Annotated in this window: 51 protein-coding genes and 1 other annotated feature (1 of these 52 running past the window's edge); of the genes, 34 read left to right on the forward strand and 17 right to left on the reverse strand. The window is 50.4% G+C overall.

Going from position 1 to position 57,671, the window contains the following annotated elements:
- On the reverse strand, positions 1-792 hold a 792-nt coding region (locus tag F3J40_RS23730), incomplete at its 3' end, for a PAAR domain-containing protein (protein WP_205297507.1).
- 585 nt (positions 793-1,377) lie between these two features.
- On the opposite strand from F3J40_RS23730, the gene F3J40_RS23735 reads away from it, so the two are divergent.
- Positions 1,378-2,724 carry a carbohydrate porin gene (locus tag F3J40_RS23735; protein WP_167018559.1) on the forward strand — a complete coding sequence of 449 codons (1,347 nt, stop codon included), beginning with the start codon at positions 1,378-1,380 and terminating at the stop codon, positions 2,722-2,724.
- Between the two features lie 43 nt (positions 2,725-2,767).
- Here the strand turns inward: F3J40_RS23735 and yegD are convergent, their stop codons facing one another.
- Entirely contained in the window at positions 2,768-4,120 is a 1,353-nt protein-coding gene (gene yegD / locus F3J40_RS23740) for a molecular chaperone (protein WP_167018654.1), read from the reverse strand.
- A 171-nt stretch (positions 4,121-4,291) separates the two neighbouring features.
- Positions 4,292-4,906 (reverse strand): phosphatase PAP2 family protein, encoded by a 615-nt coding sequence (locus tag F3J40_RS23745; protein WP_167018561.1) that lies wholly within the window; start codon positions 4,904-4,906, stop codon positions 4,292-4,294.
- Positions 4,907-5,193: 287 nt separating this feature from the next.
- Here F3J40_RS23745 and udk point away from each other — a divergent pair, with 287 nt between their 5' ends.
- From udk to F3J40_RS23890, 29 genes are all read left to right on the forward strand, one after another.
- Positions 5,194-5,835: a uridine kinase gene (udk, locus tag F3J40_RS23750; RefSeq protein WP_026042463.1), complete on the forward strand. Its 642-nt coding sequence runs from the start codon at positions 5,194-5,196 to the stop codon at positions 5,833-5,835.
- A gap of 71 nt (positions 5,836-5,906) precedes the next feature.
- Positions 5,907-6,488 carry a dCTP deaminase gene (dcd, locus tag F3J40_RS23755; RefSeq protein ID WP_017346622.1) on the forward strand — a complete coding sequence of 194 codons (582 nt, stop codon included), beginning with the start codon at positions 5,907-5,909 and terminating at the stop codon, positions 6,486-6,488.
- 21 nt (positions 6,489-6,509) lie between these two features.
- The gene (gene asmA, locus F3J40_RS23760; RefSeq protein WP_167018563.1) at positions 6,510-8,327 is read left to right on the forward strand and encodes an outer membrane assembly protein AsmA; all 1,818 of its coding nucleotides are present in this window, start codon (positions 6,510-6,512) and stop codon (positions 8,325-8,327) included.
- A gap of 904 nt (positions 8,328-9,231) precedes the next feature.
- Complete coding sequence (gene wbaP, locus F3J40_RS23765) at positions 9,232-10,665, forward strand: undecaprenyl-phosphate galactose phosphotransferase WbaP (protein ID WP_167018564.1); 1,434 nt, start codon at positions 9,232-9,234, stop codon at positions 10,663-10,665.
- Positions 10,666-10,791: 126 nt separating this feature from the next.
- Positions 10,792-11,928 carry a polysaccharide export protein gene (locus F3J40_RS23770; RefSeq protein WP_167018566.1) on the forward strand — a complete coding sequence of 379 codons (1,137 nt, stop codon included), beginning with the start codon at positions 10,792-10,794 and terminating at the stop codon, positions 11,926-11,928.
- A gap of 53 nt (positions 11,929-11,981) precedes the next feature.
- Complete coding sequence (locus F3J40_RS23775) at positions 11,982-12,416, forward strand: arsenate reductase/protein-tyrosine-phosphatase family protein (RefSeq protein WP_167018575.1); 435 nt, start codon at positions 11,982-11,984, stop codon at positions 12,414-12,416.
- Positions 12,417-12,428: 12 nt separating this feature from the next.
- Positions 12,429-14,600 (forward strand): tyrosine-protein kinase Wzc, encoded by a 2,172-nt coding sequence (gene wzc, locus F3J40_RS23780; RefSeq protein WP_167018577.1) that lies wholly within the window; start codon positions 12,429-12,431, stop codon positions 14,598-14,600.
- A gap of 64 nt (positions 14,601-14,664) precedes the next feature.
- Positions 14,665-15,801 carry an EpsG family protein gene (locus F3J40_RS23785; RefSeq protein ID WP_167018579.1) on the forward strand — a complete coding sequence of 379 codons (1,137 nt, stop codon included), beginning with the start codon at positions 14,665-14,667 and terminating at the stop codon, positions 15,799-15,801.
- 12 nt (positions 15,802-15,813) lie between these two features.
- On the forward strand, positions 15,814-16,545 hold the full coding sequence (locus F3J40_RS23790) for an SGNH/GDSL hydrolase family protein (RefSeq protein WP_167018581.1): 732 nt from the start codon (positions 15,814-15,816) through the stop codon (positions 16,543-16,545).
- A gap of 33 nt (positions 16,546-16,578) precedes the next feature.
- Positions 16,579-17,760, forward strand: a complete 1,182-nt coding sequence (locus tag F3J40_RS23795; protein ID WP_167018583.1) for an acyltransferase family protein — start codon at positions 16,579-16,581, stop codon at positions 17,758-17,760.
- 70 nt (positions 17,761-17,830) lie between these two features.
- Positions 17,831-18,748, forward strand: a complete 918-nt coding sequence (locus F3J40_RS23800) for a glycosyltransferase family 2 protein (protein WP_167018585.1) — start codon at positions 17,831-17,833, stop codon at positions 18,746-18,748.
- Positions 18,749-18,804: 56 nt separating this feature from the next.
- Entirely contained in the window at positions 18,805-19,557 is a 753-nt protein-coding gene (locus tag F3J40_RS23805; RefSeq protein WP_167018586.1) for a glycosyltransferase family 2 protein, read from the forward strand.
- A 48-nt stretch (positions 19,558-19,605) separates the two neighbouring features.
- A complete protein-coding gene (locus F3J40_RS23810; protein ID WP_167018588.1) occupies positions 19,606-20,640 on the forward strand; it encodes a glycosyltransferase in 1,035 nt (344 codons plus the stop codon).
- 67 nt (positions 20,641-20,707) lie between these two features.
- Positions 20,708-22,612 carry a putative phage tail protein gene (locus F3J40_RS23815; protein ID WP_167018590.1) on the forward strand — a complete coding sequence of 635 codons (1,905 nt, stop codon included), beginning with the start codon at positions 20,708-20,710 and terminating at the stop codon, positions 22,610-22,612.
- Positions 22,613-22,742: 130 nt separating this feature from the next.
- Entirely contained in the window at positions 22,743-24,005 is a 1,263-nt protein-coding gene (gene wcaK / locus F3J40_RS23820; RefSeq protein WP_167018592.1) for a colanic acid biosynthesis pyruvyl transferase WcaK, read from the forward strand.
- Between the two features lie 4 nt (positions 24,006-24,009).
- Positions 24,010-25,233 (forward strand): glycosyltransferase, encoded by a 1,224-nt coding sequence (locus F3J40_RS23825; RefSeq protein WP_167018594.1) that lies wholly within the window; start codon positions 24,010-24,012, stop codon positions 25,231-25,233.
- Entirely contained in the window at positions 25,230-26,570 is a 1,341-nt protein-coding gene (locus F3J40_RS23830; RefSeq protein ID WP_167018596.1) for an MOP flippase family protein, read from the forward strand. The genes F3J40_RS23825 and F3J40_RS23830 overlap by 4 nt, the downstream gene beginning before the upstream one ends.
- A 247-nt stretch (positions 26,571-26,817) precedes the next feature.
- A complete protein-coding gene (gene galF / locus F3J40_RS23835) occupies positions 26,818-27,714 on the forward strand; it encodes a UTP--glucose-1-phosphate uridylyltransferase GalF (RefSeq protein ID WP_167018598.1) in 897 nt (298 codons plus the stop codon).
- 51 nt (positions 27,715-27,765) lie between these two features.
- The gene (gene galE, locus F3J40_RS23840; RefSeq protein ID WP_167018599.1) at positions 27,766-28,779 is read left to right on the forward strand and encodes a UDP-glucose 4-epimerase GalE; all 1,014 of its coding nucleotides are present in this window, start codon (positions 27,766-27,768) and stop codon (positions 28,777-28,779) included.
- Positions 28,780-29,078: 299 nt separating this feature from the next.
- On the forward strand, positions 29,079-29,846 hold the full coding sequence (locus F3J40_RS23845; RefSeq protein WP_167018601.1) for an ABC transporter permease: 768 nt from the start codon (positions 29,079-29,081) through the stop codon (positions 29,844-29,846).
- Positions 29,846-30,583, forward strand: a complete 738-nt coding sequence (locus F3J40_RS23850; protein ID WP_167018656.1) for an ABC transporter ATP-binding protein — start codon at positions 29,846-29,848, stop codon at positions 30,581-30,583. Before F3J40_RS23845 ends, F3J40_RS23850 begins: the two co-directional genes overlap by 1 nt.
- A 10-nt stretch (positions 30,584-30,593) precedes the next feature.
- Positions 30,594-32,501, forward strand: a complete 1,908-nt coding sequence (locus F3J40_RS23855; RefSeq protein ID WP_167018604.1) for a DUF4422 domain-containing protein — start codon at positions 30,594-30,596, stop codon at positions 32,499-32,501.
- 4 nt (positions 32,502-32,505) lie between these two features.
- Positions 32,506-33,657, forward strand: coding sequence for a UDP-galactopyranose mutase (glf, locus tag F3J40_RS23860; protein WP_167018606.1), 1,152 nt, complete (start codon positions 32,506-32,508; stop codon positions 33,655-33,657).
- Positions 33,654-34,529 (forward strand): glycosyltransferase, encoded by an 876-nt coding sequence (locus F3J40_RS23865; protein WP_167018608.1) that lies wholly within the window; start codon positions 33,654-33,656, stop codon positions 34,527-34,529. The genes glf and F3J40_RS23865 overlap by 4 nt, the downstream gene beginning before the upstream one ends.
- Before the next feature lie 8 nt (positions 34,530-34,537).
- Positions 34,538-35,674 carry a glycosyltransferase family 4 protein gene (locus F3J40_RS23870; RefSeq protein WP_205297508.1) on the forward strand — a complete coding sequence of 379 codons (1,137 nt, stop codon included), beginning with the start codon at positions 34,538-34,540 and terminating at the stop codon, positions 35,672-35,674.
- Positions 35,675-35,888: 214 nt separating this feature from the next.
- Positions 35,889-37,307: an NADP-dependent phosphogluconate dehydrogenase gene (gene gnd, locus F3J40_RS23875; protein WP_167018610.1), complete on the forward strand. Its 1,419-nt coding sequence runs from the start codon at positions 35,889-35,891 to the stop codon at positions 37,305-37,307.
- Between the two features lie 92 nt (positions 37,308-37,399).
- Entirely contained in the window at positions 37,400-38,500 is a 1,101-nt protein-coding gene (locus F3J40_RS23880) for an acyltransferase family protein (RefSeq protein ID WP_167018612.1), read from the forward strand.
- Positions 38,501-38,624: 124 nt separating this feature from the next.
- Complete coding sequence (locus F3J40_RS23885) at positions 38,625-39,977, forward strand: glycosyltransferase family 2 protein (RefSeq protein ID WP_167018613.1); 1,353 nt, start codon at positions 38,625-38,627, stop codon at positions 39,975-39,977.
- Between the two features lie 49 nt (positions 39,978-40,026).
- A complete protein-coding gene (locus F3J40_RS23890; protein WP_167018615.1) occupies positions 40,027-41,436 on the forward strand; it encodes a glycosyltransferase family 2 protein in 1,410 nt (469 codons plus the stop codon).
- 79 nt (positions 41,437-41,515) lie between these two features.
- Here F3J40_RS23890 and F3J40_RS23895 read toward each other — a convergent pair whose 3' ends face one another.
- From F3J40_RS23895 to hisL, 12 genes are all read right to left on the reverse strand, one after another.
- Positions 41,516-42,631 (reverse strand): succinylglutamate desuccinylase/aspartoacylase family protein, encoded by a 1,116-nt coding sequence (locus F3J40_RS23895; RefSeq protein ID WP_167018617.1) that lies wholly within the window; start codon positions 42,629-42,631, stop codon positions 41,516-41,518.
- Between the two features lie 111 nt (positions 42,632-42,742).
- Positions 42,743-43,540 carry an ABC transporter substrate-binding protein gene (locus F3J40_RS23900; RefSeq protein WP_370659880.1) on the reverse strand — a complete coding sequence of 266 codons (798 nt, stop codon included), beginning with the start codon at positions 43,538-43,540 and terminating at the stop codon, positions 42,743-42,745.
- A 67-nt stretch (positions 43,541-43,607) separates the two neighbouring features.
- Complete coding sequence (locus F3J40_RS23905) at positions 43,608-44,084, reverse strand: YbaK/prolyl-tRNA synthetase associated domain-containing protein (protein ID WP_167018619.1); 477 nt, start codon at positions 44,082-44,084, stop codon at positions 43,608-43,610.
- A gap of 160 nt (positions 44,085-44,244) precedes the next feature.
- Positions 44,245-44,856 carry a bifunctional phosphoribosyl-AMP cyclohydrolase/phosphoribosyl-ATP diphosphatase HisIE gene (hisIE, locus tag F3J40_RS23910; protein WP_017346592.1) on the reverse strand — a complete coding sequence of 204 codons (612 nt, stop codon included), beginning with the start codon at positions 44,854-44,856 and terminating at the stop codon, positions 44,245-44,247.
- Entirely contained in the window at positions 44,850-45,626 is a 777-nt protein-coding gene (hisF, locus tag F3J40_RS23915; protein ID WP_017346591.1) for an imidazole glycerol phosphate synthase subunit HisF, read from the reverse strand. The genes hisIE and hisF overlap by 7 nt, the downstream gene beginning before the upstream one ends.
- Complete coding sequence (hisA, locus tag F3J40_RS23920) at positions 45,608-46,345, reverse strand: 1-(5-phosphoribosyl)-5-[(5-phosphoribosylamino)methylideneamino]imidazole-4-carboxamide isomerase (protein WP_017346590.1); 738 nt, start codon at positions 46,343-46,345, stop codon at positions 45,608-45,610. Before hisA ends, hisF begins: the two co-directional genes overlap by 19 nt.
- Entirely contained in the window at positions 46,345-46,935 is a 591-nt protein-coding gene (hisH, locus tag F3J40_RS23925; RefSeq protein ID WP_167018621.1) for an imidazole glycerol phosphate synthase subunit HisH, read from the reverse strand. The genes hisA and hisH overlap by 1 nt, the downstream gene beginning before the upstream one ends.
- Positions 46,935-48,002 (reverse strand): bifunctional histidinol-phosphatase/imidazoleglycerol-phosphate dehydratase HisB, encoded by a 1,068-nt coding sequence (gene hisB / locus F3J40_RS23930; RefSeq protein WP_017346588.1) that lies wholly within the window; start codon positions 48,000-48,002, stop codon positions 46,935-46,937. The genes hisH and hisB overlap by 1 nt, the downstream gene beginning before the upstream one ends.
- Positions 47,999-49,075, reverse strand: coding sequence for a histidinol-phosphate transaminase (gene hisC, locus F3J40_RS23935; RefSeq protein WP_167018623.1), 1,077 nt, complete (start codon positions 49,073-49,075; stop codon positions 47,999-48,001). Before hisC ends, hisB begins: the two co-directional genes overlap by 4 nt.
- Positions 49,072-50,379, reverse strand: coding sequence for a histidinol dehydrogenase (gene hisD, locus F3J40_RS23940; RefSeq protein WP_167018625.1), 1,308 nt, complete (start codon positions 50,377-50,379; stop codon positions 49,072-49,074). The genes hisC and hisD overlap by 4 nt, the downstream gene beginning before the upstream one ends.
- Before the next feature lie 3 nt (positions 50,380-50,382).
- Positions 50,383-51,282 carry an ATP phosphoribosyltransferase gene (gene hisG / locus F3J40_RS23945; protein WP_017346585.1) on the reverse strand — a complete coding sequence of 300 codons (900 nt, stop codon included), beginning with the start codon at positions 51,280-51,282 and terminating at the stop codon, positions 50,383-50,385.
- Between the two features lie 56 nt (positions 51,283-51,338).
- Positions 51,339-51,460: a sequence feature (His leader region), on the reverse strand.
- Complete coding sequence (hisL, locus tag F3J40_RS23950; RefSeq protein WP_118665699.1) at positions 51,436-51,483, reverse strand: his operon leader peptide; 48 nt, start codon at positions 51,481-51,483, stop codon at positions 51,436-51,438. It overlaps the preceding feature by 25 nt.
- 159 nt (positions 51,484-51,642) lie before the next feature.
- Between hisL and F3J40_RS23955 the strand changes: the two genes are divergently transcribed.
- The gene (locus F3J40_RS23955; protein WP_167018627.1) at positions 51,643-52,470 is read left to right on the forward strand and encodes an SDR family oxidoreductase; all 828 of its coding nucleotides are present in this window, start codon (positions 51,643-51,645) and stop codon (positions 52,468-52,470) included.
- A gap of 36 nt (positions 52,471-52,506) precedes the next feature.
- The gene (locus tag F3J40_RS23960; RefSeq protein WP_167018629.1) at positions 52,507-53,631 is read left to right on the forward strand and encodes an aminotransferase class V-fold PLP-dependent enzyme; all 1,125 of its coding nucleotides are present in this window, start codon (positions 52,507-52,509) and stop codon (positions 53,629-53,631) included.
- Positions 53,632-53,674: 43 nt separating this feature from the next.
- On the opposite strand, the gene F3J40_RS23965 is transcribed toward F3J40_RS23960, so the two are convergent.
- Entirely contained in the window at positions 53,675-55,057 is a 1,383-nt protein-coding gene (locus F3J40_RS23965) for an MFS transporter (protein ID WP_167018631.1), read from the reverse strand.
- Between the two features lie 218 nt (positions 55,058-55,275).
- Entirely contained in the window at positions 55,276-56,499 is a 1,224-nt protein-coding gene (locus F3J40_RS23970; protein ID WP_167018634.1) for a LysR family transcriptional regulator, read from the reverse strand.
- Positions 56,500-56,631: 132 nt separating this feature from the next.
- On the opposite strand from F3J40_RS23970, the gene galB reads away from it, so the two are divergent.
- Both galB and F3J40_RS23980 read left to right on the forward strand, forming a co-directional pair.
- Positions 56,632-57,369 (forward strand): 4-oxalmesaconate hydratase, encoded by a 738-nt coding sequence (galB, locus tag F3J40_RS23975; RefSeq protein WP_017346580.1) that lies wholly within the window; start codon positions 56,632-56,634, stop codon positions 57,367-57,369.
- Positions 57,366-57,671 carry the 5' end (the start) of a 4-carboxy-4-hydroxy-2-oxoadipate aldolase/oxaloacetate decarboxylase gene (locus tag F3J40_RS23980; RefSeq protein WP_167018636.1) on the forward strand. The gene runs 414 nt beyond the window's last position, so the window shows 306 of its 720 coding nt (coding positions 1-306); its start codon is at positions 57,366-57,368; the stop codon falls past the right edge of the window. The genes galB and F3J40_RS23980 overlap by 4 nt, the downstream gene beginning before the upstream one ends.

The following is a 57,671-nucleotide window of genomic DNA, read 5'->3' on the forward strand; positions in this document are numbered from 1 at the left end:
CACGAAGTCCAGCTCGTCGTCGCCGCTGAGAAACTTCTGGCCGGTAATGATATCCACCGGGCGCAGGATAATCCCGGCGGCGGCGTTGGCGGTCATCAGCACGCCGAGGCGGCAGAGCACCCGGCCAGTCTTGCGCACGCCGCGCAGCTTGCTGAGCTTCTCCGCCAGCTTCATCACGGCACCGACCTTGCGCAGGCCGCCGGAGAAGTTGAGCAGCCCGGCGAACAGCAGCGTCAGGTCCGACACCTGGCCGACCCACTCGGGCACCTCGGGCTTGATAGGCAGGGTGGTGACGGTGCCGCCGCCGATAATCACGTTGGGCGAGCCGGAGAGGATGGTGGCCCCGCAGTTGGTTTTGTCGCCGCTGCGCGCCAGCGGGAAGCCGTTGACGAAGACGTTCGAGGCACCCTGGGCCACCTGCATGCAGGGGCCGTCCTGGCTGCAGGCGGCGCGGCTGAAGGTGGCGAGGGCGGCGGGCTTGCCGTTGATAAAGACGTTGTGGGAGCCGGTGAGCAGGGTGCCGCACCGGGAGAAGCTGCTCTCCCCGACCCCGGCGAGGGCATCGCGGGCGGTGGTCGCCAGCCAGCCGCTGAGGAAGCCGACGGCCACGCTGATGCCGATGACCACCAGGCCCACGCCGAGGCAGGAGGTGGCGAGGCCGGCGGCAAACAGGGCCCCGGCGGCATACGAGCCGGCGGCGGCCAGCAGGCCGCCCACCACGGTGCCGGCTATCATGCCGGCGAGGGCGTGAGAATGTCCGATCGGGTCGCCAACGCGCGCCGCTTCTCCCATGTGAATCTCCTTATTCAGCCGCTGTTCCGTGCTTCAGCGGGAGGCTCCCGGAAGCAAAACGCGGCAAACCTTCACAAAATCCGGTCGGGCTGTCAACCAGACCCGGGGTGAGATTCGGCCTGTAGTGCGGTGGAGAAGAGGAACGCTGTTACCGGGCCACAGTGATTAATCCCGGAAAGGAAAAAAAGGCGACTGGATATGTCGCAACGCTGTGAAAAGGGGCTGGGGGGAGCAGAAAAGTTTGTCCCTGAGGCGTCGCGCTTTTTTTGTAAAGAGCGATAAATTTACCCAGATATACAGTGCATTATCTGGTCTGCCACTCTCCGTTTGCGACTTTAGGTCTGCTTCAGAACATAAAATGGCCTGTGGCAGAATATAAACCTGCACACCGCATTTACCCTTTTGGAAACTGCGTGACGTTTTGTGCTAAAAAATTGACAAAACTTTTCATTCGGAGAGCGTTCTCACAAATGTACGAAAAAACTGATAGTTAGCGTATTTAAGCGCACATTTTTATAAAAACGGATTGAACTCCAGCACTAAGCTCTGCGTGTCATTCCCGTTAACTTTATAAGAATAATCATCATGAACAAGAAAAGAGCAGTGCATAGCTTCCCGCTGAGTCGCATCGCGACCGGCACTCTGATGTTTGCCATGTTGAGTGGCTCTGCCGCCGCTGCAGATGCCTTCAGCTACGACTCTCCCTATATGTTTGGTGACTGGGGTGGTTCCCGAACGCAGTTAGCGGACAACGGCATCAAATTTGATGTCAACTACACGATGGAAAGCGCCGCTAACTTCAGCGGTGGTGCGCACAGCAGCACCACCATGCGCTACAGTGACCAGTTCGCCTTTGGTGCCAATTTTGACCTGCAAAAACTGCTGAACTGGCAGGATGCAGAGTTCCAGATGACCATCACTAACCGTGACGGGCAGAACCTCTCGGATCAACTCGGCGATCGCCGTGCAGGAACCCTCTCTTCTGTACAGGAAGTGTATGGCCGTGGGCAGACCTGGCGTTTAACGCAGTTCTGGCTGCGTAAAGGCCTGTTTGATGATGTGGTCGATGTGAAAGCCGGTCGCGTCACCGTGGGCGAAGATTTTGATAACCTCAACGACGGCAACCTGTTCCAGAACCTGGCATTCGGTGGTGGCCAGGCCGGTAACTGGCGTGGTGACCGTTGGTATAACTGGCCGATTTCCCAGTGGGGCGGTCGCATCAAGCTCAATCTGACGCCTGAAGTTTTCTTCCAGGTGGGCTTCTATAATCAGAACCCGGCTAACTACGATCGCGGCGATGGCTTCCGTCTGGATACCACCAATTCAGTGGGTAATCTGGTTCCGGTTGAACTGGGCTGGACACCGACCTTCGGGCCAGAGAATCTGCCGGGTAACTACCGTATCGGTTACTACTACTCCTCAACCAACGGCAGCGATTATGGTAGCTGGCGTAACGGGGCGTATCAGAATGAAGCTCACGCCTACGGCGGTTATGTGTTGTTACAACAACAGTTAACTGCGCAGGGTGGGGATGCGAAACGCGGCCTGGGGATTCGTGTGCAGGCGGTCATGAACGATCATAAAACATCGAAAACCGACAACTACCAGTCACTTGCTTTTACCTGGCGTGGGCCGTTTGATGCACGTCCAGATGATGAAATCGGTATTGGTGCGGCGCGTATTCACGTTAACAGCGCTTACACGACAGCGTTACGTCAGCAGAATGCCTATAACGGTGAAACGGACTATAACAGCCCGACCTATTTGCCGATTCAGAGTGGTTCTGAGTACGACTATGAAGTGTATTACAACGCTGCACTGACCAAATGGTTGGCGATCCGTCCTAACCTGCAGTACATCACGGCACCGGGTGCGGTAAGCCAGGTGAAAGATGCCTTTGTGGGTGGTATTTCTGCCAATATCGCATTTTGATTCAACAGCGGCCCTGCGGGGCCGCTGCTGTTTTAGCGTGACATCAGGCGAAAATTGTCTCCGCCCAACGTGCCAGGCCTGCCGTTACGGAGGCAAAGTCATCTCCGCTGGCAATTGGCGTATCTGGCAGCGCTTGTTGTAACGCGGCTCGCAGGACTGGCGATCGTGCGCTTCCTCCCGTGAGGTAGATGACATCCGGGCGAACTGAACTGCTGCTCAGCGCCTGTTCAACCTGCTGCAAAATACGTTCTAACGGCTGGGCGATGGCCTCTTCCAGCATCACACCACTGACCGGCGTTTCCAGCGCATCCGCAACGAATTTCAACTCAGCGATGGTGTCACTCCGCTCTGACAGCGCAATTTTGCTCTCTTCTGCCGCGCGCACCAGACGATAACTCAGTTTCTGTTGCCATACTTTCAGCAGGCGGGAAACCATATCGCCCTGTTCGGCATCACGGATCAGATCACGCAGCAGCTTACCGCAGGCCGCAGAGTAGAAATCACTTTGTGCCGGAACATCGTTGATTGCTACCGCATTCCACCAAGGCAAGGCAGGCAGAGCAGTGCCTTTTTGCGTCTTACCACCGAGGCCCAGCAGCGGCATCAGTGTTTTAAAGGCGAGCATAATATCCAGATCGTTCCCGCCGACGCGGCAACCACTGTGACCCAGCAGGCTATCGCGACGATCGGCTTTATTGCACCACTCGGGTCCCATCAGCAGCAGCGAGCAGTCGGTGGTTCCCCCGCCAATGTCCACGACCAGCACGCGCGTCTCTTTACGCAGTGTCGCTTCAAATTCCAGCCCAGCGGCAACCGGTTCAAACTGGAACTCCACGTCACGGAAACCTGCGCGTTGCGCAGCACGTAACAAAATGCCCTGTGCCTGCTGGTTAGCTTCTTCGCCACCAGGACCCTGGAAGTTAACCGGGCGACCGATCACAGTCTGGATAATTGGTTGATCGAGCTGTGTTTCTGCCTGCTGACGAATGTGTAACATCATGGCGCAGACCAGATCTTCAAACAGTGCAATCTGCTGCGGCTTCAGGCCGCTGGCCCCCAGGAACGATTTTGGTGATTTCACAAACCACACATCTTCCGGATCAACCATATAGTGTTGCAGTGCACCATTACCAAACAGGACGCTGTTAGCGTTAACGTCAATGTCTTCTTCGCGGTTGAAGCGCATAGCGCGTTGCAGCAGCGCTTTACCTTCTGCATCTGGTGTCTCAACTTTGTGATGACGCCAGAGCCATTCACTGATGGCTTCGCGCGTTGGGGCGGCAATCATTGAGGGCAGTAAGCGCTGACCATTCTCCAGTGCCAGTAACTGCGGCGTGCCCGCCTGCATAACGGCAATAGCGCAGTTTGCGGTACCGTAATCGAATCCTGCCTTCATCATGACCCCTGTGTGCTAAAAAAAAGGGGGCGACTTTAACTCAGGGCGCGGCAACAGGCAAGCGCAGCAACAGGGGAGGGGCACAGGGGGGAAAAGGGCGATGAGGAAGTGCCTCAGGCACCCGGTAGAAACCGCAATTTGTCTACCGGGTAACCATGAGGTGTGATTTTTCTACTGATGGTGGAGATCTGCGCGCGTAAAGGGTTTCTCCAGTCCCGCAATTTTTGCCGAGAGTTGCGCCAGAAACTCCTGCGTTGTCGCGACTCTGCCATGGCTGATCAGTACCACCGGGACTAATACCGCAGCGGCGACCTGTGGCCAGCTAAAGCCTTTCAGCGAAGTGCGACGCTGCGAAACCAAAAAGGCAGTGCTGAGCGTAAAGCCAAGCGTCAGCCCGGTCACCACTTCACTCAGCGAATGGGCATGAATGACCAGGCGTGAATAGCCCACCATGAGCGGGATGAGGTAGCCGATGCCAATCGCCACCCGCCGCCAGGCAGGAGAAAAGCGACCGGAGAGCAGCCAGAGCATCACTGGCCACAGCGTTGAAGACATGGCGCTGTGGCCACTGAAGCCTGTGAAATCGAAGCGTGCGCTGCCGATACCAAAGCCCATAAACAGGATTTTAGAGACACTGACGATCAGCCCTGCAAGACCAAAAGCGATCAGCCAATACCATACAGTGCGACGATTATCACTTTTCCACGGCAGAATAAGTGCAATGATTACCGCCGTGGGGATCAGCAACATGCTGTCACCAAAGTAGGTCAAAATTGTCCAGGCCATACCACTCCTTGTTGATGAGTTGAATCCCAACCGGAAGTGCTGGGGTGTCTTTGAGCGACCTGAAAACCGTGAGACTGACGCACGGTTTGTTCGCTACATTCTATATTATCGGTGAAACCTGCGGTAATAAAAGGATAAAATCTGAAAACACCGAACCTGCTTTTCTCTGGCGTCACCTCCCTGAAATCCCTATAATCACCGCCAAATTACCCTCTCATTTTTGTTCATCGGCGCAGCACGGGTGGCTGTATAACGTCGTGAACGCCAGTATCAGGCCTTTTAAAAGTATGACTGACAACTCTCATCAGTGCGTGATCGTAGGCATCGCAGGTGCCTCCGCCTCGGGCAAAAGTTTAATCGCCAGCACGCTCTATCGTGAAATTCGTGACCAGGTGGGTGATGAGCATATCGGGGTTATCCCGGAAGATGCTTACTATAAAGACCAAAGTCACCTCACAATGGAAGAGAGGGTGAAAACCAACTATGACCACCCTAGCGCGATGGATCACGACCTGCTGTTACAGCACCTGCAAGCGCTGAAGGCGGGCCAGGATATTGAGTTGCCGGTGTATAGCTATGTTGAGCATACCCGCACTGCCCAGACGCAGCACCTGAAGCCGAAGAAAGTGATTATTCTGGAAGGAATCCTGTTGCTGACCGACGCACGCCTGCGTGATGAGCTAAACTTCTCCATCTTTGTGGATACGCCGTTAGATATCTGCCTGATGCGCCGTATGAAGCGTGATGTCAATGAACGTGGTCGTTCTATGGATTCAGTGATGGCGCAATACCAGAAAACGGTGCGCCCGATGTTCCTGCAGTTCATCGAGCCTTCGAAACAGTATGCGGACATTATCGTGCCGCGCGGTGGTAAAAACCGTATCGCCATTGACATCCTCAAGGCAAAAATCAATCAGTTCTTTGAATAACGTCGTCCGGAAGGATGTGATGCGGGTCAGAAAAGCGGGACCCGCTACACTTATGCCATGGAGTTAAGCCAATGAGATTATGTGACCGCGATATTGAAGCCTGGCTCGATAGCGGCAAACTGGCAATTGAGCCTCGTCCACCGGTTGAACGCATTAATGGTGCGACGGTTGACGTGCGTCTGGGGAATCAGTTCCGCACCTTTAGCGGCCACACGGCTGCGTTTATCGATCTGAGTGGCCCTAAGCAGGAAGTTGCTGCGGCGCTGGATCGCGTAATGAGTGATGAGATTGTCTTGCCAGAAGGCGAGGCCTTTTTCCTGCACCCAGGTGAGCTGGCACTGGCGGTGACGCTGGAGTCAGTCACTATCCCGGATGACCTGGTAGGTTGGCTGGATGGGCGTTCCTCGCTGGCACGCTTAGGGTTGATGGTGCATGTGACTGCACACCGCATCGATCCCGGCTGGCAGGGAAGAATTGTGCTGGAGTTCTTTAACTCCGGTAAACTGCCGTTGGCGCTGCGTCCAGGTATGCTGATTGGTGCACTGAGCTTTGAACCGCTCTCTGCGCCTGCCGCTCGCCCTTACAATCGCCGTGAAGATGCAAAATATCGCGGGCAGCAGGGTGCTGATGCCAGTCGTATTGATAAAGATTGATCCGCGAAGACTGAGGCTGTGATGAGAAGAGTGATAACCACGCTGGCCATCCTGTTTGTGGTGGTCGTGGCGGGAATGACGGCGCTGGTGCTGCTGGTCAATCCCAACGACTTTCGTACTTACATGGTGCAACAGGTTGCACAGCGCAGTGGTTATCAGCTTGAGCTGCAGGGTGATTTGCGCTGGCACGTCTGGCCGAAGTTGAGCATTCTGGCCGGGCGCACCAGCCTGACGGCGCCCGGTGCCACTGATCCGGTCGTTACAGCAGAAAACATGCGGCTGGATGTCAATCTCTGGCCGCTGTTATCCCATCAGCTCAGCGTCAGTAAAGTGATGCTGAAAAATGCGGTGGTACGCGTTACCCCAGAGAGCGAAGCCGTGACGGCCAAAAATGCCCCCACTGGCCCCCGCAATCGCTCACCACGCACCAGCACTGACAACGGATGGTCGTTCAGAATTGCCCAGTTGCAGTTGTCGGACAGCCTGCTCATCTGGCAGCCTGCCGGTGGCGAAGCGATAAACTTCCGCGATTTTAACCTTAATCTGGAACAGAACAGCTCCCGCGTGGCGAGCATTTCTCTGGATACGCGCGTCTCACGCGATCAGCAAAACCTTAATCTTGATCTCCAGGGGCAACTGGATGCGGCACAGTATCCACGAAGCCTGAAAGGGCAGATCAGCAAGCTGGATTACCAACTCTCCGGTGCCGATCTTCCTGCGGAAGGAATTAAAGGTAATGTCAGCCTACAAGGCAGTTGGGATGGTCAGACCCAGCGTTTTGATCTCAACCAGTTGCAAGTGAGTGCCAATGACAGTGCTTTTAGCGGGAATGCTTCGGGCGACCTGCTGGTGCCACAACAGTTGGCGCTTAATCTCCATGCCACCAATCTGAATTTTGATCGCCTGCTGACCACCAGCGTTGCCGGTGATACACAAACTAACGCAGAGCGAGCTTCACGCCGTGGCCCGGTGATTGCCGAGCCGCGTGAACGTCCGAATGCAGATTCTCCCCTGAATGCCATGAACCTCGACTTGCATCTACAGGCAGATAATGTGTTGTGGCGGGGACTCGCGTTAACCGATTTCCGCGTTAAAGCCAACGATCGTCTGGGGTTGATGACCCTGGAGACGCTCGAAGGACACGTGGGTACCGGGCACTTTAGTGTACCCGGCTCGGTGGACATTCGTCAGCCCGTGACGCAAGTTGCATTACAGCCTGAACTTCATGGCATCCCACTGCAGCCGCTGTTGAAGGCGCTAGCGCTGCCTGATGCGTTACGTGGCGATCTGGATTTCAAAGGCACGCTACAAGGTGAAACGCTGGATTTGCAGCAGGCGAAAAATAGCTGGCAGGGCACAGCTGACGTGCAGGTTAACAAGCTGGAAATGGGGCAGATAGATCCGCAACAGATGCTGCAACGTGCAGTTGCGCGTATCAGCAATCGTGTGAGTAACGACGATAACGTCTCGCATCCGATTGATCAGCTTAACGCCAGTGTGACGCTGAACGATGGCATCATGACATTGCAAAACGTGCAGGGGGGCAGTGACCGCCTGGCGTTAAAAGGTGCGGGGGCCATTGATCTCGCCAGACAGTCTCTCGACGTCACACTGGGGATTCAGGTCAGTGGCTGGAAAGGTGATGATAGCCTGGTGAATGCGTTGTCGCAGCAGGCTGTGCCACTGCGCATGTATGGCAGCTGGCAAAACGTGCAGTATTCACTGCCCGTGGATCAGGTCATGCGCCAGCAGCTGCAAAACGAAGCCAAATCACGCCTGAATCAGTGGTTAGACAGCCAGTCACCGCCACAAGGTCAGCGTGAAAAGCCTCACCCATGAGGCCATGAAGTACAGAAACCCGGTCAGCCAACTGACCGGGTTTTTTTTCCTCTCCTGATCTGGCTTACCCGTTCCGGCTGCGGTTTTCAGGTCCATCTATTCCTGTTTTTTCCTGGCCAGGCAGAACGTCACTGCCGCTAGCCACACCCGATACCCTGTTGAAAAAGCACATCAATCTTAAGGCGTGTCATCTAAGGATATTCTTATATTTAATGGCGGCTATTTAGTCGGGATGTTTCTTACGGGTTTGAAATAAAAACTTTTTATTTTTGTTATGCGTTTTGAATATTTTCTCGATCCCAGTAGATTCCTAAATTAGGATTATTCCGCCTGTAAAGTAATGTATATGCAATTTTTTAAATTAATTGCAATCCCTGCTGTATGGCATAAATCCTAAAATCACAGGGATAAATATCCGAATTGAGAACTGGCAATACTAATTACTGGTAGTCTTTTTCCTAAAGTAGCGCAGGCGCGCCAGCACCTACTTGTAAACAAGCCAGTAATAACTAGTATAGCAACGAGCCAGTAAAAGCCTGCTGCTATGCAGTAATAGAAATACCTCAGAGGGTTAATTTCTGAGGCCGCTTTTTTTTCACGGTTAAGAAATCTTTTGCAGGCAAAACCAGACGAAAAACAAGGTGATTAACGGCGGTATTGGCAGCGACAGCCAAGGGCGGTAGCGTGCCTCAAGCTGAAATACGGGTACAGGAATAGCAGGCAAGTTGCTGCGTAAAAATTTGGCTAATTAATTGGTACTAAATGGTTTTTCTTGGTTCATGAGCAACGAGGATTGGCGTAAAAACCGGGATCCCCTCTGTAGCGTTCAAGGCATGGCTTCGTTGCCAGATTTAACAGTGCCTGAGGCGTTTTGGGTTTAAGGAAATAAAATAAAGAGTTAAATATGCGCGATACTGAATTTACGTTCAAAAGTCTTACTACGAAATTGCTGTTGGCATGCTCTGATTTAATTTGCTTCAACGCCGCTTTTTTCCTCGCGATGGCAGTGATTAGCCTGATGGCAAATTCACCACTAGCAGATATTTCCGAAAAGGATATGCAGCTTAAAATTGCAACGCATCTCTTCCTTTCTGTGGTGTGTGTTGCATGGTTCTGGGTGCGTCTGCGCCACTTTACTTATCGCAAACCGTTCTGGTTCGAGTTAAAAGAGATTTTTCGTACCATTCTCATTTTTTCCGTTATCGATTTATCAATAACGGCATTATCCCAATGGCAGATGTCACGCTTTGTCTGGTTATTAACCTGGCTGTTTGCGCTGGTACTGATTCCCTCGGCGCGTGCACTGTCAAAACGTGTGTTAAACCGTTTCGGACTGTGGAAAAAGCAAACCATCATTATTGGTAGCGATAAAAATGCCCTGGAAGCCTGGCAGGCGCTGCAAAGTGAAGAGGTGATGGGGTTTGATGTTATCGCCTTTGTCGATGTCGACGGCACTTGCGCAGAAACCACCTTAGTCGGTGTACCCGTCCTGCGGAGTGAAGAGCAGGTATGGGCGTTAACCCAGGCGGAAACGCAGTTTATTGTCGCGGTGGAGTTTGAACAAAGCCAGCACCGCGACAACTGGCTGAAGCTGTTGGCAAAGCATAACTGTCGTTCGGTATCGGTGATCCCGACCCTGCGCGGCGTGCCGCTGTATGGCACCGACATGGCTTATATCTTTAGCCATGAAGTGATGATTCTGCGCGTGAACAACAACCTGGCGCGCCGCACTTCGCGTTTCCTGAAGCGCAGCTTTGATGTTGTGGGTGCCCTGGCAATTATCTTGATGCTCTCACCTGCGCTGCTGATCCTGGCCTTTTTAGTGGCACGGGATGGTGGCTCGCCGATCTACGGACATGAGCGCGTTGGGATGCACGGTCGCAAGTTCAAATGCCTGAAGTTCCGCTCCATGGTGATCAACTCGAAAGAGGTGCTGGAAGAGGTGCTGCGTACCAGCCCGGAAGCGCGCGCCGAGTGGGATAAAGATTTCAAGCTGAAAAACGACCCACGCATTACCCGTGTCGGCCACTTCATCCGCAAAACCAGTCTGGATGAATTACCCCAGTTATGGAACGTCGTCCGTGGCGAAATGAGCCTGGTAGGGCCGCGCCCGGTGATTGAGGATGAGTTAAGCCGCTATGCCGGAGATGTGGATTACTACCTGATGGCGAAACCTGGCATGACCGGATTATGGCAGGTGAGTGGGCGTAATGACGTGGACTATGAGACGCGTGTCTATTTTGACTCCTGGTATGTCAAGAACTGGTCACTGTGGAATGACATTGCAATTTTATTCAAAACAGTGGGCGTGGTGTTAAAGCGTGATGGTGCTTATTAACCAGAGGGAGCGAATGATAACGAAACAGAGTTTCAGCGTTTAATCTGGCGATTTTCCCCCTTTGTCAGACGCTTACACAGCGGCGTATGCGCCGCTATCAATCAACAAATGATAGCGATGAATCAGATGATTACAATCAAAACGAAACTGCTTCCTTTACTGATCTCAGCAACGATTCTCTCCGGATGTACGGTGGTGCCAGGCCAGCATCTGTCGACGATGGGAAAAGATGTTGTCGAGCAGCAAGACAGTAACTACGACATTGATAAGTACGTTAACGTCTTTCCCATGACGCCAGGTCTGGTGGAAAGAATGCGTCCGCGTCCGACGGTCGCGCAGGCTAATCCGCTGTTGCAGGGCGAGATCCAGCGTTACGAATACCATGTCGGTATTGGCGATGTGTTGAACGTGACGGTGTGGGATCACCCAGAGCTGACCACACCAGCCGGTCAGTACCGTAGCGCCAGTGACACCGGTAACTGGGTACAGGCAGACGGGACAATCTTCTACCCGTACATTGGTAAAGTGCGCGTTGCAGGCCGCACGGTAACGGAAATTCGTAGCGAGATGGCGCGTCGTCTGGCGCAATATATTGAAAGTCCACAGGTTGACGTAAACGTCGCCGCTTTCCGTTCGCAAAAAGCCTACGTAACCGGTTCTGTCACCACATCGGGTCAGCAGGCCATCACCAACGTGCCGCTCACCGTGCTGGACGCGATCAATGCAGCGGGTGGATTAGCCGCCGATGCCGACTGGCGTAATGTGGTGCTGACCCATAACGGTCAGGAGAATCGTCTTTCCCTGCAGGCGCTGATGCAGAATGGCGATCTGAGCCAGAACCATCTGCTCTATCCCGGCGATATCCTTTACGTTCCGCGCAATGACGATCTCAAAGTGTTTGTGATGGGCGAAGTGAAACAGCAAACCACGCTGAAAATGGATCGCAGCGGCATGACGCTGGCAGAAGCACTGGGTAATGCTCAGGGCATGGATCAATCCACTTCAGATGCGACCGGCGTGTTTGTCATTCGCCCACTGCACGGCACTGGCGGCAAGAAAATTGCCAATATCTACCAGCTCAATACGAAAGACGCTGCCGCAATGGTAATGGGCACGGAATTCCAGCTGCAACCGTATGACATCGTGTATGTCACCTCCACACCGCTTACCCGCTGGAATCGCGTGATTTCCGGTCTGTTACCGACCATTACCGGTATTGATCAGGCGGTTTACAGCACGCGTTTAGTCCATCAGTGGGATTAATCGCCCGGGTCAGCCACGTCTGACCCCCATCCGTTGGAAGGCCTTAATAAGTCATGATTAAGTCAGTGTTAGTGGTATGTGTTGGCAATATCTGCCGCTCGCCAACCGGCGAGCGTTTGCTGAAGCAGGCGCTTCCCGCCATGCGGGTTGAGTCTGCCGGTCTGAGTGCCATGAAAGGCTATGCGGCGGACCAAACCGCCAGCGACGTTGCAGCGCAGCATGGGCTGTCGCTGGCTGAGCATCAGGCGCGTCAGCTCACCGCAGAGATGTGCCGTGAATTTGATCTGATCCTGGTGATGGAGAAGAGGCATCTGGAACAGGTAAACCGTATCGATCCTGCTGCGCGCGGTAAAACCATGCTGCTGGGACACTGGCTCAACCAACGAGAGATAGCGGATCCATACCGTAAAAGCCGCGAGGCATTTGAAGATGTGTATGGACTACTGGAAAACGCTTCCCAGAAATGGGTCAACGTATTAAGCCGATAGATGGGATTTTCCATGAATATAAGAGATAAGGTAATGACCGCGCCGAAAGAGGATTCCAGTGGATGGGATCTGGCGCACCTTGTTGGACAAGTGATCGATAACCGTTGGGTGATCGTGGCTATCACCGCCTTCTTCATGCTGGCGGGGACGCTTTACACGCTGTTTGCTACACCCATTTATAGCTCCGACGCGCTGGTACAGGTTGAGCAGAAAGATGCCAACTCGGTACTGAACAACCTGCAGGATATTCTGCCTTCCACGCCAGAATCAGACACTGAAATTCAGATCATCGAATCGCGTATGGTGATCGGTAAAACCGTTGACGATCTGGGGCTGGATGCGCTGGTGCAGCAGGATTACTTCCCGGTGTTTGGTAAAGGCCTGTCCCGTTTAATGGGCAACAAGCCTGCGCAAATTGCCGTGAGTCGACTGGAAATTCCACTGAGCGTCGACAAGCGTACCGTTTCTGTCGAAGTCACCGGTCCGCAAAGCTACACCGTGAGCAAATCCGGCGACGTGTTGTTCAAAGGGCAGGTAGGGCGCTTCGAACAGCATGATGGTATCTCGATGCTGGTAAGTGATATCCAGGCGGATAGCGGAACCAGCTTCAGCGTAACCAAACTGACCGACTTGCAGGCCGTCAATATGATCGTCAATAACCTGACGGTCGCCGATAAAGGCAAAGATACCGGTGTGCTGGGTCTGGAATATATCGGTGAAGATCCGGTGCAAATCAGCAAGATTCTGAACCAGATCATCAATAACTATCTGATGCAGAACATTGACCGTAAGTCAGAGCAGGCTGAGAAAAGCCTGGAGTTCTTACGCACTCAGCTGCCGCAGGTGCGCAGTAATCTCGATACAGCAGAAGATAAGCTCAATGCCTATCGTCGCCAGAATGAATCGGTGGATATGTCGCTGGAAGCGAAGTCGGCGCTGGACTCCTCGGTGAGTATTCAGAGCCAGCTGAATGAGCTGACCTTCCGTGAAGCCGAAGTCTCACAGCTGTATACCAAAGATCACCCGACTTATCGTGCATTGCTGGAAAAACGAAAAACCCTGCAGGACGAACAGACACAGTTGAACAAGAAAATCGCCGGTATGCCGCAAACGCAGCAGGAGATTTTACGTTTAACGCGGGATGTGCAGTCTGGTCAGGAGATCTACATGCAGTTGCTGAATCGTCAGCAAGAGCTGGGGATCAGCAAAGCCAGTACCGTGGGTGATGTTCGCATCATCGATACGGCGGAAACCGGTAATACGCCGATGGCACCGAAAAAGATGCTGATCATTGCGGCCAGCATTGTATTGGGTCTGATTGTCTCCTTTGGTGTGGTGCTGCTGAAAGCCATGTTGCATCGCGGCATTGAAAACCCGGAACAGCTCGAAGAACTGGGCATGAACGTCTACGCCAGCGTACCGTTGTCAGAGTGGCAGCGTAAGCGGGATGGCGAACTGCTGGCGCGTAAAGGCACCCGAGCCAAAGGTGACGCCCACAATACGCTGCTGGCGTTGGGCAACCCCACTGACTTGTCCATCGAGGCGATTCGCAGCCTGCGTACCAGCCTGCACTTTGCCATGATGGAAGCGAAGAACAATATCCTGATGATCACCGGCGCCAGTCCGGGTATCGGTAAGACCTTTATCTGTTCGAACCTCGCCACACTGGTGGCAAAAGCGGGGCAGCGCGTACTGCTGATTGACGGGGATATGCGTCGCGGCTATACCCACGATCTGCTGGGTGCGGAGAATAAAATCGGTCTTTCCAGCGTGCTGTCGGGCGAGAGCGAATTCACGCCTTCAATCATTCAGCAAGGTGCATGGAGCTTCGATTTCCTGTCGCGTGGCCAGGTGCCACCCAATCCGTCAGAACTGTTGATGCACCGCCGCATGGGTGAACTGTTGACCTGGGCGAGCAAAAACTATGACCTGGTGTTGATTGATACCCCACCGATCCTTGCCGTAACCGATGCCTCTATTATCGGAAAAATGGCGGGAACCTCGTTAATGGTGGCACGATTTGGTGCAAATACCGCCAAAGAGCTGGAAGTCAGCTATCGTCGCTTCGAGCAGAACGGTATCGACATCAAAGGTGTGATCCTCAACGCCGTGGTACGCAAAGCCAGCAACAGCTATGGCTACGGGTACGACTACTACAACTACGAATACAAACAGAAAGCGTAACGCGGCCTGTTGATTGTTACAGGGGCAGCCACTGCTGCCCCTTTCTCCGTGAAGGAATGACACCATGGCACCATATTGGGTGATATCAGGACTTTTGCTGCTGATTTCGCTGAGCGAGATCATCATCAAAAAAGATGAGAAATCCTCAGGTTTGCTGCTGTACCTACTGTGTATTGCGACGACGATTCTGGTGGTGTTTGCTGGAATTCGCGGCATGGGTACCGGTATGGATGACGGTCAGTATCGCACCTTCTACGCAGACTTCATTCAGCGCATCCAGATCAACGGCTTTTCCGCCACCGTCGCCTATTTCCGCTATGAGCCACTGATTTTTGCCCTCGCCTGGGTGACCAGCCTGGTTTCAGATAACGCAGATACTTTCCTGTTTCTGTTTGCCGTGCTGTCAGTGGGCACCAATGCGGTCTTTTTCCGCAAAATGTCGCCGTATCCGATCATGGCGCTGGCGCTCTATTCGGCGCATATCTTCATTAACAAAGATATGAATCAGGTGCGTTTTGGTCTGAGTTCTGCGCTGTTTCTTGGCGTCCTCTGGTGTTTGTATCTCAGGCACTATTGGGGGGCGTTCGGGTTTTTCCTGCTGTCGTTCTTCAGCCACAACACCGGGATTATGGTCATCACCATTATTCCCTTCCTGTTTATACGCCAGTGGCGCTATTGGCCGGTGCTGATCATCGTGCTGAGCATTCCCATGTCGAAATTCGGCGGGAATAGCTTTGTTAATCTGATTGGTGCCCATATGGGGTCAATGGGGGAGAGGGCAGAGGGCTACAGTAGTGATAGTTCAAGTGCGGCAGATGGCAGCGTGTTTTCAGTGTCCAACCTGAAAAACGTGATGCTGGTTTTTATGTTTGTCTACTTCATGTTGACCGATGCGCTAAAAAAACAGAATCCGGAGCTCTGGCGCTATAACTATTTGCTCATTATTACCTTCGCACTGGGCGGAGCGATCAGGATCTTCTTTTATAACTACTCTTCCGGGGCAAGGCTCTCCAACTATTTGTTGCAGGTTGAACCCATTGTTCTGACCTCGCTGGTTTATCAGTCGCGGCAACTATTCAAGCCGGTGATGTTAGCGATGTTCAGTTTCTTTCTTGTTTATTACCTCTATTACAACACGATCTCGCAGAAACAAGCCGTTGTCGGCTATGAGGTCGCGCAGGAGTTTAAAATTTTCCAATAACAGAGAGGTAATATGGCAAGTAAGCTTGTCGTTGCACTGGCTGCAATGCTGCCTGTAGGGGTGCTGGCAGCACCCGCAGCCAATACGCTACAAATTGATGCCTACGGTGACTCCACTACTGCTGGCGTGATTAAGCAGCAGGGCAAAAGTCGCATCACCAAAGCCAGTGAAATCGGTTTTCTGACCCAGATGCTGCAACAGCATTACGGATCACAGCTGAATATTGTGGTGAAAAATCACGGTGTGCCGGGCGCACAGGCGGCGGAGCTGCTGTATAAACATGGCGGCAATGACGACAGTGACTGGGTTAAGTTAATGCAGCAGTCTCCGGCAAAAATCGTGCTGCTTAATTTTGCCATCAATGATGCGCGCCACGCTTTCTTCAAAGATAAACGGGTGCATCTCGAAAGCCCGGAAGAGTATGGCCGCATCATGACCCGGCTGGTACAGGTGGCGAAAGCCAGTCACAAACAGGTGATTCTGCAGGAACCTAACCCTATTTGTGGCAAGGTGGCGCGCTGGAATGTCTGGCCTTATGTCTGGCAACTGAATCAGGTTGCCCAGCAGCAGCAGGTGGCTATTGTTCATCAGTTCAGCATTATAAAAGCAAATCCAGCGTGGCAGGCACAGATGTCAGAAGATTGCATCCACCCACTGGAACCGCTTTATCAGCAAAAAGCGGTAAGAACATTTCGTCTGATTGCACCGATGGTGAATCAATACCTCGGACAACAACACTCATAAAGTCGTTATGTTTATTTCATTGGGGATTCTGACATGTATATCCTGATTATGGTGGTCTCTTTCTGCCTGGCGCTGCTGATTCTGCACACGTTCTCTTATCATCGCGGTATTTATAATGATAAAGGCGTAAAAAGTATTTCTGGTTTACGCGCCTTTCTTGCCAGTATTGTCGCCTTTTCACATTTTGTGCATTACATCTATGGGCTGGATCATCCCTGGGTGTATGACAAGCACTACTTCTCCTGGTTTTCTGAGGAGAATTTCTTTGTGAATGCCGGTAAGTTTGGCGTGCTGCTGTTCTTTATGATCTCCGCCTTTCTGTTTTATCGCTGGCTGGATAACGCTGCGATGACACCGGCCGAATTGAGCCAAAAGCTGTTCCGTTCACGCCTGCGCAGGATTGTGCCGATGTTCTGGTTTTCGGGCTTGCTGATTATCGGCATCGGACTGATTCAGGGTGCGTTAGTTCCCTCTGCAAAGGCGCTTGAAGATGCGGTGCTTTGGCTGTTTTTCGTCGGCAGTTACCACATTGGCGATCTCAATACTTCGGTCGTGAACTCTGGCGTGGAGTGGACTTTACGGCTGGAGTGGTTGCTGTACCTCTCGATCCCGGTGATCTACTGGCTAAACCGCATGACCGAGGGCCGTTACAAAACCCTGCTGATTCTGCTCTCCGTGGGGATTATTTTCGTGATTGGGGTTGCGCTGCGTGAGTTTGGTAAGACCTATACCGACCCCAGACCGGTACTCGGTTTTGCGATGGGGTATTTTGCCTACAAGTACCGCGACCGCCTGGCGATGCTACAGCATTCGCGCCGTGCCGGCATGCTTTGCCTTGCACTGGCGTTTTTTGCGCTGTTCTTTACCAGCAATGCCTATTTCTACGTCATTTTTCTCGCCTGTTTGACGGTGATTTTCTTTACCGTGAGCAGCGGTAATGCGTTGTTAGGGATACTGGAAAATAAAACGTTGATGGCCATCGGTGAGGTGAGTTATAGCCTTTATCTGATTCATGGTCTGGTGCTGTACGGGATTGAACAAATTCCCGCCAGGTTATATCCCCATAACTTCTGGATGTTCACCCTGTTGTCCACGCTGTTTTTCGTTGCCGCTTTTTATGTCGCAAAATTGACCTATTTATGGGTTGAAAAACCGTTTATTGGTCGCAGCGGTGGAAAAGCAAAAAGCAGCATGAAATCCACGGCATCAAATTAAGAATTTGACCGATTACCTTAATGTCTTATTCGTATTACTGTAAACACCTGACTTTTTAGAGGTATCGGCAATGAAGGATATTCGCTTCTCTATCGTTATTCCTGCATACAATGCAGCACAATCTATCGTTGCAACGTTAGATTGTGTTAAAGCACAGAGCTATCGTAATTTTGAAGTGATCATCATTGATGACAAATCAAACGATGCGGCTGAGTTGGCGCAGGTAGTCGGCAGCGAACGCTATCAGGAGCTGGATATTAACCTGGTGCTCTCTGAGGTCAAACTTAACGGTGCAGGCGCGCGTAACAAGGGCATTGAACTGGCTCGTGGCGACTATATCAGCTTCCTGGATGCGGATGATGAATGGCACCAGGATAAGCTGGCCGAAGTGAAGAAAAAAATCGACCAGCTGGAAGCCCAGGGTAAAAGTCAGTTTATTATTTTCAGCCAGGTCAATATTTATCAGGATGGGGATTTTCTGAAAGTAATGCCGATGCAGCCACCGGGTAAGCAGGAAACGGTAGCGGAATACCTGTTTGGCTGTTACGGGTTTATTCAGACCAGTACCATTGCATTACGCCGGGAAGACGCTGCCAAAATTCTGTTTGATGCGCGTTATATTCGCCATCAGGATTATGACTTCTGTATTCGCGCCGACCGCATGGGCTACCAGTTTGAGATGATCGAACAGCCGCTGGCGAATTATCATCTGGTCACCAAATTTGGCTCTAAGCACAAAGGTGAATCGGTAAAATATTCGATGTTCTGGCTGGATACCATGAAGCCACATTTGACCTCGCGCGATATACACACGTATAAAGCTTTTAAATTACCGTTGCGTTACAAAATGGACGGCAAAGCGCTGTTAGCCAGCGTCAGCTTTGCACGTTATTTCTTCCTCACTAACAAAGACAATCAGGCTTATTTTATGAACCGCCTGAAAGATAAAGTGAGAAGCCGGTTCAGCAACGGAAAAACGCTTTCCTGAATAAACCTTTAAACGATATGTGATCGGCGCTTGCCGTTCTCAGCACGGATACCATTATGACAACCACAGATGAAACGGTAGGCATCGTCATGCCTATGTATAACGCGCGCGCCACTATCGCGCGGGCTGTCCAGTCAGTGTTGGATCAGCGCTGGCCGCACTGGCACCTCTATATCGTTAATGATAAATCCACCGATGACAGCCTGAGTTTTGTGCGGGAAAAATTTAAAGACGCCCGAATAACGGTGCTGGAAAACGCGCAAAACATGGGGGCAGCTGAAACCCGTAATGTCGGCCTGCGGGCGGCATCTGAACCGCTGATTGCTTTTCTCGACAGTGATGATGAATGGCAGCCGGAGAAGCTTACCGAACAGGTTAACGCGGTACGCAGCGGTGAAAACTTTGTGATTAGCCACTATCACTACAAAACACGCAGTGCCGAACACGACATCACCTGGAGTGCGGCACAGTTGACGAAAGAGAGTTTCGTCAAAAAGCAGTTCCGCGTGTGCTTTTCATCGGTGCTGTTCCGCCGTCCGGAGCAGGGCATTTTGTTCCAGCGTAAAGGCCATGAGGACTTCCTGTTCCTGTATGAACTGTTTACGCGTTACCACCATGCGCGGGTGATCAACAAAACGTTAGTCAACTATTACGAACTCAGCAACTCACTGTCGCGCAATAAAAACAAAGCGGCAAAATGGCATCTCGATCTATTAAAAATAATCTATAAAAACAATCCATTAAAAGTTTATTACTACTATGGCTGGTACATGTTCAATGGCGTGCTGTTTTCGCTTAAACATCGTTGATGTGCCCGAACACACTTCATTTTACGCTCAAGAGGTAAGTAGCCGTTTATGAAAAACATTGTTCTGGTGATCCGCGATGCGTATTCCTATGCAGGAACAGAGAACATCTGCAACTTTATGTCGGAGTGCCTCGGCACGTCCCATGAAGTGACGATCTATTCCCTGGAAGGCAGCGGAGAGACTTTCTATCCGTTCACCCAGGTGAAGCAGATTGTCAGCTTTCAGGGGCACGACAATCCGATTAAAAGCATTGTGCAGCGCATTCAGTCTGAACCGGTGGACGCCGTATTCCTGATCAGTATGGGACGGCTCAGCGTGATGTATGCCTTCTGGAGCCTGTTGTCCCGCCAGAAGAAGCGCATTAAGGCCTATGCTTGCGAACACATTGCCATCAACTCTTTCAGTAAGCCCATCAAGCTGCTCAAGTATCTGCTGCTGCGGTATTACGATCGCGTCATCGTACTGACCGATAAAGATCAGCAGGTATTTACCCGCTGGCGCATTCCTAGCGCGCAAATCCCTAATCCTGTGGTGTATCAATCTTATCAGCGTCAGCAACGCAGCCGTCAGGCGCTGGCGGTAGGCCGTTTGGATCACCAAAAAGGGTTCGATCTGCTGCTGGATATCTGGCACGACTTCGTGCAGAAAAATCCCGGTTGGCAGCTGGTGATCGCTGGCGATGGCGAGCTACGTCAGCAGTTGGAAGCGCAGGCAGCCAACCTGAAGATCAGCGACAGCGTGCAGTTTGTTGGCAAGGTCAGCAACATTAAAGATTACTACCAGCAGAGCGATATGGCGCTGATGACCTCACGTTATGAAGGCCTGCCGTTGGTGCTGCTGGAAGCGAAATCCTGGTCGTTACCGGTAGTGGCGTATGACTGCCCAACCGGCCCGCAGGAAATTATCCAGCACGGTGAAGATGGCTTCCTGGTACCCATGAACAACAAGACCGCATTTTTGGCGCACATGCAGCAGCTCGCCAGCGATGACAAGCTGTTCTACGCCATGAGTGAAAATACCAAAGTCACTGCATTGAAATTCGACGGTGATCGAATTAAACAGCGCTGGCTGGCGCTGGTGTAATGCTGAACTTCGTGCCTCGGGGACCCTTTAACTGCCCATTTTGGGCACTGACCACGGGATGTAATGCATGAAAAGAAGAGCCATCTTACAGACTGCGGCGACCTCAGTGGTCGCGGCATTTTCAGCCAGCGCCCTGACGACTTATGCGGCAAAGCGCGATCCTGCACTGCCAGCACCTGTGCCAGGCAACGGTGAACCTCACCCGGATGTTGCTGCTTTCAGTCAGCGTCTGGCCTTGCCTACCGGATATCAGCTGATTGGTGAAATTCCCTCTGTGGCGGTACTGCGGCAGACGCAGCCGATGTTTGAAGGGGCAAAAATCAAACTCAAAAGCTGGCATCCGGATCTCGAAGTGGGGGGCGGTGAATTTGTCGGCAGCATGACAGAAGCTAAAGATGATGGCGGGGTGATTTTTAGCGGGGCGGGCTTTCACTGGCGACGCGTAGTGGAAGACTTTAACCGGCTCACGCTGTTTGACTTCGGGGCGATTGCGGACGGCAAAACCGACACCGCACCGGCCATCAATGCCATGTACAGCTGGTCTGAACAGGCCGATCAATCCATTTGTGTGCAGTTCCCGGCGGGAACGTTTTTTGTCTCGCACTGTGATTTTTCCAGTGAGCAGCGACGCTTTTTCCGCCTTTCCGGCGCAATGGTGAATTTTGGCTACTTCCCGGCGACGACGCTGGTGTCCGATGGCGACGCGGAGTTTATGTTCAACGTCAGCGCGCGGTGGGTGGAACTCTCTAACCTGATTTTCAACGGCAACACGGACAAACACCCGAATCGCCAGGGGCTGTTCCGTAACGTGATTCCCGGCGGTCAGTTTTTCCGTGGTGCCTGTTTACGTTTCAACCAGGTCGGCGGCACGGCGCTGAGCCTGCTGGATACGCTCGATTGTAAAATCGATCAGTGGTACGCCGCCTGGTGTACCGGCGATGTTATCAAGGCCGGTTGGTCAGGGCAGAAAAAGGGCGTCTGGGACCACAGCACGGCCATTGAGCTGTCTAACTTTAATGCCCAACACTGTAGCGGCGGCAAAGTGCTCAATTTGCCGCGTTGCAGCCAGTCAATCATTCATAACGGCTGGATTGAACACAGTGAACATCCGGGGGATATCTCCAACGGCCAGTGGATCATTGATGCGCTGAGCCTGGAAGATTGCAAAAACCCGCTGATCGCCCACAACTCGCGGCTCAATATGCGGCAAACCAATCTGCAATCGGGCAGTTGGATCGACAACTCAGAACAGGGTGAGCGCTGGCTCAATGTCTGGGAAATGGGCTCAACGCGGGTTGAGTCTTACGGCGTCGCGACCGATGGCAGCCTGAAATACAACTACATCACCTCACGCTGGCGCTTAAGTAATAACAGCGCGCAGCCGACGTGGTTTGAACTGGGCACCCTGTTCTCCCCTGATGTGGGCGATAGCTGGGAAGTGGAACTGCTGGGCCAGTCTGGTTTTAGCAACGGCAGTGACAGTCAGCCCCTGTTGGATTTGATGGATGCGAAAAATACCGGCGGACGGGCGCTGATCAAAGTACAGCGCAAAAAAAGCCATGCCGAAGTGAGCTGGTCTGCGGAGGGAAGCAGTCCGGTGGTTGAGGTGCAATATGTGGCCAGTAAAGAGAGCGACACACGCCTGTTTGTGCGCCTCGCGGGCTGGACACCGAGTGCGGTGATCTTAATCAAAAGCACGGGCCGTGACCGTTTTGCCACCGGACGCTGTGCGCGTGTTGATGCGCAAATGACCCAGGCACAACCTGTTGCGGGGGCGGTCACTGCCGCGCAACGTTTCAGTTTGCACAACGGCAAAGCGGGCGTGGGCGCGAATGAGCAGGGCGATTTGCTATTGGCCTCGCGCCACTTATCGGCGGATCAGGTGGATACGCGTGCACCGGGCGGTTTTATTTCGGTGGTGATTAACGGGAAGCCCTGTGCCATCCCGTGGTTTGCTTTAAAACAGCAGTAGTTAGCAGTACGTCTGGCGGCCACGTTGTGTCCGCCAGCTTTGATGGTTTTGCGGTGATTTCACTGAGCTCACATTGCCAGTAAGCGGATATGGCGGCTTGCACAAATAAAAAAAGTTATCTGGAGTTTGTATGAAGATTTTATTAGTGGGTAACCATACGTGCGGTAATCGCGGGGATGGCGCGATTTTGCGTGGTTTAATTGATTCGATCAAAGCAGCACGCAGCGATTTAGAGATTGATGTGATCAGCCGTTACCCGACCAGCTCCGGCTATCTGCTCCAGCAGAATATCCAACAGGATGCCTTGTATCTGCATAACCGCAGTGGGGCGAAAGGCCTGGTGGGCACAGTAAAACGTAAGGTTGCCAACCGTTTAATGCCCGACATTATGATGGCGCACCTCGGTAAAGGCGGCATTTATAAGTCCTTTTCTGTTCCTCCGCATTTGGCGGAATTCAGCAACAGCCTGGCACAATACGATGCGTTGATTCAGGTCGGAGGTTCATTCTTCGTTGACCTGTATGGTGTGACGCAGTTTGACCATGCGCTGTGCGCGCTGATGGCAAAAAAACCGATCTACATGATTGGCCACTCCGTCGGCCCATTCCGTAACCCGCGCGTTAATGCGTTGGCAAACTTTGTGTTTGAGCGGGTTAACACGCTGGTACTGCGTGAGTCGGTCAGCCTCGACCTGATGAAGCAGGATGGCGTTACCACCAACAAAGTGGCTGCCGGTGTCGATACGGCTTTCCTGGTCAGCGACCGGACGATCGCCAATCCCAGCCACAATCTTCTGCACTGGAAAGGGGTGATTGGCGGACGCAAAACCATTGCAATTACCGTGCGCGAACTGGCACCGTTTGACAAACGTCTTGGTGTGACGCAAACCGAGTACGAAGCGGCCTTTGGTCGAGTGATTAACGCAATGATTGGTGCGGGTTATCAGGTCGTGGCTTTCTCTACCTGTACCGGTATCGACAGCTACGCCAAGGATGATCGCATGGTCGCTCTGACGCTGCGCGATCACGTCGATCACCCTGAGCATTATCACGTCATCATGGATGAGTTTAACGACCTGGAGCTGGGCATTCTGCTGGCAGATTGCCACCTGACGATTGGTACTCGCCTCCACTCGGCGATTATCTCCATGAACTTCGGCACGCCAGCGGTAGCGATTAACTACGAACACAAGTCTAAAGGGGTGATGAACCAGCTTGGCTTGCCGCAGATGGCGACAGATGTGCAGAGCCTGATGGACGGCACGCTGATCGACAAAGTACACACCGTGCTGGCGGACTATGACAACGTGAAACACAAAGTGGCCGCAGCCGTGGAGAATGAACGGGTGATCGGTAACCGCATCACCGCTGAAATTCTCAACGTAGTGGGGTAATACCATGAAAGTGACATTTTTCACGATGCGTTTTCCGGTGGCTTCTGAGACTTTCGTCCTGAATCAGGTGACGTGGTTTATTGACGCTGGTTACGATGTGGAGATCCTTTCGGTGTTTCCGGGCGATCTGGTGAACCGGCACAAGGCCTTTGATGAGTATGCGCTGGCGGCCAAAACCCACTATCTCCTGCCGGATGAGAAAGTCTCCACCTTTGATAAGCTCAACCAGCGGCTGAAAATGGTGCTGCCGAAAGTGGCAAAACCGTCACTGCTCCGTTCACTCAATGTGCGCCGTTACGGCGCACAATCCAGCAAACTGCTGCTGCCCGCGATTGTGGCTAATGCGCGCCAGACCTGGAAAGCCGATGTTTTCCTCGTGCATTTTGGCTATGCCGGTGCGTTGGCCAATAAACTGCGTGAGCTGGGTGTGTTGCAAGGTAAGCAAGCCACGGTGTTCCACGGAGCGGATATCTCCCGGCGACATATTCTGGCGGAGCATCAGCAGGACTACCAAAACCTGTTTCAGCAGAGTGAGCTGCTGCTGCCGATCAGCCGTCTGTGGGAAGGAAAGTTACAGCGCATGGGCTGCCCGGCGGAAAAAATTCGCGTGGTGCGCATGGGCATTGAACCCGAGAAATTTAGCTATACCCCGCGCACGGCGTTCCGCAAGCCACTGCGCATCGTCTCTGTCGCCCGTCTCACCGAGAAGAAAGGTCTGGATGTCGCGGTAAAAGCCAGTGAGATCCTCAAAGCGAAAGGCGGAGAGTTTCATTACACCATTATTGGTAATGGCGATCAGGAAGGGATGATGCGTGAGCATGTGGCACGCGCGGGTCTGGCGGAAAGCGTCACCATGCCAGGCTTCAAACCGCAGGAGGAGATCCGCCAGGCGTTGAGCGAAGCGGACATTTTCTTGCTGCCTTCCAAAACCGCCGCCGATGGGGACATGGAAGGGATTCCCGTGGCCTTAATGGAGGCGATGGCAGCCGGTTTGCCGGTGGTATCGACTTTCCACAGCGGTATTCCAGAACTGATTGAAGATGGCGTGTCTGGCTGGCTGGTGCCAGAAGACGATGCTGAAGCGTTGGCAAATACGCTCTTGCACCTCTCTCAGGGCGGCGTAAATGTGGCCCCGGTGGTTGCAGCCGCACGCGACAAAGTCGAAACGGAATTCAACCAGCATACCGCCTATGCGGAGCTGGCTAAGTTGCTGGAGGAACTGGTGTGAGTGGATTAAAGTCACAGGCAGTCTGGTTGTTTGGCAGCACCTGTTTTGCGGCAGTATTGCAAGTACTGCAACTCAGCGTACTGGCGCGCAAACTGGAAACCCACGAACTGGGACTGCTGGCGATCATCAATGCCATTTTGGCGGTCGCCACCGTGCTGCAAGATATGGGGATGAGCAGCTATATTGTGCATCGCCAGGAGATCTCCCGCCGTGAGCAGAGCACGATTTACTGGGTCAATGTCTCATTAAGTCTGATGACCGGGCTGATTTTGATTGCGATTGCCTGGCCGGTGGCGTGGTTCTACCATCTGCCGGAGCTGGTCGGGTTAATTTCTCTCACCAGCCTTAACTTCCTTGTGCTAGGGCACTTATCGCAATATCAGGCGCACTACATCAAAAGCAAACGTATGGTGCTGTTGGCCAAAATTGAGATGGCCACCAAGCTGTTTGCCTTTATCTGTACCGTTGCGATGCTCTATTTCACCTCGCTGACGGTAGCAGCAGCCATTCTGGGCCTGTTCATTAACGCCTTCACCCGCATCCTCTGCATGATCGCTTTTGGTGAAAAATCCTGGCGACCCACCTACGAGTTTGATAAGCCGACCTTTGTCAGTGCTGTGCGCTACGGCATGTACCAACTCGGTTCGCAAACCATTAACCAGCTACGTACCCAGGCAGATGCCTTGATCGTCGGTAAGGTGATGGGAGCGGACATGCTGGGTATCTATTCACTGGCGAAAGAGTTGGTGCTACAGCCCCTGAAACTGATCACCCCGGTGATTAACCGCCTCGCGCTGCCACGCTTTGCGGAAAAGCAGCATGACGGTGAACAGCTGAAACAGCTGTTCCTCAAAGGCACCCTGGTCATCATGCTGTTTAGCAGCCTGCTGTATCTGGGGATTGGCATCTTTGCGCCGGTTATTGTCCGCGTGCTGTATGGCACTGCACACGAGCAGGTTTATCATCTGATCCCACTGATGCTGCTGTTCGGTATGCTGCGCCCGATGGGCGGACTTACCGGGGCAATTTCACAGGCCAATGGCCGCACCAACGTGGAGTTTTACTGGAACATTGTCGCAAGCGTGGTGGTTTTGGCTGTATTGGCAACGACGCTGATCTGGCCGAATGTGATGTATGTTGCTATGACCTTGTCAATTTCCCAGGTGCTGATCTCGGCCTTTGCCCACCCGTTCTTTATCCGTCCGGTGATTGGTATTCGCTTCCTGCCGTATGCACGCCAGTGGGTGGCCGTGTCGGTGGTGTTTGTCGGCGTGATGGTGCTGGTCAATCATTTCAATCTGTTTATCATGCCAGAATGGTTTGAACACTGGCTTTAGTCCCCCGCCCGTAGCGGTGCTACGGGCGCATTTTTTGTCGATTATGCCGCTGCGTTTATCTTTTTTTATCCGGCCACTTTTTGTAGCGCTTTTCGCAACTTAAGGGCAGGCTGAACGGGTTATTTTTCTCATTTATTAAATTAGGACAGTCAGTTACTTTAAGGTTTTCAGATAAAGTTTATACTGTAAATTCCGGCCGATACGGCATAATCGACCTTATGCATTCACTTCATTAAATGGAATAAATATGACCAAGCTTAAAGCTGTAATCCCGGTTGCCGGTCTCGGTATGCACATGTTGCCTGCGACAAAAGCCATTCCGAAAGAGATGCTGCCGATCGTGGATAAGCCAATGATCCAGTACATCGTTGACGAGTGTGTTGCGGCGGGTATCAAGGAGATTGTGCTGGTCACTCATGCTTCCAAAAATGCGGTGGAAAACCATTTCGATACCACTTATGAGCTGGAAGCCCTGCTGGAAGCGCGCGTTAAGCGTCAGCTGCTGAGTGAAGTGCAGTCAATCTGCCCACCGGGCGTGACCATCATGAACGTACGCCAGTCTCAGCCTCTGGGTCTTGGTCATTCGGTGCTTTGCGCCCGTCCAATGATCGGTGACAACCCGTTTGTGGTGGTCCTGCCAGATGTGCTGCTGGATAACTCCACCGCTGACCATCTGCGCTACAACCTTGCTGCAATGGTGGCCCGTTTTGAAGAGACAGGACGCAGCCAGGTACTGGCGGCTCATATGCCAGAGGCTGATTTGTCTGAATACTCGGTGATCACCACCGAACTGCCACTGGAAAACCCAGGTGACGTTGGCGTGATTAATAATTTCGTCGAAAAACCAGAAAATCCAGGTGAGTTGGGTTCAGACCTGGCCGCCGTGGGTCGCTATGTGCTTTCAGCTGACATTTGGGCCGAGCTGGAGCACCTGGAACCGGGTGCCTGGAACCGCATTCAGTTAACCGATGCGATTGCCAACCTGAGCAAGAAAAAGCCGGTAGATGCCGCATTGCTGACCGGCCGCAGCTTCGACTGTGGACGTAAACTGGGCTACATGCAGGCGTTTGTCTCTTATGGCCTGCGTCATACCGCTCAGGGACAAGAATTCCGTGACGCCATTAAAGCAATCCTGGCAAAATAACCCCCTAATTGTTCTGCCGCAGGCTTAGCCTGCGGTTATAAAGGAGTGGACATGGCTATCCTGGTTACCGGGGGTGCGGGTTACATTGGCTCGCATACCGTGCTGGCGCTGTTGCAGCGCGGCGATGATGTTGTAGTACTGGATAATTTAAGCAATGCCTCGCAGGAGTCGATCCGCCGGGTCGAAAAACTGGCGGGAAAAAGTGCCGTTTTTGTTGAGGGTGATGTACTGGATCGTGCCTGCCTGCGCGATCTGTTTGCCGCGCACCAAATTGACGCGGTCATTCACTTTGCGGCACTGAAAGCAGTTGGTGAGTCCACCCGCAAACCGCTGGAATACTATGAAAACAACGTTTCCGGCACTGTCGTTCTGCTGGAAGAGATGCGCGCAGCGAATGTATGGAACTTCATTTTCAGTTCCTCTGCGACCGTTTACGGTGAGCACGCGCCGGTTCCCTATGTTGAAACCACACAAATCGGCGGCACCACCAGCCCTTATGGCACCTCAAAGCTGATGATTGAGTGGGTTCTGCGTGATTTTGCCAAGGCGGAACCGCAGTTCAACACCATTGCACTGCGTTACTTCAACCCGGTTGGCGCACATGAGTCCGGCGAGATTGGCGAAGATCCGTCAGGGATTCCCAACAACTTGCTGCCGTATATTGCACAAGTGGCAATTGGCCGCCTGCCGCAATTAGGGGTGTTTGGTGGTGATTATCCTACCCCAGACGGCACCTGTCAGCGTGACTACATCCACGTGATGGACCTGGCAGAAGGGCACCTGAAAGCGCTGGACCACCTGGCGAAGAACACCGGCTACACGGCGTATAATCTCGGTGCGGGTAAAGGTTACTCGGTGCTGGAGATGATCAAAGCCTTTGAGAAAGCGTCCGGTAAGACCATTCCCTTCGAAATCAAACCGCGTCGCGCGGGGGATCTGGCAGCCTTCTGGGCCGATGCCAGCCTTGCCGACCGCGAGCTAGACTGGCGTGTGAGCCGTGGCATCGATGAGATGATGCGCGACACCTGGAACTGGCAGAGCAAGAATCCCAACGGATTCAATTAAAAGCCTTACAAATCATAAGCCTGCAAATATGCAGGCTTTTTTCTTTATTCAGCACTGGTAAATTAAGCCTAAGTAGACTACGAATATATACGGTGAAAATTAATTTGTGTAACTTTATGAAACATTAGTGGTTACCAAATAATTCTATTATTAACCAAATATACTGGTATTTGGACAATGTTGATGAGCACAAGCACTTTGGTAGCTGTAAACCAAGGGCGGTAGCGTGGCTGCAATATTACGTCCATAATTGATCACTAATTAATCACCCAAGTGCGATTATTACTAGAGCGAAATGTATGAAGTTTAGTTTAGGGTATCTTGTTGATCTTATTACCGTAATCACGGAAAAAGAACTTAAAGTTCGTTACAAAAGCAGTTTTCTGGGCTACCTTTGGTCAATTGCTAATCCGTTGCTTTTTGCAATGATTTATTACTTTATTTTTAAGTTAATCATGCGGGTTCAAATTCCAAACTACACCATTTTTATTATCACTGGACTTTTTCCGTGGCAATGGTTTGCGAGTTCAACGACGAACTCGCTGTTTTCCTTTATTGCTAATGCCCAAATCATCAAGAAAACAGTGTTTCCTCGGTCGGTAATTCCTTTCAGTAATGTCATGATGGAGTGTTTACATTTCTTGTGTACGATTCCCGTCATTATTGTTTTCCTCCTGATTTACAATATGACTCCACACTGGAACTGGATATTTGGAATACCCATTATTTTGGTCGGCCAGCTCATATTTTCTTATGGGATTGCACTTATTCTTTCGACGCTGAATCTGTTTTTCCGTGATTTAGAGAGGTTTGTTACTCTGGGGATAATGCTGCTGTTTTACTGCACGCCAATTCTTTACGCGGGAGATATGATTCCGCAAAATTATCAATGGTTGATTGAGTATAACCCACTGGCAGATATGGTGCTGAGCTGGCGTGACTTGTTCATGAATGGCCATATTGATTATGAGAAGATCTTTACTCTCTATCTTGTTGGTTTTGTGATACTCGCATTGGGCGCCTGGGTGTTCAATAAATTAAAATATCGTTTTGCAGAGATTTTATGATGCAAGTCGCAATTGAGTTTAATTCAGTAACAAAAAGCTATCCGTTATATCATCATATTGGTTCAGGAATCAAAGAACTGATCTTTAACCCAAAGCGGGCATTGAGTTTGCTCTCGGGTAGAAGTTATCTTGCAATTGAAGATATTAGTTTTGAGGTGGAAAAGGGGCAGTCAGTCGCATTGATTGGGCGAAATGGAGCAGGAAAAAGTACATCTCTTGGTTTAGTTGCTGGCGTAATAAAACCGACTAAAGGAAATGTCGTGACCCGAGGTAGGGTTGCTTCAATGCTAGAGTTAGGTGGAGGTTTTCACCCTGAGCTGACAGGTCGGGAGAATATTCGTTTGAATGCCACTCTTTTAGGATTACGCCGCAAACAATTAAATGAAAGAATTGATAAAATAATTGAATTCTCAGAGTTGGGAGAGTTTATTGATGAACCCATACGTGTTTATTCAAGTGGGATGTTAGCAAAGCTAGGGTTTTCAGTTATCACTCAGGTAGATCCTGATATTTTGATTATAGATGAAGTGCTGGCTGTTGGTGATTATGCATTTCAAAAAAAATGCATCGATACGATCAACCAATTTAAGGCTAAAGGGGTCACAATCTTGTTCGTGAGTCACAACCTCTCTGATATTGAGAAAATTTGTGACCGTGTTATCTGGATTGAAAATCACCGTCTTAAAGCCTCGGGCAAGGCTGAAGAAATACTTGAACAATATCGCTCTTCCATGTAAGGGATCATAAGTGAAAGCTGAATTCTCAAAAGTTGTATTATTTACTAGCCACCATAAGCCAAGTGCTTTTTTAAGTTCAGACATCATTAAGCCAATTCACGTTGGTAAAGAAAATAGTTATAATGATATTTGCTGTATGGGTGACAATACGGGTGATAACATTTCATACAAAAACCCGTTTTATTGTGAATTAACTGCGCAGTATTGGGTGTGGAAAAACGAAGAGCTTCCCGACTATGTCGGTTTTATGCATTATCGCAGACATCTCAATTTTTCTGAAAATCAAGGTTATGAAGAAGATGTTTGGGGCGTGGTAAATGAAAATCTTCTGTCTACAGCATACGAAGAAAAGTTCGGGCTCAATGAAAAAAGCATCAATGAAGCCGTTTCTGGCGTAGATATACTGCTACCAAAAAAATGGAGTGTCAAACAGGCCGGTAGTAAAAATAACTACGATCATTATAAATCATCACCTCATTTGCATATTGAAGATTACCAAGGCGCGATTGATAGCTTGCTCTTTCTCTATCCAGAATATGCAACCGCTGTTCGAGAGTTCAATCAGGCAACAGATGGTTACTACACAAATATGTTTGTGATGAAAAAGGAAATTTTCATTGAATATTCAGAGTGGCTTTTTTCAATATTTGACCACTTTGAAAATCATTTTTCGATGAGAAACTATTCTTCACAGGAAAAAAGAGTAATTGGTCATATCTCCGAAAGGCTGTTTAACATTTTCATTCTTAACAAAGAGAAAAAACAGCCGCTAGTAAAGAAAGAACTGCAACGAACGTTCATTAAAAATGAAACTTTCAATGGCAAGCTCAACCCGGCATTTGATGAGCGGAATGTTCAGGTGGTTATTTGTTTTGACGACAATTATGCATTGAGTGGCGGTGCACTCATTAACTCTATTTGTAAAAACTCCTCTATAGATCGTAATTATGATATTGTGATTTTAGAGAATAATGTATCAGAAAGGAATAAATCAAGATTAGTAGGACTGATTAAAAATCTTCCTAATTTTAAAATACGATTTTTCGACGTCAATGCTTTTAGTGAGATGCGTAGTGTTTATACTCGCGCACATTTTAGTGCCGCTACCTATGCGCGACTTTTCATCCCTTCGCTCTTCTCGAATTCAGAAAGAGTGATCTTTATCGATGCTGATACCATTGTAGAAAGCGATATTGCAGAGCTAGCGAGTGTAGATCTTCAAGACAACCTGGTAGCTGCTGTAAAAGATATTGTAATGGAAGGGTTTGTCAAATTTGGCGCCATGACTCACATTGATGATGAGCCAAAAAGTATACACGCAGGTGATTACCTGACAAGTGTACTGGGAATGACTGACACGCAGCAGTATTTTCAGGCAGGAATAATTATCTTTAATATTTCTCAAATGAATAAAGAAGATACCTTTACTAAATTAATATCTGCAATGAAAGCCAGGAAGTATTGGTTTTTAGATCAGGACATTATGAATAAGGTTTTCTTTGGAAGGGTTCATTTCCTGCCTCTGGAATGGAATGTATATCACGGCAATGGTAATACAGATGACTTTTTCCCGAACCTGCAATTTTCAACATACATGCGTTTTCTGGAGTCAAGAAAAACACCAAGCATGATTCATTTTGCCGGGGATAATAAACCGTGGGATACTGCAAATGTCGATTTCTTCGATAACTTCATGAAGTATATTGACTCCACGCCTTGGCATAAAGAAGTGCTAGATAGATTGAATAAATCAAATGCGGGTATTTTTTCCGTTAGCATAGAAGACAAAATTCTTTTACAAACAAAAATCAAAAGAAAACTAATGCCTTACTTAAATAAGTTTGCACCTGTTGGCAGCCAGCGTAGGCAAGTAATTGCTCGTAATTATTATAAGATCCGTAAAGTAATTTTAGGGTAATAAAATGCAAAAAGAAATATTGATTGTAGGTGCTGGGTTCTCCGGTGCAGTTATTGCTCGCGAATTAGCAGTAGCAGGGCATAATGTCAGGGTTATTGACTCCCGAGACCATATTGCCGGAAATTGCTACAGTCATCGTGATGAAAAAACGGGTGTCATGGTACACACCTATGGCCCACATATATTCCATACGGATAATAAAGAAGTTTGGGATTACATTAACAGTCACTGTAATATGATGCCTTATACAAACAGGGTTAAAGCGACTGTTAATAATCAAGTATTCTCACTGCCAATTAATTTACATACTATCAACCAATTTTTCGGAAAAACCTGTTCACCCGCAGAGGCGAAAGATTTGATCTCCTCGAAAGGGGATGCTTCAATTTTGGAGCCAAAAACCTTTGAGGATCAAGCGCTAAAGTTTGTAGGCAAAGAGTTATATGAAGCGTTCTTTAAGGGATATACCATCAAGCAATGGGGAATGGAACCTAAAGAATTACCTGCATCTATATTGAAAAGACTTCCGGTACGCTTCAACTATGATGATAATTACTTTAATCACAAATATCAGGGGATGCCTGAAGAAGGCTATACACCAATAGTTGCATCTATTTTAAATCATAAAGGGATTACTGTTGAACTCAACACCCATTATGATCATGAATCAAAAAAGAACTATGATCATGTTTTCTATTGTGGTCCTTTAGACGGCTACTTTGAATACCGATATGGTCGCCTTGGTTACAGAACGTTAGATTTTGAAGCCTTCAGTGTTGAGGGGGATTATCAGGGGTGTGCAGTAATGAATTATTGCTCACTGGATGTTCCTTACACCAGAATAACAGAGCATAAATATTTTGCTCCCTGGGAACAGCATGGTTCATCGCTTTGCTACAAGGAGTACAGCCGGGCTTGTGGTGAGGACGATCTCCCATACTATCCTATTAGACAAATGGGAGAGATGTCCCTGTTACAAAAGTATCTCGATGAGGCTGACCAAGAGAAAAATATTACATTCGTTGGACGCTTAGGGACCTATCGTTACTTAGATATGGATGTGACTATTGCAGAGGCCTTAGAGGTTGCTCGTCATTACACCCAGGCTATAGCAAAAGACGGTGACATGCCTGCATTTGTCATTAACCCAAGATGAATATATCGGCTCTGATCGTCACCTATAACAGGCTCGATAAGCTAAAGAAAACGTGGGCAGCTTCTAAGCTGCTCCCTTTCAACCATATTATTATTATTGACAACGCATCGACAGATGGCACAGCTGACTGGTTGGGCAGTTTAGACGATGCGCGGCTTTCCGTTATCACCAGCCCTAAAAACGATGGCGGTGCAGGTGGTTTCTACTGTGGGGCTGAATGGATTGCTAAAAATATTGATGCTGACTGGGTCATGGTTTTTGACGATGATGCTTATCCTACTCCAGACCTACTGGATACATTTGATAAAATCGATAAACAAGGAGTAGATGCTTTCGCCACAAAAGTTATCACTCCCTCCGGGATGCGTTGCAAGATGAATATCCCGTGGAAAAAAATCCCGAATAGTTTGAGTGAAATCATTTCATATCAAAAGAATGATACAGATTTTGTCGCCAGAAATAACGACATTACGCCAATCTGTACTTTTTCATTTGTGGGATTAATTATTAAGCATGATGTTTTAAAAGAAACCTATTATAATATAAATAAAGATCTGTTCATCTATTATGATGACATATATTACTCCTGGTATTTAAATTCAAGTGGGTTTAAGTTGGTCTATCGGCCAGAGTTGGTGTTCATACATGATGTGCCAGAGAGTGATATCACACCGCCTCCTTGGAAAGTTTATTATCTTGTAAGAAATCTGCTGCTGTCGTTTAAAATTTTTAATAATAACAGGCCATTTAGTCACATTTCAATTTTATTCAGGGTGTTTAAATACTTTTTGATGGTTCTGAAGTCCCAGTCGAAAATAAACTTTGCCAAAGCAATTTTTCTGGGGATTAAGGACGGTTTTTCTAAAAAGTGAGGAAGCCATTGAATCGAGCAATAAAAAAACTTTGTTACTTTATTAATTCTGATTGGTACTTTTTATTACACTGGAAAGAGCGTGCAATAGCAGCAATCGATAGTGGCTATGAAGTGCATTTGATTTGTAATGTTACAGATCAAAAAAATAAGGAGAAATTAGAGGCTTTAGGCCTGACTGTTCATGATTCTAAAATGTCTGAGCAATCAACTAATCCCTTGGTTTTTGTTAAAGATATATACTCCGCCATTAGGATAATAGCTAAAATAAACCCTTCTATTATGCACTGCATAACGATCAAGGCCTGTCTTATTGGTGGGGTTTTTGCAAAAATAAAAAATATAAAGTTAGTGTTAAGTTTTGTAGGGTTGGGACGGGTTTTTTCATCTGATAATATGAAGTATCTAATTATCAGGAGACTGGTGGCCTCACTTTACAGGTGGATCGCAAAAAGAGAAGGTGTCTTTTTTGTCTTTGAACATCATGTTGATCGCGATGTGATAGCAAGGCTTACGGGCATAGAGTTAAGTAAAACTGCGATCATCAATGGTGCTGGTGTAGATACTCAATATTACATTTATAAAGAAGAACCAGAAAATAAAATTCCGGTTGTGCTTTTTGCTAGTCGGCTGATTTGGAGCAAAGGATTACAAGATCTTGTAGAAGTGAAAAAAACTTTAGAGAGTGAAGGTTGTTACTTTGTATTAAAGGTCGCTGGTATCGTTACAAAAGATGATCCTGACGCCATGTCAGATGAACTGATCAGTAAATGGCATAATGAGGGTTACATTGATTGGGTGGGGCAAAGTGATAATGTTAAGCTTCTCATTGAGGATGCGAATATCGTTGCTCTGCCGTCTACTTATGCTGAAGGCGTACCCAGAATCCTCATTGAAGCGGCATCCGTTGGGCGCGCTTCTATTGCATACGATACAGGTGGATGCCCCAGCATTATTTTAAATAACAAAACAGGTTATATTGTTGCCCGAAAAGATATTAATGATTTAACAAAAAAACTAAAGATTCTTTTAGAAAATCCTTCATTGAGACAACGTTTTGGTCATTGTGCACGAGAAAGTGTTGTTAAGGGGTTTTGCTCGAGTAGCGTTATTCAACTCACATTAAAAATTTATTCCTCGTTGTGAATCCATGTGAGTGCTGTTGCGATTAATAACCACAGTAATTTGAGTGTTAACTTGATAGTCACTGCGTCTAAATTCTGACTGATATTAAGGGTATGTGTGAGTTCGTGCTCAGCACAATTAATAACTTTTGTGTTACCGGTAACTTGATGTAAGATGTGGAACCAACTCATTCTGAACAAATTGTATACGTCTTTTTAACAGACAGGAGTATGTAATGTCTAAGCAACAGATCGGCGTTGTGGGTATGGCTGTCATGGGTCGTAATCTGGCCTTGAACATTGAGAGCCGTGGTTACACAGTTTCTATTTTCAACCGTTCACGCGAAAAGACTGATGAAGTTATCGCCGAAAATCAGGGCAAACAGCTTGCTCCATACTACACAGTGGAAGAATTCGTAGAATCGCTGGAAAAGCCTCGTCGTATTCTGTTGATGGTACAGGCGGGTGAAGCTACGGATAAGACCATTGCTTCACTGACACCACACCTCGACAAAGGTGACATCCTGATCGATGGCGGTAACACCTTCTATAAAGACACGATTCGTCGTAACAAAGAACTGTCTGATCAGGGCTTCAACTTTATCGGTACCGGCGTTTCCGGTGGTGAAGAGGGCGCACTGAAAGGCCCATCTATCATGCCTGGCGGCCAGAAAGAAGCTTACGAGCTGGTAGCCCCAATCCTGCACAAAATTGCGGCCGTAGCGGATGAAGATGGTGAGCCGTGTGTTGCTTACGTAGGTCCGGATGGTGCGGGTCACTACGTGAAAATGGTCCACAACGGTATCGAGTACGGCGATATGCAGCTGATTGCAGAAGCTTACTCACTGCTGAAAGGCGCGCTGAACCTGAACAACGAAGAGCTGGCGGCGACTTTCACTGACTGGAATAACGGCGAGCTGAGCAGCTACCTGATCGACATCACCAAAGACATCTTCACTAAAAAAGATGAAGACGGTAAATACCTGGTTGATGTGATTCTGGACGAAGCAGCAAACAAAGGTACCGGTAAATGGACCAGCCAGAGCTCACTGGATCTCGGCGAGCCACTGTCTCTGATCACCGAATCTGTGTTCGCACGTTACCTCTCTTCTCTGAAAACCCAGCGTGTGGCCGCTTCTAAAGTGCTGACCGGTCCAAAACCGAAAACCGTTGAAGGTGATAAGGCTGAGTTCTCTGAGAAAGTACGTCGCGCCCTGTACCTGGGTAAACTGGTTTCTTATGCTCAGGGCTTCTCTCAGCTGCGCGCTGCGTCTGAAGAGAACAACTGGGATCTGAACTACGGCGAAATCGCGAAGATCTTCCGTGCTGGTTGCATCATCCGCGCTCAGTTCCTGCAGAAAATCACCGATGCTTACGCAGAAAATGCGGACATCGCTAACCTGCTGCTGGCACCGTACTTCAAAAATATCGCTGACGAATACCAGCAGGCACTGCGTGATGTAGTGGCTTACGCGGTACAGAACGGTATTCCTACTCCAACCTTCTCTGCAGCTATCGCTTACTACGACAGCTACCGTTCAGAAGTGCTGCCAGCCAACCTGATTCAGGCGCAGCGCGACTACTTTGGTGCGCATACTTACAAGCGTACTGATAAAGACGGTGTGTTCCATACCGAGTGGTTAGATAGTAAATAATATTTTCAATTTTATTTTTATACATTATAAGTCCCCCTCAATTGAGGGGGCTTTTTTTATTTTAAAATCCTGTTACTTTGGTTGGGTATGGAATGAATAAAATTTCTTATCTCGAAGGGCTTAGAGGTTTATCTTGTTTTATTGTAATTATTGACCACTGTATTAATTCTTTTAAACCAGACTTAAGATATACATCGCTAAGTGATACGGGGGGAATAATAAGAAGGTTGTTCGCTTGGACTCCGTTAAATATAATATATAGTGGAATCGCTCCTGTTTGTATATTTTTCATATTGAGTGGCTTTGTTTTAAGTATGAGGTTTAATAATTCAAAAAGTAATGATGCAATTTACCAAGGAGTTATAAAAAGATACCCTAGGCTTATAGTGCCCATCTTGATTGCTACGATGTTTATGTATGTTGCTTTTTCCTTACTTCAAACTATGACAAATTTTAAAAGTGATCTAGAGTTTTCAAAAGTAATTGCAGAAGCAATCTACTTTGCACCTTTCGAGCATATTCAACTATCGAATTATGCACTATGGACTATTTCTTTTGAGATATATGGATCGTTAATAGTTTTTAGTTTATTGGCTATTTTCGGGAGGTCATGTTATAGAATTCACTTTTATTCATTAATTTTCTTATTCTTATATTTACAATCATCTTATTATTCTTTGTTTATATTTGGCATGATTTTGAATGATCTCTATGTAAGAAATAGCATTAACATACCTTCATTATTTAGATTATTTATCTTTTTTATCGGATTACTGCTCGTAACTTCACCTTATCCACGAGAAGGTGTCGATTTGTATAGCGGTGTTTATTCTTATATGAAGATTTTCAATAGTAATAATTACAACCAATTATACCACCAACTAATGTTGACCGGAAGTTCATTGATTTTTATCTCTGTGTTAGGTTCTCAACTATCAGAAAGAACATTGAATCAAAATATATTTTTATTTTTAGGTAAAATCTCATTCCCACTATATATTTTACACGTTACGATAATATCAATGGTGGCATACTATCTACACGATTACTATGAAGAGATCACGATTTTAATGTTTATAGTGGCAACTGTTTTAACTATAATGATATGTTTCGCACTTTCAGTTCTGTTTGAAAAATACATTGACGTCCCAGCAATTAATTTATCAAATGTAATCGCTAGAAAATTATCTTGATAGCTCATTCAACTGGTTTAGCTGTGATTCTTTTATCGCATGGTGATTTCATCATTACATCTATGTTTTCTCTGGTGTGGCTTTAAATTGCTACAGTTGTAATGTTAAAAATGAGGTAATATTTTTGAAACCTATAATATCAATAGTTGTCACTTCATACAATATTGAAAAATATATATCTGCATGTCTTGATGGTCTCATTAATCAAACCATTACTGATATTGAAATTATTGTTGTAGATGATGGGTCAACAGACAGAACTCCAGAAATAATTACAGAATATGCCAGCATTGATAAGCGTATTATTCCTGTTTTAAATAAAGAAAACTCCATAGGCGGCGTGGCAACTCCAGCAAATGTTGGGATTGGGCTAGCTAAAGGTAAATATATAGGTTTTGCTGATGGTGATGATCTTTACGATCCAGGAATGTTTCAGGCGTTATATTTAGCAGCAGAAAAAAATGATGCTAGCATGTCTATTTGTGCCTATAAGGAAATGTCAGGTGAGCTCAATGAATTAAAGGCGCCTTTCGATCCGGCCTGGGAAGTTATAAAAGAATTGGACTGTATAGATACAACTACAGTAGAGTCAAAAAAGAAAGTTTTAGAACTGCAACCTGTTCCTTGGCGTAAATTATATAAAGCATCATTGCTTAAAGACAACGAGATTTTATTTCCTGTTGGTCCTTATTTTTTTGAAGATAATGGTTTCCATTGGTTTACAACGTTGTCTGGCACTAAGGTAGCCATTGTTAATGAAACCTTGTGCTTCCACAGAAAAAATCGTGTTGGCCAATCTACAGCATCAGATGGAAATAGGTTGCTGGGTGTTTTTCATCAGCATTCAGTCATCTGGCGTTTTTTATCCGAGAAAAAATTACTCGGTGAGTATAGAGATTATTCTCTTAACTGGTTGGGAGTACATTTATCCTGGGTTCAGCAAGTTATTTCACCCACTTACTCCAATGAGTTTTACAAAACTCTCGTCCCTCATTTCGACTTATATACTCATTCTGAAATTCGTCATCATTTGAGTAATAAATATTACGATCGCAAATCTGTAGAGTTGATTGTGAGTGTCTTAAGAAAAGATTGTTCTTTCTTCTGCGAAATAATGAATGGAAAGGTATCGACATCTTATGCAGAGAAAGTGAAGTTTAATTTATTCAAACTGGGCCCGTGCTCTTTCATCTGTATGGTCTTCAGAGTGATGAAGACAAAGTTAGTTCCCACAAAAAAAATTAATAATGACAGTGCTGTTAATGAGCTTATTTTGTCTAATTTAAATGATATCCATGAACAGCTCAGTGAGTTAAGGTGTGATTTGAATTTAGCAAATTCAAAAATAGCACAATTAGAAATCTCCTGCATTAATAACAACGCTGATGTTAATCATAGTCTTTTAGCAGTTGGGCATAAAATCTCTGAGGTTGAGAGATTAATAGAAAATAAGCTTTCAATTAAAATTAAGACATAATTTTAAAAATATTATAATCATAATGTATAATTATTTGAGGTGACTTTTTATGGTAGAACAAAGTATTATGCATAAAATATCTGTCGTTATGCCTGTTCACAATGCGGAGGGCTATTTTAAAACTGTACTGGAAAGCGTTTTAAATCAAACTCTACCCGATTTTGAACTCATCATCATTGATGACTGCTCTACTGATAGTACCGTTGCTCTTATTGAAAGTTATATCGTTCAAGACAGCAGAATAAAAATAATTAAAATGACGGATAATCTTGGTGCTGGAGCATCAAGAAACATTGGAATTGAACATGCGACTGGAAAATACATTATTTTTCTGGATGACGATGATGTGATTGAAAGCAACATGTTTGAACTGTTATTTTTCACCTCTGAATCTCTGGAACTTGATGTTCTCTGTTTCCGTACTCATTTTATTGACTATAACACTCAAAAAATCACTGAAACCCCATGGACAATAAGAAGTGATCTTTTGCCGCCACAAACGGTATTTAGTGGCAGGGATATTAAATCTGATTTCTTTAGGGCTTTTATATGGTGGCCATGGGACAAGCTTTTTAAGCGAGATTTTATTATTTCCACTGGAGTAATGTTTCAGGAAATTAGAACAAGTAACGATCTCGCTTTTACAGCAACACAAGTTTTACTTGCTGGGAAAATAAGTGTTCTTGACCAGGTTCTGATAAGCCACACCGTTGCAAGAAATGGATCGCTGGAAAATTCGAGAAATAGTTCCTATGCCTGTGCAATAGATGCATTGAAGCAATTAAAGAAAAACCTGGAAGATGCAGGTCTTTTCACTGAGAAACGTTGCGATTATGTCAGCTACTGTGTTTCATTCCTTGAATGGAATGCTAATACACTGCATGGTGATTCTTACTTTAATTTTTACTCATTGTGCAAAGCGTTCCTGGAAGCATTGGAAATTAAAGATAGCGAACTAATTGAACCTAATTTAGTGCATATCTATCATGATTTGATAACTTTGGACTCAATTAATTATTTATTTAAACTTAAAGGTGATTTGCAACGAAACTTAAATTATGCCAATGGGGAAATTGAGTCGTTGCGGCTCATTGAAAGTAATTTTAATGAAGTGCAGAGATCAAGTGAATGCTTGAGTAAGCAGCTCCAAGAAGCCAGAGATAAGTACAGTGTCGTTGAAGAGCTATTGTCTAATCTTACAAATGAGCTTTCTGTTAAAAGACGAGAGTTATTTGGTCATGAAAACTCGACTCCAACCTCTTCTGATGTAAGTCATCTTTTTTCTCAAGAGAGTGATTTTGACAATTTTTTAAATGAAAAAGAATGCCATGTATCTGAAGTTGATAAGGGCTATTTTAAACATTTAAAAGATGAGTTTAAAAATATGCTGAGAATTTTAGCTATTTACAGAGAAAGAGTAATTTATCTGGAGCAAAAGATTAATAAACAAAGGTACTGATTTTTATAATTGAAGCCGCTATTACTTTCAGTACTAGCGGCTTACAATAAATATATTCTTGAATTTAATTTGTTGATGTTTACTCCACCAACAAAGCCCCGCTTCGCCCGGCATTCTCTCCCGCCAGCCGCACGGCCAGCATCCCGGTCGTAACAAACTTCATCAGATTGCGTGCGTACAAAATCCCGCCATATTGCGCAATCAGCGGTGTGACCTGATCGGTAATCGGATCGACAATTTCAGCCACCACTTCACCTGCCTTGATCCACTCCCCCAAAGCCCGATGATTTAACAACAGCCCTGAATGCGGCGCGTGAATATATTCACATCCAGCCAGTTCGGTAGCGGGGTTAAGCAGAGCAGGGGATTCACCCACATCACCTTCGATATACCCGCCTTCAATCAGCGCGTTGATAATCGCGTCAGCGTCTTTTTCCGCCTGCTCAGGAGCCACATCCGCCACACCCCGTAATTCCAGGGTGACCGGCAGCAAGCCGCGCGGCATCGGGAATTTCCCGGAGAACTTTTCCGCCAGCGTGACCCAAGGCTCGCAGCAGGCTTCATCAAACGGCTCACCGCCGGAGATCTGTGCCAACAGTTGCACTTCACTCCCCAACCAGCGTGCCAGTGGTTCAATCTCTTGCCACGCATGGGGTGTGGTGTACAGGTGTGGGAGCGCGTCCCAGTCGCAGTGCAGATCGATCATTAAGTCGGCCTGGCTTGCCATGCGCATCAGCGTATAGCGCTGCGAATCCAGTTCATTTTTGGCAATCCGATCGCGATAGTGGCGGTCTATAGCCTCGCGGATAATGCGCTTATTTTCATATTCGCTCTGCGTAAGAACATCCGCTAACTCGGCGGCCAGCGTTTCACCTAAGGCCGGGAAACGGCGGTTAAAGTCCTGGCCGGTTTGGGTATGAAAGCGCCCGAGCTGCGTACCGTGCCAGTGCTGGCTTAACGCCAACGGATTGGCAACAGGGACCAGGGTAATTTTGGCCTTGAGTTGTCCTGCGGATTCCAGCGCTAACAGCTTGTGTTTTAAGTACCACGCGACAGCCATACCCGGCAGCTCGTCTCCGTGCAGCGCGGCCTGAATATAGACGCGCTGATGCGAATCCGTGCCGAAGTGGAAGCTGACAATTTCACGCTGAGTACCCAGTGAAGCACTCAACAGAGGATGATGTTGTTGTTGCATAACGCGGTCATGTCCTGTGCGCTACGGGTAAAAAAAGCCCGTACAAAGAATTTGATGAGTCAAATTATAGTGCTGATGCGGAAAAGGGCGGCAAAAATGCCGCCCGAAGCATTACTTCTGAATGGAGATATCGGTGGCGAAATATTTTTTCTGAATTTTATCAAAGGTGCCGTTTTTGCTGATTTCTGCGAAGGCGTTATCCAGCGCAGTTTTCAACTCGGTGTCACCTTTACGCAGGCCAATTGCCGTGCCTGGGCCAATGATAGGATCTTCCACCATTGGACCGGCCAGCTCAAACGCCTGACCTTGCGGCTGCTTCAGGAAGCCAATTGCCGCTTGTGCAGCATCGGTGAACACGGCATCAAGACGACCAGAGGCTAAATCCGTTTCAACCTGTGCCTGATCGCCGTAAGGAACAACATTCACACCGTGCGGCTGCCATTTTGCCAACGCATAGCGCTCTTGTACGGTGCCTTGCTCAACACCCACCGTTTTACCTTTCAGCGATTCTGCGGTCGGCAGCAGGCCGGAGCCTTTACGGGCAATCAGCTGGGTTTTGGTGTCATACAGTGGCACGGTGAAGTCGATCTGCTTCAGGCGCTCTTCGGTAATGCCCATGTCCGACAGAATGCCGTCGAATTTACGCGCTTTCAGCGCCGGGATCATGCCGTCGAACTGGCTCTCAACCCAGACACATTTGGCCTGGATCTGCGCACAGAGTGCATTGCCGAGGTCGATATCAAAACCGACCAGCTTGCCCTGTGGCGTCTTCGATTCAAAAGGGGGATAAGTGGGATCAACCGCGAAGCGAATCTGTTCAATTTTTGCCTGTGCCGTAAACGCACAACCCGCCAGCAGTGCCAGCGTCACCGTTTTCGCGATACGCGAAGAGAGGAATTTCATTGCCATAATTATAGATCTACTTATTACGTGATGTTGAATAACGAAGAGTAGCGATATGCGCGGCTATTGGCAATTACAGGATTAGACTCGCCACTTCACCGCCAAAAATCGCCTGATAATCCTGCGTATTCAGTATCACAGACCGTTCCAGCAGACCGGCGTTAAAGGCAATTTCGTCGAAGCGGGTAAACAGCAGTGGATCAACCACCAGTTTTAAATCTGGATGAAAGCTAAAAGGCGGGATCGCGCCAAATACGCAGCCGGTCAGCAGGTCCACTTCTGCCGGGCTTGCCAGCGAAGCGCGGCGGCCTCCCACGGCGAGGGCGACTTTGGTTAAATCCGCCTGGCAATCTGCGGGAAGCACCGCTAACACATGTTGCTTGATGCCGTTACCTTTCACGTGGCACACCAGCGCTTTGGCCCCCTGGCCTACCGCCGTACCACGAATGGCCGCAACGGCTTCGCATTTACCGGTGGCTTCATGTTCCATCAGCTGGTAGCGGGCATTATTCGCCTGGAGCAGCGCGAGCAGTTTTTCATGGGTTGTCATGGGGATGTTCCTTGTTGGCGATTCTGCTGAACAGGGCGGCGAGTTGCAGTGAATTTCGCACAGTATTCTTCATCCATGTTTACCCGGATGATGCATATTTTGAGAAGTATACTGCTCAAAATTCGCCATCTCTGACGATTTTGAGCAGTAAGTTGCACAATTACTTGTGGCGGGCGCGCAGGTTATTGATGATGGTGCTGAAGTCGAGGTCTTGATCCTGCAACAGTACCAGCAGGTGGTATAGCAGATCAGACGCTTCGTTGGTCAGTTCATGGCGATCGTTAACCGTGGCGGCCAGTGCGGTTTCCACACCTTCTTCACCCACTTTCTGTGCGATGCGTTTGGTGCCGCTGGCGTACAGTTTAGCGGTATAAGAACTGGCCGGATCGGCACTTTTCCGTGACGCCAGTAACTGCTCCAGCTGATGCAGGAACACCCAGTCTGGTGCTGCAGGTGAGAAGCAGCTCGAGGTGCCAAGGTGGCAGGTCGGTCCAATTGGGTTAGCCAGAATCAGCAGGGTGTCGTTATCGCAGTCTGGGGTAATGCTGGCAACTTGCAGGAAGTGACCGGAGGTCTCCCCTTTGGTCCACAGACGGTTTTTCGTGCGCGAGAAGAAGGTGACGTTGCCTTCCGCCAGCGTTTTTTGCAGGGCTTCTTCATTCATATAACCGTGCATCAACACTTCGCCAGAGACGTTGTGCTGAACGATAACAGGCATCATGCCTGCGGTTTTGGCCCAATCCAGCTTAGCCAGTTGTTCTGCTGTTAACACGCGCGAATCTCCACACCGTTGTCGATCAGGAAGTTTTTCAACTCGCCGATATTGATAATTTGTTTGTGAAACACCGAGGCGGCCAGTGCGCCATCGACGTTGGCTTGCTCGAAAGCGTCGAGGAAGTGTGGCATGGTTCCGGCACCGCCAGAGGCGATCAGGGGCACTTTGCACACGTCACGGACTTTCTTCAACTGGACCAGATCGTAGCCGTTGCGCACGCCGTCCTGGTTCATCATATTCAGTACGATCTCGCCTGCACCACGCTTCTGGACTTCCTGCACCCAGTCGAGGGTTTCCCACTGGGTTACACGCGTGCGTGACTCATCGCCGGTATACTGGTTGACGTGATATTTACCGGTGGCTTCATCAAACCAGGTATCGATTCCCACCACGATGCACTGCACGCCAAAACGATCGGCGAGGCGGGTGATCAGCTCAGGGTCGGCCAGCGCAGGCGAGTTGATGGATATTTTATCCGCACCAAATTGCAGAATGCGCGCAGCATCTTCCGGCGTTTTGATCCCCCCGGCGACGCAGAAAGGAATGTCGATCACTTCTGCTACGCGGGAGACCCAGCTCTTATCCACCACACGGCCATCGGAAGAGGCGGTGATATCATAGAACACCAGCTCATCGGCCCCTTCCTGCGCATAGCGCTGGGCCAGTGGGACGATATCACCAATGATTTCGTGGTTGCGGAACTGAACGCCTTTCACCACCTGACCATCACGTACGTCAAGGCAGGGGATTATCCGTTTTGCCAGCATGCGATTGCCTCCGAAACTGTGAATTTATCTTCCAGCAGTGCGCGACCGACAATCACACCCTGCACGCCGCTGCCGCGCAGCGCCGCGATATCATCCAATGCGCCAATGCCGCCAGAAGACTGGAAAGCAATGTCGGGATAACGGGCGGTGACTTCCTGATACAGCGCAACGTTAGAACCGCTCAGGGTACCGTCACGTGAAATATCCGTGCACAGCACGTGTTTCAGGCCTACCGGCTGGAACTGTTCAATCACCTGCTCCAGCGTTACACCCGCCGCTTCCTGCCAGCCGCTGATGGCCACTTCTTTGCGGTTGTTGGCGTCAATACGTACGTCGAGCGCCAGCACAATCGCCTCTGCGCCAAACTCACGGAACCACGCCTGAACTTCTTCCGGCTGTTTCACCGCCGTTGAGCCCACCACGACACGGCTTGCGCCTGCGTCCAGCAACGCTTTCACATCTTCGCGGGTGCGGATCCCACCACCCACTTGCACAATCGCCTCAACCCCGTTTAACAGGGTTTTCAGCAGGGGGATCTGGCGCTTCGCCGGATCTTTCGCGCCGGTAAGGTCGACCAGGTGCAGAACCTGAGCGCCTTGACGTTCGTAATCCTGCAGGCGCGGCAGGGGATCGCTACCATAGTCACGCTGCTGACCGTAATCGCCCTGATGCAAACGCACCACGGTGCCATCAATTAAATCTAATGCCGGGATAATCATTACATCTCCAGGAAATTTTTCAGCAACTGGGCGCCCGCTTTGCCAGAGCGCTCTGGGTGGAACTGTACGCCAAAGAAGTTATCTTTTTGCACCGCTGCGGTGAACGGCTGGCCGTAATCGCATTGGGCGATGGTGCTGGCGTTCACCGGCATCGCGTAGCTGTGGACGAAGTAGAAGTAGCTGCCATCGGGAATATCGCGGAACAGATGATGACCCGCCTGCGCGGTGATCTGGTTCCAGCCCATGTGTGGCAGTGGCAGCCCCTTGGTGTCCATCAGTCCAACCGAGGCATCCACCAGACCCAGCGTTTCAATCCCGCCGCTCTCTTCGCTGCCTTTACCCAGCAGTTGCATACCGAGGCAGATACCCAACACCGGTTGAGTACAGGCTTTTACCAGTTCGATCAGGTCGCGTTCTTTCAACTGGTCCATCGCCGCCTGTGCGGTGCCTACTCCAGGAAGAAACAGCTTGCTGGCGCGCAGAACCACATCGGGATCGCGGCTCACTTCTGGCGTGTAACCCAGTCGCTCAATCGCCCACTTCACCGAAGAGAGGTTGGCGCAACCGGTATCGAGAATGACGACGCTCATTACAGCACTCCTTTCGAACTCGGCAGGGTGTTGCCCTGAACGCGAATCGCCTGACGCAGCGTGCGGCCAAAGGCTTTAAACAGGCTTTCAACGCGATGATGGTCGTTCTTACCTTTGGTTTTCAGGTGCAGCGTACTCATCATGGCGTAGGAGAGGGAGCTGAAGAAGTGCTCCACCATCTCGGTGCTGAGATCGCCTACGCGCTGGTAGCTGAACTCGGCTTTGAATTCGATGTGTGGACGCCCGGAAATATCCAGCGCACAGCGTGCCAGGCACTCATCCATTGGCAGGACAAAGCCAAAGCGGCCAATACCGCGCTTGTCGCCCAGCGCTTTCAGCAGCGCTTCGCCCAGTGCCAGACCGGTATCTTCCACCGTGTGGTGATCGTCGATGTAGAGATCGCCTTTCACATCAATGTTCATGCGGAAGCCGCCATGTACCGCGATCTGATCCAGCATGTGGTCAAAGAAGCCGACGCCGGTGTTGATTTTGCTGCCGCCTTCGCGGTCCAGCCACACTTCGACTTTAATCTGCGTTTCTTTGGTGTTGCGATTGACCAGCGCATAGCGGTCGCGCTTGGTCAGGCGATCTTCAATCGCTTTCCAGTCCAGGCCTTCGGCACCGTAGCGCAGGCCCTGAATCGCCATGTTCTCTGCCAGTTGGATGTCCGTCAGGCGATCGCCAATCACATAGCTGTTGGCGACATCGATTGCGCCTTCTGCCAGCCAGGCTTCCACCATTTTGGTTTTTGGCTTACGGCAGTCGCAGTTGTCTTCGGGTTTGTGCGGGCAGATCAGAATGTCATCAAACTGAATGCCCTGTGAGGTAAGGATCTGCATCATCAGGTCGTGCGGGCCATCAAAGTCAGCCTGCGGGAAACTGTCGGTGCCAAGGCCGTCCTGATTGGTGATCATCACCAGACGGTAGCCAGCGCCTTGCAGCGCCAGCAGGGCCGGGATCACGCCGGTTTCGAAGGCCAGCTTGTCCATGCGGTCAACCTGGAAGTCACTCGGTGGCTCAGAAATGATGGTGCCATCGCGGTCGATAAAAAGGGTCTTCTGACTCATGCTTGCTCCAGAGATAATGCTTGCAGTGCAGCGATCAGGCGCTCGCACTCATTACGGGTGCCGATGGAAATGCGCAGGCATCCCGCAAGGCCAGGGTTTTTGTTTTGATCACGCAGAATAATGCCTTGATCCCACAGCGCTTTAAACACCTTTGGCGAATCGCTGAAACGCACCAGAATGTAGTTGGTTTCGCTTGGGAACACCTGTTGCACGACATTCAACTGCGGCAGTTGTTCGAACAGCCATGCGCGGTTGGCGTTGAGCTCAGCAACATGCTGGCGCATCAGGGCAATGCCTTCATCGCTCAGCGCTTGTCCGGCAACATCCGCGACCGGTGTGGCCAGCGGGTAAGGGGCGATCACTTTCATCAGCAGGTCGATCACCGGCTTGTTGGCGAGGGTAAAGCCACAACGCAGGCCAGCCAGGGCAAAGGCTTTCGACAGGGTGCGCAGGATAACCAGGTGTGGATACTCTTGCAGCCAGCCGGTCAGGGTCGCTTCCGGGCAGAACTCGATATAGGCTTCATCGGCGACCAACAGCGCTTTTCCAGCGGTCATCTCCAGCAGTTTGCGAATATCATCCTGATTAATCAGGTTGCCGGTTGGGTTGTTCGGGCTGCACATGTAGACCACTTTCACACCCTCCAACTGATCGGCGATGGCGGGCAGGTTTAGCTGCCAGCCGTCCAGCGCCGGAACGGTGCGATACTCAATGCCGATGGTTTCTGCGCTGACGCTGTACATGCCGTAGGTTGGGGGGCAGAACAGGATCGCATCTTTACCTGGCTCGCAGAAAGCACGCATCAACAGCTCAATACCTTCATCCGCGCCACGGCTGACTAATACCTGCTCCGGGGTTAAACCGGCATAGGCGGCGTAGCGCTCAATCACCCGCTTAGGCTGGCACTCAGGGTAGCGATTCAGCGTCTGCTGCGACAGCTCAAACGGCACAGGTAATGGGAACTCGTTGGCATTCAGCCACACGTCACCGTTACCGCCAAGGCGACGGGCGGACTGATAGGGCGTCAGAGCACGTACGTTGGCGCGGGCTAACTCTTCAATCTTCTGGCTCATGCTTGCTCCTTCAGTGCAGCAACACGCAGGGTAACGGCATTTTTGTGGGCATCCAGGCGTTCGGCAGCAGCCAGAATCTCAATGGTGCGCGCGAGGTTGCTAAAGCCCTGTGGCGACAGCTCCTGCACGGTCATGCGCTTCTGGAAATCGGCCAGTCCCAGGCTGGAACAGGTTGAGGTGTAACCGTAGGTCGGCAGCACGTGGTTGGTGCCTGAGGCATAATCGCCCGCAGACTCCGGTGACCAGTCGCCAAGGAACACCGAACCGGCACTGGTGATAGCCTCAACCAGGTCGCGTGGCTGACGGGTCTGAATAATCAGGTGCTCCGGGCCATACTGATTGGATATGGCGATACATTCATCCAGATCGGCCGCGACAATCAGGCGGCTGCTCTCCAGCGCCTGACGTGCCGTTGCTGCACGCGGCAGGACGGCCAACTGTTCTTCGACTGCCACCACCACCGCATCCGCCAGACGGCGCGAAGGGGTCAGCAGAATTACCTGCGAATCCGGACCGTGTTCTGCCTGAGAAAGCAGGTCAGAAGCCACAAACGCCGCGTTAGCGCCGTCATCGGCAATCACCAGCACTTCAGACGGGCCCGCAGGCATATCAATGGCTGCGCCATCCAGACGCTGGCTGACCTGACGTTTGGCTTCGGTGACATAGGCGTTGCCTGGGCCAAAAATTTTGTCCACTTTTGGCACCGATTCTGTGCCAAATGCCAGCGCGGCAATCGCCTGAGAACCGCCTACCTGGAAGACTTCTTTCACGCCGCACAGCTGTGCTGCATACAGAATCTCATCGGCAATCGGCGGGGGTGAACACAGCACCACGCGGCCACAACCGGCGATGCGCGCCGGGGTAGCCAGCATCAGTACCGTTGAGAACAACGGAGCTGAGCCACCGGGAATATATAAGCCTACTGATTGTACCGGACGGGTGATCTGCTGGCAGCGCACGCCGGGCTGGGTTTCGATATCGACCGCAGGCAGGATCTGTGCGTTGTGGAAGGTTTCAATATTGCCAACCGCAACCTGCATCGCCTGTTTCAGTTCATCGCTCAGGCGTGCCGAAGCGGCTTCCATCTGGGCTGCACTGACGCGTAATTCGGTAACTTCCGTTTTATCAAAGCGGGCACTGAGCGCACGTAAGGCATCATCACCTTGCGTCTTCACCTGCTCCAGAACGTCCTGCACCACCGCAGTGATGCTGGCGGAAGCAGAGATCGCCGGGCGTTGCAGCAGCGCTTGCTGCTGTTGTGGGCTGTTTTCAGCCCAGATAACCGGGGTATTGAAGGCGCTCATCGCTTACTCCAGCATCTTTTCAATTGGCAGCACGAGGATGGAGCTGGCACCCAGGGCTTTCAGCTTCTCCATGGTTTCCCAGAACAGGCTTTCGCTGCTCACCATGTGCATGGCGACGCGGCTCTTCTCACCTGCCAACGGCAGTACGGTTGGGCGTTCGGCACCTGGCAGCAGGGCAATGACCTCTTCCAGACGTTCGCTCGGCGCGTGCAGCATGATGTATTTGGATTCACGGGCTTTGATCACGCCCTGAATACGGGTCATCATTTTATCGACGATTTCCTGCTTCGCGGCCGGGAGTTCGCCATCACGCTGAATCAGTACCGCTTTGGAACGGTAGATCACTTCCACTTCACGCAGGCCGTTTGCTTCCAGCGTGGCACCGGTTGACACCAGGTCACAGATGGCATCTGCCAGGCCAGCACGGGGTGCAACTTCTACTGAGCCGTTCAACAGACAAGATTTAAAATTGATGCCTTTTTTGTCGAAGTACTGCTTCAACAGGTGCGGATAAGAGGTCGCGATGCGTGAGTTATTCAGGCACTCAGGGCCGGTGTACTCTTCATCTACTGGCATTGCCAGTGACAGGCGGCAACCGCCGAAATCGAGGCGACGCAGAGTGAAGTAACGCGGGTCTTCACCCTGTGCGCGGCGGTTCAGCAGCTCTTCTTCCAGCACGTTTTCCCCGACAATGCCGAGATCCACCACGCCGTCCATCACCAGGCCTGGAATATCGTCATCACGTACGCGCAGGATGTCGATCGGCATGTTTTCTGCGAAAGCGATCAGACGCTGCTGTTGTAAATTGATTTTGATGCCGCAGCGTGCCAGCAGTTCGCGTGATTCATCACTCAAACGGCCTGATTTCTGCATAGCTATGCGCAAACGGGTGTTATCTAACATGTTGTGCCTGTCCTCTTTTATTATCTTGTCTGTCAATCGTTGGGTTGCGTTCGCCCAAAAAAAAGCCCCCGGAAGATGATCTTCCGGGGGCTCTCTTTGCGCTCGCACCACTGGAAGATCCTAATCGTCTCCCAGCACACATCGCCTGAAAGACTAGTCAGGGTGATGGTGATGATGGTGGTTGAACTGAACGCGTTTCATATTAATTCCGCATGAATGAGTATTCATTGATATGGCAAATAACCTAACGAAGATAAACGCGACTGGCAAGCATTTTTTTTCATGATGTCAGGGACTGGCTTGCGCTGCCTGCTAGCCCTAAGATAGAGCAAGGTGCAACAGAGTAAGCCGGGAGTCACTATGAAAAAAGTCGCAATCATCGGGCTAGGATGGCTGGGAATGCCGCTGGCAATGGCGCTGACGGCGCGTGGCTGGCAGGTGAACGGCAGTAAAACCACGCCAGATGGCGTGGACGCGGCCAGACGGTGTGGCATCAGTGCATTTCAGCTAGAACTGACGCCGGAAATGGTGTGCGAAGCTGAGGATCTGGATACGCTGTTTTCCGTGGATGCGCTGGTGGTGACACTGCCCGCCAGCCGCACGGTGGCCGGTGGCGAGCACTACATGCAAGCCGTACAGAATGTGGTGGATACTGCGCTGGCGCACAAAGTCCCGCGTATTGTGTTTACCAGTTCGACTTCGGTCTATGGCTCAGTGGCCGGGGTGGTGAAAGAGAACAGTCCGCTCCAGGGTGACAGCACAGCGGGAAAAAATTTGATTGAGCTGGAAAACTGGCTACACGATCTGCCGGGTACGCAGGTGGACATTGTGCGTCTTGCGGGTCTGGTGGGGCCCAAGCGCCATCCGGGCCGTTTCCTGGCGGGAAAAACGGATTTAGATGCCGGCTCGCATGTGGTGAACCTGGTGCATCTGGACGATGTGGTGGATGCGATTATGCTGCTGCTGCAAACGCCAAAAGGAGGACGCGTTTACAACCTCTGCGCGCCCCAGCACCCTTCACGGGATACGTTCTACCCCAGCGTCACCCGCCAACTGGGTTTGACGCCGCCACAGTTCCTGCCTTCAGCGGCGCAAGACAAAGGTAAGATCGTGGATGGATCGCGCATTTGTCAGGAGCTGGGCTTTGAATATACCTACAGTGATCCAGTGACAATGCCACTGGAGTGACCCCGATTGATTTATCTCACAACCAAGGACAGAGAAGTGGCAATAACGATTCCCGATGCATTAATCCCGGCCGATCCCCGTTTTGGCTGCGGCCCATCGCTGATCAATCTAGACGATTTAACCCAGCTGGCGGCCCGTGGGCCACACCTGCTGGGCACCAGCCATCGTAAGCTGCCTGTGCGCCAGCTGTGTGGCGAAATTCAGGAAAACCTGCGTACTTTGCTGAATGTCCCTGAAGATTACGCCATCGTGCTGGGTAACGGTGGCGCTACGCTGGTGTTTGATATGGTGGGATTAGGGCTGGTGAAATCCCACATCACCCACTACGTCTGTGGTGAGTTTTCCCAGAAGTGGCACCAGGCCTCTGCGCGGATCCCCTGGATCACGGCGCAGGCAGTGGTGGCGGAAAATGGCCAGCCCAACGTGCCACAGGCGGATGCGCGTGCGGATGTTGTCACCTGGACCCTGAATGAAACCTCTACCGGCGTGATGAACAGCCAGTTGCCTCACGTAGCAGAAGGGTGTTTGCTGGCGGTGGATGCCACTAGCGGAGCGGGGCAAATTGCGTGCGATCTCTCCCGCGTCGACCTGTTCTTCTTCTCGCCACAGAAAGTATTTGCCAGCGAAGGCGGCCTGTTTGTGGCTATTCTGTCTCCGGCAGCGCAGGCGCGCATTGCCGAAGTGGCGACCACCGCAGGGCGTTACATTCCGGTGTTTGCTGACTGGCGTCTGGCGCTGAGCAATGGCAAACAGCAGCAGACCTACAACACCCCCGCGACCGTGACGCTGTTCCTGTTCGCAGAACAGCTCAAACGTATGAATCAGGTAGGTTTTGCCGCTGTTGAGCGTCAGGCAGGCGAAAAAGCCCAGTTGATCTATCAATGGGCGCAAAACAGCGACTATCTGACGCCGTATGTGGAAAATGAAGCCGCGCGTTCAACCACGGTGTGTACTGTGGATGTTAGCGATGCCATCAACGTGGAGAAGCTGACGGATTACCTGAATGCGCAGCGTCTGGTGTATGGCATTGAGGGATACCGTGGATTAGGGCGTAACCAACTGCGCATTGCCATCTTCCACAATATCGCGCTGGAAGATCTGCAAAAGCTGACGCAGTTGATTGATTTCCTCGTGGCTACCGGCGAGTTTAACGCCGCATAACGGCCCGGACTCTGGCCTGACACAGAGGCCAGAGTCTCCAGGGTTAGGGGCGTGGATTCATACTCTGAGAGAGTGCCGGCACCTCGGCCAGACCCGCGCCTTTCACCTTCAGCGCTAATGTTACGTTGCGGTGCAGGGTAATGCTAACCGCAGCAAGTAACGCAGGCAGCGCCAGTACGAAGAAGATGGCCCCTTCTGCCGGAAACGCACCCATCAGTATCCCCCCCATGGAAGAGCTGAGGATGGCGCCAATGCGGCCGATACCGTGCATCCAGCTTACTCCCGTAGCACGAATTTCCGTGGGATAGAAGGCGGGTGCATACACCTGCAAACCATTTTGTGCGCCGTTAATGCACATGCCGGTGAAGAAAATCAGCACGCCTAAGGTTGTCCCGCTGAAACCAAACACCCCTTGCATAATCAGGCACAGACAGCCAATAAAATAGACCACCGCCATCACATAGCGCGGACGGATTTTATCCATCAAGGCACCGACAATAATGCCGCCCACCGGCCCACCTAACTGGAATAAACCGGCAATGATCGCCGCTTGTTCAAGGGAGATACCGCCTGAACGCATAATGGTCGGCAACCAGCCGTTCAGCAGGTAAATCACGAACAGGCCCATAAAATAGGTTAGCCACAGGATCACGGTGCCACGGGCAAAGCCGTGACGGAACAGCTCGCCAATGGTGCCACGGCGTTTCACTTCCGGGGAGTTCAGGATAAAGGCATCATCGGGTTGGAAGTGTCCCCCCATCCGGTTCAGCAACGCGGCAATACGTTCACGCGGGGCTTTACGCACCACCAGATTCAGTACCGATTCAGGCAGCAGCCAGAACAACACCGGGAGCAAAATGAGCGGGACTGTGCCACCAAAAATCAGTACCGCTTGCCAGTTGTAGTGGTTGAGCAGGGCGGCAGCAATAAATCCGCCGAGGCCAGAGCCAATATTAAAACCGCTAAACATCAGGGTGATCATGAATCCTTTGCGCCGTTCTGGCATGTATTCGGAGATCAAGGTCACGCAGTTCGGCATTACTGCACCTAATCCCAATCCGGCAATAAAGCGCAACAGCGCCATTTCCACCGGAGAACGGGCCAGCGCGCAGACCAGGCTAAAAGCGGCGAACACGAGCACAGAGTAAAGAATGGTGCGTTTACGGCCAAAGCGGTCTGAGAGTGGCCCGGCAATCAGTGCCCCCAGTGCGACACCAAACATGGCGGCACCAAGGATCGGGCCCATCGCCGCTTTGCTGATGCCCCATCCCTCAATCAGGGCTGGGGCGATAAAGCCCATTACCGCGGCATCGTAGCCGTCGAACATAATGATCACCAGGCACAGAATCAGCACGCGCCACTGGAAAGGGGAGATGGGGTGATCGTCGATCCACGACTTCACATTGATCAGATTATTACGCTTCATAGGGACGCTCTCTGTGGTGCCGCTGAGGGCAGTTATTGTTGTGATGAGAGAAAATTTCAGTCCCCACGTTAAGCGCGAGCGCCGCGTGGTGTCAGTCGCAAAAGGCTTTTAGAGGTATGAGTTGGGTTTATACTGTGATGGATCTAACAGTGTGCAGCTATCTGGAAAGCCCGAATTTCGGGCTTGTGGTTAAACTTTTTTTTAGAGATCTATGCGTTTCATTTAAAACCATCAGCAACGACTTCATGGATGCAGGTCAACAGGGCGGCGGTTGCCGGGGAGTGCAGCGCTCCCTGACGGAAGGTTAGCCCGATCTCCCGGCGAGTGTCAGGCAGCTTCAAAGAGAGCTGTCGCAGGACACCCGCTTTCACTTCAAAATCCAGCTGCTGTGAGGAAACGGCCGCCACCATATCCGAATTCAGTAGCAGTCCGCGTACGATGGCGAGATCGCCGCTTTCAACCACGGGCGTTGGGGCATCCATTCCGGCCTGCTGAAATGCGCCGTCCAACAGATGGCGTGCGGGCGAATTGCTGCGCGGCAAGATCCACTGTACCTGGCTTAAATCACTGGCGCTCGGTGGCTTGCTACAGAGCGGGTGATTCTGGCGCACCAGCAGGATCAACTCCTCGTCAAACAGCGCCTGATTATGAATATCGAGAATGGCTTCATCATGGCGCAGTGCACCAAGAATAAAATCAACCTCTCCGGCCCGCAGCTCGGTGATCAGCGTGCTGAAAGCACTCTCATTGGTGACGATATGAATACCGGGATGACGAGCAATCAGCCGGGCGATGGCTAACGGCAGCAGGCGACTGCGGCTGAGCGGGAGCGCGCCAATATTTACCGTTCCGGTGAGAATCCCCTGGCGTGCGGCCAGCTCGTCGGGAATGTGGCGGATCTCATTCAGTGCCCGACTGATCACCGGGGCCATCTCGCGTCCGGCAGCGGTGGGCATCATGCCCTTTGGCGTGCGGCGAAACAGCACCATCCCGGCTCCTTTCTCCAGCACTTTCAGCGCGGCGCTGACCGCCGGTTGGCTGATACCCAGCGAGCTGGCAACGCTTTGCGTGTGGTGCAGACGGCATAAGGCGAGAAAAATCTGCAAGCGTCGCAGGTTAAACAGCCACACCGGTTCGGCTTCATCGCGGCGGTCCTGTTTTAGCCGACTGAGCAGCGCTGGCACCTGGTGCAGTTCGGCAATGGCACGTTGGGCGCGGGGTAAAATTGCCTTCCCCAGCTCGGTTAATAACATCCCGCTGGCCTGGCGTTCGAACAGCGGCACCGCCAGATTGTGTTCCAGATCACGTATCGAACGGGTGATGGCTGACTGGGTGCGAAATAAATTCTCCGCAGCCTCAGACACGGTTCCCCGGTCGGCTATCATGCAAAACGCACGTATTTGCATGATTTTAATCATCTTATCTTCTGATTTCTTTTTCATGTCTGTGCAGGATGTACAGGAGAGCGAGATCACAACATAAATAAAAATCATAGCTTGCGCAATGAAAGGCATTATCCCGCCCCTGATGCTGCGTGTCAGGATGAAAAAAAACAGTCAATGCGGGAATGAAAAATGGAAAACAACACCAAGAAAAGTGCCCTTGTGGTTAGCGCTCACTCAGCCGATTTCGTCTGGCGTGCGGGCGGTTCTATTGCGCTGCATGCGGCACAGGGTTATGACGTCCATGTGGTGTGTCTCTCGTTTGGTGAGCGCGGTGAGTCGGCCAAACTGTGGCGTAAAGGGAATATGACTGAGGCGCTGGTCAAACAGCATCGTCGTGCAGAAGCGGAAGCAGCCGCCGAGATCCTCGGAGCCAGCATTGAGTTCTTCGATTTAGGCGATTATCCGCTGCGTGCAGACAAAGAGACGCTGTTCCGCCTGGCGGACGTCTACCGTAAGGTGCAACCGCACTTTGTACTGACGCACTCCGTCGCCGACCCGTATAACTACGATCATCCGCTGGCGGCCAATCTGGCGCAGGAGGCGCGCATCATTGCGCAGGCAGAAGGCTACCGCCCAGGTGAAACCATTGTTGGCGCGCCGCCGGTTTATAGCTTCGAGCCGCATCAGCCAGAGCAGTGCAACTGGAAGCCCGATGTTCTGCTGGATATCACCTCGGTGTGGGATAAGAAGTACGCCGCGATCCAGTGTATGGCGGGACAGGAACACCTGTGGGAGTACTACACCCGTGTCGCGTTACAGCGTGGCGTTCAGGCGAAGCGCAACATCGGTATCACCAGCGGGCGCGACATCACCCACGGTGAAGGCTACCAGAGCCTCTTCCCACGCGTAACGGAGAATCTGTCATGAGCCTGGTAGGAAAAAAAGGGGTCGTGGTACGTAACATTGCGCGCGCCGACCAAAGCCTGATGGCAGATTTTGCCCGCTACGGCGTAGCGACAGTGCATGAAGCACAGCAGCGTCAGGGATTGCTGGACGTGCGGGTTCGTCCGGTGCAGCAAAACCGCGCCATTGCGGGCAGCGCGGTCACCGTGTTGGTCTCGCCAGGGGATAACTGGATGTTCCACGTCGCCGTGGAGCAGTGCCAGCCCGGTGATGTGCTGGTGGTTGCACCGACCTCTGAATGTCACGATGGCTTCTTTGGCGATCTG

The sequence above is a fragment of the Candidatus Pantoea multigeneris genome (genome assembly GCF_011752615.1).
GTDB classification, from domain to species: domain Bacteria; phylum Pseudomonadota; class Gammaproteobacteria; order Enterobacterales; family Enterobacteriaceae; genus Pantoea; species Pantoea multigeneris.

Coding starts and splice junctions, on each gene's coding strand:
- F3J40_RS23735 (WP_167018559.1), top strand. CDS start 1,378: ATGAACAAGAAAAGAGCAGTGCATAGCTTCCCGCTGAGTCGCATCGCG.
- yegD (WP_167018654.1), bottom strand. CDS start 4,120: ATGAAGGCAGGATTCGATTACGGTACCGCAAACTGCGCTATTGCCGTT.
- F3J40_RS23745 (WP_167018561.1), bottom strand. CDS start 4,906: ATGGCCTGGACAATTTTGACCTACTTTGGTGACAGCATGTTGCTGATC.
- udk (WP_026042463.1), top strand. CDS start 5,194: ATGACTGACAACTCTCATCAGTGCGTGATCGTAGGCATCGCAGGTGCC.
- dcd (WP_017346622.1), top strand. CDS start 5,907: ATGAGATTATGTGACCGCGATATTGAAGCCTGGCTCGATAGCGGCAAA.
- asmA (WP_167018563.1), top strand. CDS start 6,510: ATGAGAAGAGTGATAACCACGCTGGCCATCCTGTTTGTGGTGGTCGTG.
- wbaP (WP_167018564.1), top strand. CDS start 9,232: ATGCGCGATACTGAATTTACGTTCAAAAGTCTTACTACGAAATTGCTG.
- F3J40_RS23770 (WP_167018566.1), top strand. CDS start 10,792: ATGATTACAATCAAAACGAAACTGCTTCCTTTACTGATCTCAGCAACG.
- F3J40_RS23775 (WP_167018575.1), top strand. CDS start 11,982: ATGATTAAGTCAGTGTTAGTGGTATGTGTTGGCAATATCTGCCGCTCG.
- wzc (WP_167018577.1), top strand. CDS start 12,429: ATGAATATAAGAGATAAGGTAATGACCGCGCCGAAAGAGGATTCCAGT.
- F3J40_RS23785 (WP_167018579.1), top strand. CDS start 14,665: ATGGCACCATATTGGGTGATATCAGGACTTTTGCTGCTGATTTCGCTG.
- F3J40_RS23790 (WP_167018581.1), top strand. CDS start 15,814: ATGGCAAGTAAGCTTGTCGTTGCACTGGCTGCAATGCTGCCTGTAGGG.
- F3J40_RS23795 (WP_167018583.1), top strand. CDS start 16,579: ATGTATATCCTGATTATGGTGGTCTCTTTCTGCCTGGCGCTGCTGATT.
- F3J40_RS23800 (WP_167018585.1), top strand. CDS start 17,831: ATGAAGGATATTCGCTTCTCTATCGTTATTCCTGCATACAATGCAGCA.
- F3J40_RS23805 (WP_167018586.1), top strand. CDS start 18,805: ATGACAACCACAGATGAAACGGTAGGCATCGTCATGCCTATGTATAAC.
- F3J40_RS23810 (WP_167018588.1), top strand. CDS start 19,606: ATGAAAAACATTGTTCTGGTGATCCGCGATGCGTATTCCTATGCAGGA.
- F3J40_RS23815 (WP_167018590.1), top strand. CDS start 20,708: ATGAAAAGAAGAGCCATCTTACAGACTGCGGCGACCTCAGTGGTCGCG.
- wcaK (WP_167018592.1), top strand. CDS start 22,743: ATGAAGATTTTATTAGTGGGTAACCATACGTGCGGTAATCGCGGGGAT.
- F3J40_RS23825 (WP_167018594.1), top strand. CDS start 24,010: ATGAAAGTGACATTTTTCACGATGCGTTTTCCGGTGGCTTCTGAGACT.
- galF (WP_167018598.1), top strand. CDS start 26,818: ATGACCAAGCTTAAAGCTGTAATCCCGGTTGCCGGTCTCGGTATGCAC.
- galE (WP_167018599.1), top strand. CDS start 27,766: ATGGCTATCCTGGTTACCGGGGGTGCGGGTTACATTGGCTCGCATACC.
- F3J40_RS23845 (WP_167018601.1), top strand. CDS start 29,079: ATGAAGTTTAGTTTAGGGTATCTTGTTGATCTTATTACCGTAATCACG.
- F3J40_RS23850 (WP_167018656.1), top strand. CDS start 29,846: ATGCAAGTCGCAATTGAGTTTAATTCAGTAACAAAAAGCTATCCGTTA.
- glf (WP_167018606.1), top strand. CDS start 32,506: ATGCAAAAAGAAATATTGATTGTAGGTGCTGGGTTCTCCGGTGCAGTT.
- F3J40_RS23865 (WP_167018608.1), top strand. CDS start 33,654: ATGAATATATCGGCTCTGATCGTCACCTATAACAGGCTCGATAAGCTA.
- gnd (WP_167018610.1), top strand. CDS start 35,889: ATGTCTAAGCAACAGATCGGCGTTGTGGGTATGGCTGTCATGGGTCGT.
- F3J40_RS23880 (WP_167018612.1), top strand. CDS start 37,400: ATGAATAAAATTTCTTATCTCGAAGGGCTTAGAGGTTTATCTTGTTTT.
- F3J40_RS23890 (WP_167018615.1), top strand. CDS start 40,027: ATGGTAGAACAAAGTATTATGCATAAAATATCTGTCGTTATGCCTGTT.
- F3J40_RS23895 (WP_167018617.1), bottom strand. CDS start 42,631: ATGCAACAACAACATCATCCTCTGTTGAGTGCTTCACTGGGTACTCAG.
- F3J40_RS23900 (WP_370659880.1), bottom strand. CDS start 43,540: ATGGCAATGAAATTCCTCTCTTCGCGTATCGCGAAAACGGTGACGCTG.
- F3J40_RS23905 (WP_167018619.1), bottom strand. CDS start 44,084: ATGACAACCCATGAAAAACTGCTCGCGCTGCTCCAGGCGAATAATGCC.
- hisF (WP_017346591.1), bottom strand. CDS start 45,626: ATGCTGGCAAAACGGATAATCCCCTGCCTTGACGTACGTGATGGTCAG.
- hisA (WP_017346590.1), bottom strand. CDS start 46,345: ATGATTATCCCGGCATTAGATTTAATTGATGGCACCGTGGTGCGTTTG.
- hisH (WP_167018621.1), bottom strand. CDS start 46,935: ATGAGCGTCGTCATTCTCGATACCGGTTGCGCCAACCTCTCTTCGGTG.
- hisB (WP_017346588.1), bottom strand. CDS start 48,002: ATGAGTCAGAAGACCCTTTTTATCGACCGCGATGGCACCATCATTTCT.
- hisC (WP_167018623.1), bottom strand. CDS start 49,075: ATGAGCCAGAAGATTGAAGAGTTAGCCCGCGCCAACGTACGTGCTCTG.
- hisD (WP_167018625.1), bottom strand. CDS start 50,379: ATGAGCGCCTTCAATACCCCGGTTATCTGGGCTGAAAACAGCCCACAA.
- hisG (WP_017346585.1), bottom strand. CDS start 51,282: ATGTTAGATAACACCCGTTTGCGCATAGCTATGCAGAAATCAGGCCGT.
- F3J40_RS23955 (WP_167018627.1), top strand. CDS start 51,643: ATGAAAAAAGTCGCAATCATCGGGCTAGGATGGCTGGGAATGCCGCTG.
- F3J40_RS23965 (WP_167018631.1), bottom strand. CDS start 55,057: ATGAAGCGTAATAATCTGATCAATGTGAAGTCGTGGATCGACGATCAC.
- F3J40_RS23970 (WP_167018634.1), bottom strand. CDS start 56,499: ATGAAAAAGAAATCAGAAGATAAGATGATTAAAATCATGCAAATACGT.
- galB (WP_017346580.1), top strand. CDS start 56,632: ATGGAAAACAACACCAAGAAAAGTGCCCTTGTGGTTAGCGCTCACTCA.